40 protein-coding genes (1 of these 40 only partly in view) are annotated in these 57,671 nt (G+C 45.6%); 24 read left to right on the plus strand and 16 right to left on the minus strand.

What is annotated here, in order from left to right:
* The 13 genes from K6V21_RS08675 to K6V21_RS08735 form a co-directional block, all read left to right on the plus strand.
* Positions 1-998, plus strand: partial view of a urocanate hydratase gene (locus K6V21_RS08675; RefSeq protein ID WP_224321506.1) — the 3' portion only. The gene continues 979 nt to the left of window position 1, outside the view; the window shows 998 of its 1,977 coding nt (coding positions 980-1,977); its start codon lies beyond the left edge, outside the window; its stop codon occupies positions 996-998.
* Between the two features lie 107 nt (positions 999-1,105).
* Positions 1,106-2,005 (plus strand): glutamate formimidoyltransferase, encoded by a 900-nt coding sequence (gene ftcD / locus K6V21_RS08680; RefSeq protein WP_217713538.1) that lies wholly within the window; start codon positions 1,106-1,108, stop codon positions 2,003-2,005.
* A 54-nt stretch (positions 2,006-2,059) separates the two neighbouring features.
* The gene (gene hutI, locus K6V21_RS08685; RefSeq protein ID WP_224321507.1) at positions 2,060-3,313 is read left to right on the plus strand and encodes an imidazolonepropionase; all 1,254 of its coding nucleotides are present in this window, start codon (positions 2,060-2,062) and stop codon (positions 3,311-3,313) included.
* Positions 3,314-3,333: 20 nt separating this feature from the next.
* Complete coding sequence (locus K6V21_RS08690; protein WP_217713540.1) at positions 3,334-3,963, plus strand: cyclodeaminase/cyclohydrolase family protein; 630 nt, start codon at positions 3,334-3,336, stop codon at positions 3,961-3,963.
* Positions 3,960-5,456 carry a histidine ammonia-lyase gene (hutH, locus tag K6V21_RS08695; RefSeq protein WP_224321508.1) on the plus strand — a complete coding sequence of 499 codons (1,497 nt, stop codon included), beginning with the start codon at positions 3,960-3,962 and terminating at the stop codon, positions 5,454-5,456. Before K6V21_RS08690 ends, hutH begins: the two co-directional genes overlap by 4 nt.
* A gap of 166 nt (positions 5,457-5,622) precedes the next feature.
* Positions 5,623-6,282: a TetR/AcrR family transcriptional regulator gene (locus K6V21_RS08700; RefSeq protein WP_044272207.1), complete on the plus strand. Its 660-nt coding sequence runs from the start codon at positions 5,623-5,625 to the stop codon at positions 6,280-6,282.
* A 35-nt stretch (positions 6,283-6,317) separates the two neighbouring features.
* On the plus strand, positions 6,318-7,667 hold the full coding sequence (locus K6V21_RS08705; protein ID WP_217713542.1) for a TolC family protein: 1,350 nt from the start codon (positions 6,318-6,320) through the stop codon (positions 7,665-7,667).
* A 24-nt stretch (positions 7,668-7,691) separates the two neighbouring features.
* Positions 7,692-8,711, plus strand: a complete 1,020-nt coding sequence (locus K6V21_RS08710; protein WP_224321509.1) for an efflux RND transporter periplasmic adaptor subunit — start codon at positions 7,692-7,694, stop codon at positions 8,709-8,711.
* A gap of 111 nt (positions 8,712-8,822) precedes the next feature.
* The gene (locus K6V21_RS08715; protein ID WP_224321510.1) at positions 8,823-11,993 is read left to right on the plus strand and encodes an efflux RND transporter permease subunit; all 3,171 of its coding nucleotides are present in this window, start codon (positions 8,823-8,825) and stop codon (positions 11,991-11,993) included.
* 141 nt (positions 11,994-12,134) lie between these two features.
* The gene (locus K6V21_RS08720; RefSeq protein WP_118223669.1) at positions 12,135-12,428 is read left to right on the plus strand and encodes a PG0541 family transporter-associated protein; all 294 of its coding nucleotides are present in this window, start codon (positions 12,135-12,137) and stop codon (positions 12,426-12,428) included.
* A gap of 190 nt (positions 12,429-12,618) precedes the next feature.
* Positions 12,619-13,992 (plus strand): SGNH/GDSL hydrolase family protein, encoded by a 1,374-nt coding sequence (locus K6V21_RS08725; RefSeq protein ID WP_224321511.1) that lies wholly within the window; start codon positions 12,619-12,621, stop codon positions 13,990-13,992.
* Positions 13,946-14,992, plus strand: coding sequence for an SGNH/GDSL hydrolase family protein (locus K6V21_RS08730; RefSeq protein ID WP_408912717.1), 1,047 nt, complete (start codon positions 13,946-13,948; stop codon positions 14,990-14,992). Before K6V21_RS08725 ends, K6V21_RS08730 begins: the two co-directional genes overlap by 47 nt.
* Positions 14,973-16,460: an MBOAT family O-acyltransferase gene (locus K6V21_RS08735; RefSeq protein WP_224321512.1), complete on the plus strand. Its 1,488-nt coding sequence runs from the start codon at positions 14,973-14,975 to the stop codon at positions 16,458-16,460. Before K6V21_RS08730 ends, K6V21_RS08735 begins: the two co-directional genes overlap by 20 nt.
* Here the strand turns inward: K6V21_RS08735 and K6V21_RS08740 are convergent.
* The 14 genes from K6V21_RS08740 to K6V21_RS08805 all read right to left on the minus strand — a co-directional run bounded on the left by K6V21_RS08740 (position 16,441) and on the right by K6V21_RS08805 (position 34,768).
* On the minus strand, positions 16,441-17,046 hold the full coding sequence (locus tag K6V21_RS08740) for a hypothetical protein (RefSeq protein WP_224321513.1): 606 nt from the start codon (positions 17,044-17,046) through the stop codon (positions 16,441-16,443). The genes K6V21_RS08735 and K6V21_RS08740 overlap by 20 nt on opposite strands.
* A gap of 12 nt (positions 17,047-17,058) precedes the next feature.
* Positions 17,059-17,550 (minus strand): RNA polymerase sigma factor, encoded by a 492-nt coding sequence (locus K6V21_RS08745; protein WP_224321514.1) that lies wholly within the window; start codon positions 17,548-17,550, stop codon positions 17,059-17,061.
* Between the two features lie 173 nt (positions 17,551-17,723).
* Entirely contained in the window at positions 17,724-20,054 is a 2,331-nt protein-coding gene (locus K6V21_RS08750) for a glycoside hydrolase family 20 protein (RefSeq protein ID WP_224321515.1), read from the minus strand.
* Between the two features lie 101 nt (positions 20,055-20,155).
* The gene (locus tag K6V21_RS08755; protein ID WP_224321516.1) at positions 20,156-21,706 is read right to left on the minus strand and encodes a family 20 glycosylhydrolase; all 1,551 of its coding nucleotides are present in this window, start codon (positions 21,704-21,706) and stop codon (positions 20,156-20,158) included.
* Positions 21,707-21,718: 12 nt separating this feature from the next.
* Positions 21,719-22,486, minus strand: coding sequence for a glucosamine-6-phosphate deaminase (locus K6V21_RS08760; protein WP_224321517.1), 768 nt, complete (start codon positions 22,484-22,486; stop codon positions 21,719-21,721).
* Positions 22,483-23,679 (minus strand): N-acetylglucosamine-6-phosphate deacetylase, encoded by a 1,197-nt coding sequence (gene nagA, locus K6V21_RS08765; RefSeq protein WP_195538153.1) that lies wholly within the window; start codon positions 23,677-23,679, stop codon positions 22,483-22,485. Before nagA ends, K6V21_RS08760 begins: the two co-directional genes overlap by 4 nt.
* Positions 23,655-24,986, minus strand: a complete 1,332-nt coding sequence (locus K6V21_RS08770) for a sugar MFS transporter (protein WP_224321518.1) — start codon at positions 24,984-24,986, stop codon at positions 23,655-23,657. The genes nagA and K6V21_RS08770 overlap by 25 nt, the downstream gene beginning before the upstream one ends.
* Before the next feature lie 6 nt (positions 24,987-24,992).
* On the minus strand, positions 24,993-26,114 hold the full coding sequence (locus tag K6V21_RS08775) for an acyltransferase family protein (protein ID WP_195538155.1): 1,122 nt from the start codon (positions 26,112-26,114) through the stop codon (positions 24,993-24,995).
* A gap of 242 nt (positions 26,115-26,356) precedes the next feature.
* Positions 26,357-27,394, minus strand: coding sequence for a glycoside hydrolase family 18 protein (locus tag K6V21_RS08780; protein WP_224321519.1), 1,038 nt, complete (start codon positions 27,392-27,394; stop codon positions 26,357-26,359).
* Positions 27,395-27,410: 16 nt separating this feature from the next.
* Complete coding sequence (locus K6V21_RS08785) at positions 27,411-27,764, minus strand: PKD-like domain-containing protein (protein WP_007212120.1); 354 nt, start codon at positions 27,762-27,764, stop codon at positions 27,411-27,413.
* 30 nt (positions 27,765-27,794) lie between these two features.
* The gene (locus K6V21_RS08790; RefSeq protein ID WP_224321520.1) at positions 27,795-29,384 is read right to left on the minus strand and encodes a SusD/RagB family nutrient-binding outer membrane lipoprotein; all 1,590 of its coding nucleotides are present in this window, start codon (positions 29,382-29,384) and stop codon (positions 27,795-27,797) included.
* Positions 29,385-29,397: 13 nt separating this feature from the next.
* The gene (locus tag K6V21_RS08795; RefSeq protein ID WP_217713550.1) at positions 29,398-32,553 is read right to left on the minus strand and encodes a SusC/RagA family TonB-linked outer membrane protein; all 3,156 of its coding nucleotides are present in this window, start codon (positions 32,551-32,553) and stop codon (positions 29,398-29,400) included.
* A 54-nt stretch (positions 32,554-32,607) separates the two neighbouring features.
* The gene (locus K6V21_RS08800) at positions 32,608-33,804 is read right to left on the minus strand and encodes a DNA-binding transcriptional regulator (RefSeq protein WP_195538159.1); all 1,197 of its coding nucleotides are present in this window, start codon (positions 33,802-33,804) and stop codon (positions 32,608-32,610) included.
* A 127-nt stretch (positions 33,805-33,931) separates the two neighbouring features.
* On the minus strand, positions 33,932-34,768 hold the full coding sequence (locus tag K6V21_RS08805; protein ID WP_224321521.1) for a helix-turn-helix domain-containing protein: 837 nt from the start codon (positions 34,766-34,768) through the stop codon (positions 33,932-33,934).
* A gap of 172 nt (positions 34,769-34,940) precedes the next feature.
* Between K6V21_RS08805 and K6V21_RS08810 the strand changes: the two genes are divergently transcribed.
* Genes K6V21_RS08810 through K6V21_RS08820 form a run of 3 tightly spaced genes read left to right on the plus strand, consistent with a single transcriptional unit; the run spans position 34,941 to position 40,666 of the window.
* Positions 34,941-36,098, plus strand: a complete 1,158-nt coding sequence (locus tag K6V21_RS08810; protein ID WP_217713552.1) for an efflux RND transporter periplasmic adaptor subunit — start codon at positions 34,941-34,943, stop codon at positions 36,096-36,098.
* A 3-nt stretch (positions 36,099-36,101) separates the two neighbouring features.
* Entirely contained in the window at positions 36,102-39,305 is a 3,204-nt protein-coding gene (locus K6V21_RS08815) for an efflux RND transporter permease subunit (protein WP_217713553.1), read from the plus strand.
* A complete protein-coding gene (locus tag K6V21_RS08820; protein ID WP_195538163.1) occupies positions 39,302-40,666 on the plus strand; it encodes an efflux transporter outer membrane subunit in 1,365 nt (454 codons plus the stop codon). The genes K6V21_RS08815 and K6V21_RS08820 overlap by 4 nt, the downstream gene beginning before the upstream one ends.
* A 90-nt stretch (positions 40,667-40,756) precedes the next feature.
* Here the strand turns inward: K6V21_RS08820 and K6V21_RS08825 are convergent, their stop codons facing one another.
* Positions 40,757-41,686: a DUF5106 domain-containing protein gene (locus K6V21_RS08825; RefSeq protein ID WP_224321522.1), complete on the minus strand. Its 930-nt coding sequence runs from the start codon at positions 41,684-41,686 to the stop codon at positions 40,757-40,759.
* A 124-nt stretch (positions 41,687-41,810) separates the two neighbouring features.
* Here K6V21_RS08825 and K6V21_RS08830 point away from each other — a divergent pair, with 124 nt between their 5' ends.
* From K6V21_RS08830 to K6V21_RS08860, 7 genes are all read left to right on the plus strand, one after another.
* Positions 41,811-43,145, plus strand: coding sequence for an MATE family efflux transporter (locus K6V21_RS08830; protein WP_224321523.1), 1,335 nt, complete (start codon positions 41,811-41,813; stop codon positions 43,143-43,145).
* Positions 43,146-43,202: 57 nt separating this feature from the next.
* Positions 43,203-43,892: an SGNH/GDSL hydrolase family protein gene (locus K6V21_RS08835; protein ID WP_224321524.1), complete on the plus strand. Its 690-nt coding sequence runs from the start codon at positions 43,203-43,205 to the stop codon at positions 43,890-43,892.
* A gap of 54 nt (positions 43,893-43,946) precedes the next feature.
* The gene (locus tag K6V21_RS08840) at positions 43,947-46,739 is read left to right on the plus strand and encodes a two-component regulator propeller domain-containing protein (protein ID WP_224321525.1); all 2,793 of its coding nucleotides are present in this window, start codon (positions 43,947-43,949) and stop codon (positions 46,737-46,739) included.
* Positions 46,740-46,944: 205 nt separating this feature from the next.
* Positions 46,945-47,460, plus strand: a complete 516-nt coding sequence (locus K6V21_RS08845) for a sigma-70 family RNA polymerase sigma factor (RefSeq protein ID WP_224322019.1) — start codon at positions 46,945-46,947, stop codon at positions 47,458-47,460.
* Positions 47,461-47,500: 40 nt separating this feature from the next.
* On the plus strand, positions 47,501-50,857 hold the full coding sequence (locus tag K6V21_RS08850) for a SusC/RagA family TonB-linked outer membrane protein (RefSeq protein WP_224321526.1): 3,357 nt from the start codon (positions 47,501-47,503) through the stop codon (positions 50,855-50,857).
* A gap of 24 nt (positions 50,858-50,881) precedes the next feature.
* Positions 50,882-52,825: a RagB/SusD family nutrient uptake outer membrane protein gene (locus K6V21_RS08855; RefSeq protein ID WP_224321527.1), complete on the plus strand. Its 1,944-nt coding sequence runs from the start codon at positions 50,882-50,884 to the stop codon at positions 52,823-52,825.
* A gap of 146 nt (positions 52,826-52,971) precedes the next feature.
* Positions 52,972-55,197 (plus strand): alpha-galactosidase, encoded by a 2,226-nt coding sequence (locus K6V21_RS08860; RefSeq protein WP_224321528.1) that lies wholly within the window; start codon positions 52,972-52,974, stop codon positions 55,195-55,197.
* 102 nt (positions 55,198-55,299) lie between these two features.
* On the opposite strand, the gene K6V21_RS08865 is transcribed toward K6V21_RS08860, so the two are convergent.
* Entirely contained in the window at positions 55,300-55,947 is a 648-nt protein-coding gene (locus K6V21_RS08865; protein ID WP_044272238.1) for an HU family DNA-binding protein, read from the minus strand.
* Positions 55,948-56,279: 332 nt separating this feature from the next.
* Between K6V21_RS08865 and K6V21_RS08870 the strand changes: the two genes are divergently transcribed.
* Positions 56,280-57,602, plus strand: coding sequence for a VapE domain-containing protein (locus K6V21_RS08870; RefSeq protein WP_410490267.1), 1,323 nt, complete (start codon positions 56,280-56,282; stop codon positions 57,600-57,602).
* The last annotated feature ends 69 nt before the right edge of the window (positions 57,603-57,671 follow it).

The raw sequence follows: 57,671 nt of genomic DNA on the forward strand, positions 1-57,671 counted from the left end.
ATATAGACCTGCTTTCTGACCAGACTTCCTGCCATGCCGTTTACGAAGGCGGATACTGTCCGGTGGGAATTACTTTCGCCGAACGTACAAGTCTGTTGCACGAAGACCCGCAGAAATTCTGTGGACTGGTGAATGAATCGTTGGCACGCCATTTCCGGGCTATAAAAGCCCTTGTAGACCAGGGGACCTATTTCTTCGATTATGGAAACTCCTTTATGAAAGCTGTTTATGATACTGGAGTTCGTGAGATTGCCAAAGAAGAAGATGATAAGAATGGATTTATATTCCCCAGTTATGTAGAAGATATTATGGGGCCGGAACTTTTTGATTACGGTTACGGACCTTTCCGCTGGGTATGTCTCAGTGGTAAACATGAAGATTTGATAAAGACCGATCATGCGGCGATGGAATGTATTGATCCGAATCGTCGCGGTCAGGATCTGGATAACTACAATTGGATACGCGACGCGGAAAAGAATAATCTTGTGGTAGGTACACAGGCGCGTATTCTTTATCAGGATGCGGCAGGACGTATGAAGATAGCGTTGAAGTTCAACGAAATGGTACGCAATGGTGAAGTAGGGCCTATTATGTTGGGACGCGATCATCACGATGTGAGCGGTACGGACTCTCCTTTCCGCGAAACTTCTAATATAAAAGATGGAAGCAATGTCATGGCGGATATGGCCGTGCAATGCTTTGCCGGAAACTGTGCCCGGGGAATGAGCCTTGTAGCACTGCACAATGGTGGTGGCGTGGGTATTGGAAAAGCCATAAATGGCGGCTTCGGTATGGTATGCGATGGTAGCGAGCGGGTGGATGAAATACTTCGTTCAGCTATGTTGTGGGACGTGATGGGCGGTGTGGCCCGGCGTTCATGGGCACGCAATGAACATGCTATGGAGACGAGTGAAGAGTTTAACCGGACACATGCCGATGGTTATCATATCACGATGCCCTATGTGGCTGATGACGAATTAGTAAATAAATACATATAATAAATGAAGAATTATGAATTAAGAATGAAGAATTAAGCTGCACTATGCGAGTTGCACCGCAAGGTAATTCTTCATTCTTAATTCTTCATCCTTAATTAAAAAAGATCATGAATAAAATCATCGAATGTGTCCCCAACTTCAGCGAGGGACGTGACTTGCAGAAAATAGATCAAATCATATCCCCTTTCCGTGGTAAACAAGGTGTAAAACTCCTGGATTACAGTAACGACGAAGACCACAACCGTCTGGTAGTAACTGTGGTAGGAGAACCGGAACCCCTTCGTGATGCCGTTCTCGAAGCTATCGGTATTGCTGTAAAACTTATCGATCTTAACCACCATACCGGGCAACATCCCCGTATGGGTGCCGTAGATGTAGTTCCTTTCATCCCCATCAAAAATGTGACGATGGAAGAAGCTATCGCCCTTTCCAAAGAAATAGGTGCAGAGGTAGGCAAACGCTATAATCTTCCTGTCTTTCTCTATGAGAAATCCGCATCCGCTCCGCATCGCGAAAATCTTGCTGCCGTGCGTAAAGGTGAATTCGAAGGTATGGCAGAAAAGATAAAGTTACCCGAATGGCAGCCCGACTTTGGTCCTGCCGAACGCCATGCCACTGCCGGAACCGTTGCTATCGGTGCCCGTATGCCGTTGGTAGCCTACAATATCAACCTGAATACACCTAATCTAGATATCGCACATGATATTGCCAAGAAGATTCGTTTCATTGGCGGTGGCCTGCGTTATTGCAAAGCAATGGGAGTAGAGTTGAAAGACCGGGGCATTACTCAGGTTTCCATTAATATGACAGACTATACCCGTACCGCCCTTTACCGTGCTTTTGAACTGACTCGTGTAGAAGCACGTCGTTATGGAGTCAGCATCGTGGGGAGTGAGATTATCGGCCTTGTTCCGATGGAGGCGCTCATTGATACAGCTTCTTATTATCTTGGTTTAGAGAATTTCTCTATGCAACAAGTGCTTGAGGCGCGGATTATGGAAGAATAATAGAATGATAAAAGAACGCAAATTACGCAAATTACACAAATAAAGTTTTTAAATATGACCGAGAACCTGATAATTTTCAATGCCCGCGTTGTAACACCCATCGGCTTTTCCGCCCGTTGTGGCAAAGAGATGGGTGAACTATGCATCATTGATAATGCTACAATAGAAGTAACTGACGGTATCATTTCCTATGTCGGCCCTTCCCGGGGCGAGATGCGTGACGGATATTATCAACGCTACTGGCACTACAATGCCCGTGGCAAATGCCTGTTACCCGGCTTCGTCGATTCGCATACCCACTTTGTATTTGGTGGCGAACGTGCCGAAGAATTTTCCTGGAGGCTGAAAGGAGAAAGCTATATGTCTATCATGGAGCGTGGTGGTGGCATTGTAAGCACTGTGAAAGCCACCCGCGAATGTAGTTTCATTCAACTCCGCTCCAAAGCCGAAGGTTTTTTGAAGCAAATGAGTAATATGGGTGTTACTACCGTAGAAGGTAAGAGCGGCTACGGACTGGATAAGGAAACGGAGCTTCTGCAACTCAAAGTCATGCGTAGCCTGAATAATGACGAGCATAAGCGGGTAGATATTGTATCCACTTTTCTGGGTGCGCATGCCGTACCCGAGGAATATAAGGGACGTACGGACGAATACCTTGATTTCATTATCAGTGATGTCCTGCCTTGCGTTGCCAAGAACGAACTGGCTGAGTTTTGTGATGTATTCTGTGAACAAGGCGTTTTCTCCGTCGAGCAATCCCGCCGTTTGTTGCAAGCCGCCAAGGAATATGGTCTGGGCTTGAAACTCCATGCCGATGAAATCGTTCCGCTGGGTGGTGCCGAACTTGCTGCCGGGCTTTCGGCTGTTTCTGCAGATCATCTGTTGCATGCATCCGATACAGGTATCCGCGCTATGCGGGATGCCGGAACCGTTGCAACTTTACTCCCTCTTACAGCTTTTGCCCTGAAAGAACCTTATGCACGCGGTCGTGAAATGATTGATTCCGGTTGTGCCGTAGCCCTTGCCACAGATCTCAATCCGGGCAGTTGTTTCTCCGGTTCCATTCCGTTGACTTTTGCTCTGGCATGCATCTATATGCATCTTACTATTGAAGAGGCTATCACCGCCCTCACCTTGAACGGGGCTGCTGCCTTGAACCGGGCGGACAGTATCGGTAGCATCGAAGTAGGCAAGAAGGGAGATTTTGTAGTGCTGAATTCCGATAATTACCATTTCCTGCCTTATTATGTCGGTATGAATTGTGTAAATACTACCATCAAAGAAGGAGTGATTTATCCTGTATTGTAAAACCTTTAAAGAAAAATACCATGTTAGTTGATTTAACAGTAAAAGAATTTCTGAATAAAGTGGCGGGCAGTGATCCCGTCCCCGGTGGCGGAAGTATTGCTGCCCTGAACGGTGCCGTAGCTTCGGCACTTGCCGCTATGGTTGCTAACCTCACCATCGGCAAGAAGAATTACGAAGAACACGAGGAACTTATGAACCATATTGCTTCTCTCGCACTGAGAGAGAAAGACGTATTCATAGCTGATATAGATCGTGACTCGGAAGCCTATGATGCCGTATTTGCCTGCTTCAAAATGCCCAAGGCTACCGATGAAGAAAAAGCTGCCCGCAGCGCTGCCATTCAGGAAGCTACTAAGTATGCCGCTTTAGTCCCCATGCAAGTAGCTCGTAATGCCTACGAGATGATGTCGGTAATTGCCGACGTTGCCCGTTTGGGAAACCGTAATGCAGTGACTGATGCTTGTGTGGCCATGATGTCCGCCCGTACAGCTGTATTGGGTGCCTTGCTGAACGTTCGCATCAATCTGGGTTCCATCAAAGACAAAACCTTTGCAGATGAACTCCAAAGAGAAGCCGATGTGCTGGAACGCTTGGCTTGTGACCGTGAAAAAGAAGTATTGGATGTTGTTAACCAAGAATTACGAGTATGAAAAACGTCTATCATATAGGGTCCGGTGAACTCACATTCGACATCATCGAACGAATTATCAACGAGAATCTGAAACTGGAACTGGCTCCCGAAGCCAAAGAACGGATACAGAAATGCCGCGACTACCTCGATCATAAGATAGCCGAGTCCGAAGAACCTTTGTACGGTATCACCACAGGCTTCGGTTCCCTGTGTAGCAAAAATATATCCCCCGATGAACTGGGCACCTTGCAGGAAAACCTGATAAAGAGTCATGCTTGCAGCGTCGGTGAAGAAATACGTCCCGTCATCGTCAAACTAATGATGTTGCTGAAAGCACATGCCCTTTCTCTGGGACATAGCGGTGTGCAAGTCATTACCGTACAGCGTATCCTCGATTTCTTCAACAATGATGTGATGCCCATTGTCTACGACCGCGGTTCGCTCGGTGCATCCGGTGATCTGGCTCCTCTTGCCAATCTCTTCCTGCCGCTTATCGGTGTGGGCGATGTTTATTATAAAGGTAAGAAGCGCGAAGCTATTAATGTCCTCGATGAGTTCGGTTGGGAACCGGTGAAACTTATGAGTAAAGAAGGCCTTGCCCTGCTCAACGGTACGCAGTTTATGAGTGCCAATGGTGTGTTTGCCATTCTGAAAGCCTTCCGTCTCTCCAAGAAAGCCGACCTTATTGCCGCTCTTTCACTCGAAGCTTTTGATGGGCGTATCGATCCTTTTATGGATTGTATCCAGCAAATTCGTCCGCACCGGGGGCAAATTGAGACAGGCGATAATTTCCGTAAACTCCTGGAAGGCAGTGAAATCATAGCTCAATACAAAGCCCATGTACAAGATCCGTACTCTTTCCGTTGTATCCCTCAGGTGCATGGTGCAACGAAAGATGCTATTCGTTATGTTTCTTCTGTACTGCTGACTGAAATCAATTCCGTAACAGACAATCCAACCATCTTTCCCGATGAAGACCGCATCATCTCCGGTGGAAATTTCCATGGTCAGCCGCTTGCCATTTCTTATGACTTCCTGGGCATTGCCCTTGCCGAATTAGGTAACATTTCGGAGCGACGGGTGGCACAGCTCATTATGGGACTGCGCGGTTTGCCCGAATTTCTGGTGGCCAATCCCGGTCTGAACTCCGGCTTTATGATACCGCAATACGCTGCTGCCTCCATGGTCAGCCAGAATAAGATGTATTGTTATGCTGCCAGCAGTGATTCCATTGTTTCCTCCAACGGACAGGAAGACCATGTTAGTATGGGAGCTAATGCAGCTACCAAATTGTATCGCATCATGGACAATCTGGAACATATTCTCTCCATTGAATTGATGAATGCCGTACAGGGAATTGAATTCCGTCGCCCGTTAAAGACCTCTCCTGCTTTGGAACGCTTCCTGAACGAATATCGCAAAGAGGTCCCTTTTATTAAAGACGACATTGTCATGTATAAGGAAATTCATAAGACAGTGGCATTTCTGAACCGGACGAAGTTCGATTATTGACATTCTTCCCAATAAATCTGCCGGAAGCATAATAAACATTAATATAGTTAATCTTTCAAAGGAAACTCAATTGGCGAATTGAGTTTTCTTTCTATATTTGCCCAGTTTTATTCCGAAAGTGGACATTCTTCTACTTGAAATCTAAAAAATTAAAGAGAAAATTGAAATGAAAACGGGCGACAATATGAGAGAACACCCTCAAAGATTAGAATTGCGGGAGCGTATCATCGATACTGCTCTGAATTCTTTTGCTACTCACGGTATCAAGAGTATTACGATGGATGACATTGCTGCGGCACTGGGCATATCCAAACGTACTTTGTATGAAGTTTTTTCTGATAAAGAAACCTTACTGATGGAATGTCTCCTGAAAGCTCAGCGTGAGGGAGACGCTTACGTGAAAGATGTCTATGAAAAGGCTTCGAATGTATTGGAAGTTTTGTTAAAACTCTACCAGCGGAGTATTGAGAAGTTTCACAATACTAATAAAAAGTTTTTTGAAGACATCAAGAAATACCCCAAAGTCTATGCAGAATTGATGAAGCGTCGCAACCGCGATTCCGAGGAAACGATTGCCTTCTTTAAGCTGGGTATACAGCAGGGATATTTCCGCGATGACGTAAATTTTACGATTGTAAACCTGTTAGTACGCGAACAGCTCGACTTGCTGATGAATACGGATCTTTGCAAAGACCATTCTTTCCTGGAAGTATATGAATCTATCATGTTCACCTATCTTCGGGGAATATCAACAGAAAAAGGCGCTCGCAAACTGGAAGAATTTATCCGGGAATATCGTAAGGATCGACAGTCCAATACGGAATAAAAGAATAATCCTAATAAACATACAGATTGATTTTTATGGACAGACAACTATTTTTGGCAAGCAAGAAAATTATGTTGACTGTGTTCCTTTTATTGGCTATAGGCCATATACAGGCACAGGAGACGACAGAAACCCTAACCTTGACCCTCGACAAAGCACTGGAAATCGCACTTAGTGATAATCCTACGATAAAGGTTGCCGAAGAGGAAATAGCCCTGAAAAAAGTGGCTAACAAGGAGACCTGGCAGAGTTTGTTGCCGGAAGCCAGTATTGGTGGAACATGGAACCATACAATTACGGCGGCTCAAATGAATCTCGGCGGTCAGTCTTTCAAAATGGGTCAAGACGATTCGAATACAGTAAGCGGAACCTTGAATATCAGCTTACCGTTATTTGCCCCTTCAGTCTACAAAGCAATGTCTATGACGAAAACCGACATAGAATTGGCAGTAGAAAAATCACGTGCTTCTAAGCAGGATCTGGTGAATCAGGTTACGAAAGCGTATTACCAGTTGATGTTGGCACAAGACTCTTATGAAGTTTTGCAGAAGAGTTATAAATTGGCGGAAGACAATTATAACGTGGTCAATGCAAAATACCAGCAGGGAGCTGTCAGCGAATTCGATAAGATTAGCGCTGAAGTACAGATGCGTAGTGTGAAGCCGAATGTGATTTCAGCGGGAAATGCCGTTACTTTATCCAAACTTCAGCTGAAAGTGCTAATGGGGATAACGGAAGATTTTGATCTTAAGATTGCCGATAATCTGGCTAATTATGAGACTGATTTGTTTGCTAACCAGTTGAATGAACTGAATGAAGGTTTGGTGAACAATACCACAATGAAGCAATTCGACCTGAACATGAAGATGCTCAATCAGAGTCTGAAGTCCCTGAAGACAAACTTCATGCCGACACTGGGAATGAACTATTCTTATCAATACCAGTCATTGTATAATAATAACTGGAATGTATTCGACTATAATTGGGGCGGAAGTTCAGCTTTGGTGTTTACTCTGAATATTCCTCTTTATAAAGCCAGTAACTTTACGAAACTGAAGACCGCACGAATTCAGATTAATCAGTTAAAGGAAAACCGCACGGATACGGAGCGTAAACTGAACATGCAGATTACCAGCTACCAGAATAATATGGCAGCAAGTTCCGAGCAGGTGGTAAGTAATAAAGAGAACGTAATGCAGGCTCAGAAGGCTGTGGAAATAGCCGGTAAACGCTACGAAGTAGGTAAAGGTACAGTGTTGGAACTGAACAGTTCACAAGTATCATTAACCCAGGCTGAACTGACGTATAACCAATCTATTTACGACTATCTGGTATCTAAGGCTGACCTTGACCAGGTTTTGGGTCGCGACTATTCAATTAAATAAGTAAAAAAGAAAAATCACAACGATATGAAAAAAAGTGTTCAATTGATCGCCCTGGTGGCCGTTGCTCTGCTGAGCTCATGCGGCGGCGGAGAGAAAGACAAGGCTGCAACTGAAAAGGTAGATGAAAAACCGAGAGTAAAACTGGCTGCTGTAATGGCACGTCCTGTAGACCAGATCCAGGAATATACCGCTACTGTCCAGGCAGAAGTGAAAAATAATATCGCTCCTTCTTCCCCGGTGCGTATCGATCAGATATTTGTGGAAGTGGGTGACCGTGTATCTAAAGGTCAGAAATTGGTGCAGATGGATGCTGCCAACCTGAAACAAGCTAAGTTCCGTTTGGACAATCAGGAAATAGAGTTCAAGCGTACCGACGAATTATATAAGGTGGGCGGTACTTCCAAATCAGAATGGGATGCAGCCAAAATGGCATTGGACGTACAGAAGACAACGTATAAGAATCTGTTGGAAAATACTGCGTTGCTCAGCCCCATCAATGGTGTGGTGACGGCTCGTAATTACGATAACGGCGATATGTACAGTGGAGGTGATCCGGTGTTGGTAGTAGAGCAAATCACTCCGGTGAAACTGATGATCAACGTTTCCGAAGGCTACTTTGCGAAAGTAAAGAAGGGCTCTCCCGTAGCTGTTAAGGTAGACGTGTATGGTGATGAAGAGTTTGAAGGAACGATAAATCTGGTTTATCCGACCATTGATTCGAATACCCGTACTTTCCCTGTTGAAGTGCGTTTAACTAACCGTGACCAGAAAGTCCGTCCGGGTATGTTTGCACGTGTAACACTGAACTTCGGAACACAGGAGCACGTAGTTGTGCCCGATTTGGCTATTGTGAAACGTGCCGGTTCCGGCGACCGCTATGTATATGTATATAAGGACGGAAAAGTTTCTTATAACAAAGTTGAACTGGGACGTCGTATGGATACGGAATATGAGTTGATTTCCGGTGTGGATAACAATTCACAGGTGGTCGTTGCAGGACAGTCCAAGTTGGCTGATGGCGTAGAAGTAGAGGTAGAGAAATAATTATAAATGAAGAATTAAGAATTAAGAATGAAGAATCTGGTTGTGCAACGCAGTCTTGCCGCAGGGTAATTCTTCATTCTTCATTTTTCATTCTTAATTAAAAGAAATAACATGAGTTTATACGAAGGAGCGGTTAAAAAACCGATTATGACCTCGCTCTGCTTTTTGGCAGTAGCGATATTTGGTCTGTTCTCTTTGTCGAAATTACCGGTGGACCTTTACCCGGATATCGAGACCAACACCATTATGGTGATGACTTCCTATGCGGGAGCCAGTGCGTCGGATATTGAGAACAATGTGACCCGTCCGTTAGAAAATACGCTGAATTCTGTCAGCAACCTGAAACATATTACTTCCAGATCTTCAGAGAATATCTCTGTGATAACATTGGAGTTCGAATATGGATATGATATTGACGTGCTGACGAATGATGTGCGTGATAAACTGGATATGGTAAGCTCTCAGCTTCCCGATGAAGTGGAGACACCTATTATCTTTAAGTTCAGTACGGACATGATTCCTATCCTGCTGCTTTCTGTTCAGGCGGAAGAGAGTCAGCCGGCACTTTATAAAATATTGGACGACAACATCGTAAATCCGCTGGCTCGTGTGCCGGGTGTGGGTACGGTGTCTATCTCCGGTGCACCCAAACGTGAGGTGAATGTCTATTGTGATCCTAACAAACTGGATGCTTATAACCTTTCAGTGGAGACCATCAGTTCTATTATTAGTGCTGAAAACCGCAATACACCGGGTGGTACCTTCGATGTGGGAAACAATACCTATTCACTCCGTGTGGAGGGAGAGTTTAAGGACCCCAAGGAGATGGCGAACATTGTGGTGGGCACGCACAACGGAGCTTCCGTTTATCTGCGCGATGTGGCAACAGTGGTAGACTCTGTGGAAGAACGTGCGCAGAAGACGTATAGTAATGGTGTACAAGGTGCTATGATTGTGGTACAGAAGCAATCCGGTGCCAATTCTGTGGCTATTTCGCAAAAAGTAATTGATATGCTGCCACAGTTGCAGAAATCGTTACCGAGTGACGTGAAACTGGGCATCATTGTCAATACTTCCGATAACATTCTGAATACCATTGACAGTTTGGAAGAGACTATCATGTACGCTATGTTGTTCGTAATCCTGGTAGTGTTTGTATTCCTGGGACGTTGGCGTGCTACGGTTATTATCTGTATCACTATCCCGATGTCATTGGTAGCCTCATTTATCTATTTGGGTATTATAGACGGCGGTTCGCTGAATATTATTTCGCTCTCTTGTCTTTCCATTGCTATCGGTAATGTGGTGGACGATGCTATTGTAGTGCTTGAGAATGTGACGACCCATATTGAACGAGGGTCCGAGCCGAAGCAGGCAGCGGTTCATGCCACGAATGAGGTGGCCATCTCCGTTATTGCCTCTACGCTGACCATGATTGCGGTATTCTTCCCGCTGACTATGGTGAGCGGTATGTCCGGTGTATTGTTCCGCCAGTTGGGTTGGATGATGTGTGTGATCATGACTGTTTCTACTATTTCGGCTTTGTCATTTACACCGATGATGTGTGCGCAACTCCTGCGCTTGCAAAAGAAGCAGAGCAAGTGGTTCATCGCTTTCTATAAGCCGATTCAGCGTGCGCTCGATGCACTCGATGTGTGGTATCAGAACCGTCTGGATTGGGCTGTACGCCATCGTATAACTGTTATGATCGGTTGTGCTGCTTTCTTTGTGGCAAGTTTGTTCTGCGCCAAGTATATTGGTACGGAGTTTTTCCCGGCAGCTGATAATAGCCGTATTGGTGTGAACTTGCAACTTCCCATCGGTGCCCGTGTAGAGCGTGCACAAGCATTGGCTTCGGAACTGACGGAAAAGTGGATGAAGCGTTACGAAGGTGTGATGAAGGTTTGTAACTATACGGTGGGACAGGCCGATTCGGACAATACTTTCGCTTCTATGCAGGATAATGGTAGCCATATTATCAGCTTTAATATCAGTTTGGTGAGTCCGGGCGATCGTGATGTAAAGCTGGAGACGGTCTGCGACGAAATGCGTGAAGACCTGAAGGCTTATCCTGAATTGGATAAAGCGCAGGTAATCCTTGGTGGTAGTACCGGTGGTATGAGTGCCCAGGCCAGTGCCGACTTTGAGGTATATGGTTATGATTTTACCGCAACAGATAAAGTCTCGGCTGAACTGAAAGAGAAACTGCTGAATGTAAAAGGCGTGAGTGAGGTAAACATCAGCCGTCAGGATTACCAGCCTGAATATCAGGTAGACTTTGATCGTGAGAAATTAGCATTACATGGACTGAATCTGTCGACCGCTTCCGGTTATCTTCGTAACCGCGTGAACGGAGCCTTAGCTTCTTATTATCGTGAGGACGGTGATGAGTACGATATCCGTGTACGTTATGCTCCCGAGTTCCGTACAAAGATTGAAGATTTGGAGAACATTCTTATCTATACACCTTCCGGTGAAGGTATCCGCGTGAAGGACCTCGGTAAAGTAGTTGAGCGTTCTGCTCCTCCCACCATCGAGCGTAAGGACCGTGAACGTATTGTGACTGTATCCGCTGTTATTTCGGGAGTTCCATTAGGTGACGTAGTGGCCGATGGTAATGCCATTATCGATAAAATGGACTTGCCGAGTGGTATTTCTATCCAGATTTCAGGTTCGTACGAGGACCAGCAGGATTCATTCTCCGATTTGGGTACGCTGGCTGTACTGATCATCATTCTGGTATTTATTGTAATGGCCGCCCAGTTTGAGTCTTTGAGTTATCCGTTCATTATCATGTTCTCCATTCCGTTTGCATTCAGCGGTGTGTTGATGGCACTCTTCTTTACGGGCACAAACCTGAACGTAATGAGTTTGTTGGGTGGAATCATGTTGATTGGTATTGTGGTAAAGAATGGTATCGTGTTGATCGACTACATTACACTTTGCCGTGAGCGTGGCATGTCGGTGATTCACTCTGTGGTTACGGCAGGCCGTAGCCGTCTGCGTCCGGTATTGATGACCACACTGACTACTATCCTTGGTATGGTGCCGATGGCTGTAGGGCAGGGTGAAGGTGCCGAGATGTGGCGTCCGCTGGGTGTGGCTGTAATTGGTGGCTTGACGGTATCTACCATCTTGACGCTGATTCTGGTTCCCGTTCTCTACTGTTCGTTTGCCGGTATCGGTATCAGGCGCAAACGTGGCAAAATCAAGAAAGACCGTGAACTGAACGATTACTATCAGACTCATAAGGAGAAAATGACGAAACCCAGAAAACAGTGAGAATAATTACGAATTACGAATTACAAATTACGATGAACTGTATAATTCGTAATTCATAATTCGTAATTCATAATTCGTAATTCATATATTATATATCATAATTTGTAATTCATATATTATATATCATAATTCGTAATTAATATGAAGTCAGTATTTATAACATTCGACCAGGCATTCTTTGAGCGTATCATGGCGTTGCTCGACCGCCAGGGTTGCCGTGGATTCAGCTATTGGCAGCAAGTGCAGGGACGTGGCAGCAAGACGGGTGAGCCGCACTATGGCAGTCATGCATGGCCCAGCATGTGCTCTGCTATTATTACTATTGTAGACGAAGCTAAAGTAGATCCGTTGCTCGATGCACTCCATCAGATGGACGAGGAGACTCAGCAACTCGGTCTCCGGGCATTTGTCTGGAACATTGAGAAGACGATATAGTTGTGAGCGCATCGTTCTAGCAGGCTAGGACGGCGCGTCCCAGGGTGCGTGAGCGGTGTGTCCCAGCAGGCTAGGACGTACCGCTCACAAATGACGGGGAATGAGGAAGAAAGGGAAATCTTACAAAACGTGAAGATTTCCCTTTCTTTTTATGTCTTTTCTCTATCTTTGCAAATCCTTTATGGACAACATGGAAAAGAATTATCTGAAATATACTTGCATTTGGGCATTGATTATATTGGCGGGCTTGTTACTGATGTACTTCCTGCCCGGTTTTACGGTAGGTGAACATGTGATGAGGCGTGTCGACTTGCTGGGTGACGTGCGTACTCAGAAAGATATTGCGGAAGAACCGGATAGTTTGTTTCCGCCCCCGCCGAAGGTGAAACCTGCTTTTGTGGATACCTGCCGTGCGGGTATGACGTGCATTGAAGACTACAGCGACTCCACTCTGCGTGGCATGACACCTTTTTACCGGGCTTTGGATGAATTGGCGCAACGCCCCCGCCGGGTACGTATTGCCGTTTTCGGAGATTCCTTCATTGAAGCGGATATTCTTACTGCGGATTTGCGCAATATGTTGCAGGATAAATATGGTGGTTGTGGAGTAGGCTTTGTTACCATTACTTCTATGACCAGCGGATTCCGCCCTACCGTGCGCCACTCGTTTGGTGGTTGGCAAAGCCATTCTGTAATGGATTCTACTTTCTTTGATCGCAAAAAGCAAGGTATTTCCGGACATTACTTTGTTCCCCGTCCCGGTGCTTATGTGGAACTGAAGGGACAGAATAAATATGCTTCCCATCTGGATACCTGTGAACAGGCTTCTATCTTCTTTTATAGTAAAGGAGAAGTCACCCTTTCTGTGAATGTCAACCGGAACGAAAAGCAAACCCGTACTTTTCTGGCTACAGATGATTTGCAGGAAATGCAAGTGGATGGAAATATCGGTTCTGTCCGTTGGACGGTTGATGAGGCGGATTCTACCTTATTCTATGGTTTGGCTATGGATGGTAAAAAAGGAATTATCCTGGATAATTTCTCTTTGCGCGGCAGTTCGGGCTTATCCTTGCGTTCTATTCCTGTGTGGATGATGCATGAATTTAATGAGCAGCGTCCTTACGATCTGATTATCTTGCAATATGGATTGAACGTTGCTACTGAACGTGGGCGGAATTATGACAAATACATTGCAGGTATGCAGACTACTATTGATCATTTGAAGGATGCATTTCCACAAGCAGGTATCTTGATAGTCAGCGTAGGAGACCGGGATTATAAGACGGAAGATGGTACTCTACGCACAATGCCCGGCATTAAAAATCTGGTGCGTTACCAACAAAATCTGGCGGCAGATAACGACATTGCTTTCTGGAATATGTTCGAAGCAATGGGAGGAGAGGGAAGCATGGCGAATCTGGTACATGCCAAGCCTTCTTTGGCGAATTATGACTATACGCATATTAATTTCCGGGGAGGTAAGCACCTGGCAGGCCTACTTTATGAAGCGCTTGTGTATGGAAAGGAACAGTACGACAGGAGGAGGGCTTATGAAGCGGAATAATAGAATAAAAATCGTATTGGAGGTTTCAAAAGCATATTTTTCATCCGCAGATAACACGGAAAACGCAGATTTTAAATATAAGAATCCGTGTTATCCGTGTTATCTGCGGATGAAAAATCTCTTTATCACAACTTTGTTTCTTCTATACTTTTTCCCGCTTCATGCCCAGGACCCTATTCCATCCTGTCCTCTAATTAGCAAAGTCACAGCAAATTGTGACACACTTCGTTCCTATTCCCAGCGTACGGATACTGTTGCCGTTCCTCAAATAGCTTTTCCTTCCGGCTTTCAGCAACTTGGTGAAAATGAGTTGACGGATAGCCTTGGCATCCTCAATCCTTTTTGGGAAAAGTTACGTCTGTTACATGCCGGCTTTTCTACAGATACCATCCGTATCGTACATATCGGTGACAGCCATATCCGTGGACGTATCTTGCCCCGTACTACCGGAACGCTGCTGACAGAAACTTTTGGTGCTATCTCTTATATCGATATGGGTATCAATGGCGCTTTTTGTACCACCTTTACCCGTCCCGACCGTATTTCTGATATTGCCGCCCTGCATCCCGACCTGGTTATACTTTCTTTCGGAACGAACGAAAGCCATAACCGACGTTATAACACCCTGTTGCACTACCGACAAATGGATGAACTGGTGCGTATGCTTCGCGACAGTCTGCCCAATGTACCCTTACTGATGACAACTCCTCCCGGTTCCTACGACAGTTTCCGGAAAAGTCGCCGCCGCCGCACCTATTCCATTAATCCCCGTACTGCTATTGCCGTAGAAACCATGCGTCGCTTTGCTGATGACAACGGTCTTGCCGTGTGGGATATGTACGAAGCGGTGGGAGGGAGACAGCGTGCTTGTCTGAACTGGCAGGAAGCAAAATTGATGCGTCCGGACCATGTACATTATCTTCCCGAAGGATATGTACTGCAAGGTGAATTGTTTTATCAAGCTCTTTTAAAAGCCTATAATGATTATGTGGGATATTGACTTTAACCGTCTGCGAGACGTATTCGTTTATGACCCGCAAGCGCCGATGATATTCAGTAGCGGCATTTTCTTGTGGTTGTTTGCAGCATTTATACTGGTTTATCTGCTGTTGCAACGCCGTCTGACTGCACGCTTGTTGTTTGTTACCGCATTCTCCTATTATTTTTATTATAAAAGTAGCGGAACTTACTTTTTCCTGCTGGCACTTGTCACGGTAAGCGATTTCTTTATTGCTCGTTTTATGGCAGGTACTTCCGTAGGCTGGAAACGTAAGGCAAGTGTTGTGCTTAGCCTTGCTATTAATCTTGGTTTGCTTGCATACTTCAAATATACTAATTTTCTGGGAGATGTCTTTGCTTCGCTGGTAGGCGGTACGTTTCATCATTACGATATATTCCTTCCTGTGGGCATTTCTTTCTTTACTTTCCAGTCACTTAGCTATACCATTGATGTTTATCGCAAAGATATAACTCCTCTTACTAATTTGCTGGATTATGCTTTTTACGTATCCTTCTTCCCACAATTGGTGGCAGGCCCTATTGTACGTGCCCGTGACTTTATCCCACAGATACGCCGTCCTTTGTTCGTATCCCATGAGATGTTCGGAAGGGGGATATTCCTGATTGCAAGCGGTCTGTTCAAGAAAGCGATTATTTCGGATTATATCAGTGTGAACTTTGTAGAACGTATTTTTGATAATCCTACGCTCTATTCCGGAGTAGAGAATCTGATGGGTGTTTATGGATATGCCTTGCAAATCTATTGCGACTTTTCCGGATACAGTGATATGGCTATCGGAATAGCCTTGTTGTTAGGTTTTCATTTTAATAAGAACTTTGATTCTCCTTATAAGTCCGCTTCCATTACAGAGTTTTGGCGGCGATGGCACATTTCGCTTTCCAGTTGGCTGAAAGATTATCTCTATATATCTTTGGGTGGAAACCGGAAAGGAAAGATTCGCCAGTATGCCAATCTTGTCATTACCATGTTTTTGGGTGGTTTGTGGCATGGGGCTTCCTGGAACTTTGTCATTTGGGGATTGTTCCATGGTATTGCTTTGGCGGCACATAAATTCTGGATGACATTGACCGGAAGAAAGAAAGGAGAAGAAAGCCACGGCATCCGCCGTTTCTTCGGTATACTGATCACATTCCACTTTGTTTGTTTCTGCTGGATATTCTTCCGTAATGTGGACTTTTCCACTTCTTTGGATATGATCAAACAGATCTGTACCACTTTCCGTCCGCAACTTTTCCCGCAACTGATTGCAGGCTATTGGGAAGTGTTTGCACTGATGGCATTGGGTTTCTTTCTGCATTTCTGCCCTGATCGTTGGGAGAACGCTTGCTGTAAAACAGTAACCCGCCTTCCCCTTATGGGAAAGGCGGCTCTGATGCTTGCTTTAATTTACTTGGTAATCCAGATGAAGAGTACGGAGATTCAGCCTTTCATTTACTTCCAGTTCTGATAGTCTCACTCTCAAACTCTTTCAGTTCTGCCAGTCCTTGCTCTACTTCTTTGATTTTTTGTTCGTGCTGCTTCATTTTCGTATAACTGTAGATGCAGCCCACAATCATCACTGTCAATACGGGCACGAAAGCGTAGGGATTGGTAATTTTACTCTCTGAAATCATAAAGACTATTACGGAGCCAAGGCCGAGAATAGTACCGTACTTCTTGTTATAGCTATAAAATCTTCTGTATTTCAAGACGGTACGGGTCAACTCATTTACTTTCATGTAGTTCAGCTTAAACTTGGATAAGCTATAGAGGATTGCCAATTGAAACAGTAAGGCCAGAAACATCACAGTTTCCAGAAGTATGAAAGAACTCAGTTTCATATTGATTCCCAGGAACCTGTTTACGGGCAGTACAATCAGGCCGCAGAGCAGGATTATATAAAGTCCCCGTAATTCCTGGTTATAAATACTGTCATAAGCAGATTTTGTTTTACTTGCAACCATTTCTTCGATGATCCTCTTGTTTAATATCTCATTTTGTTCTAAACGCTCGTTCAGGACATTCCAACTATTTTTCATTTCATCTAAATTCATTATTCGTCAGTTTTAGGAGTTAGACATGTTTTTCAGATTCTCTTTGATGCGATAGAGTTTTACGGCCACATAATTCTTGGAGATACCCAATATATCGGCAATTTCCTGATGACTCCGTTCTTCAAGCCAAAGCAAAATCAGCGCGCGTTCCAATTTGCCCAGCATGTTTATCATACGATAAAGTTCACGGAGTTGGGATGTCTTTTCTTCTTCATCGGCAAAGGCAGATTCCAGGTCGATAGTGATGGGAATCACGACCGGTCTTGAATTGGATTTGCGGAAAAAGGAGATACAGGTATTCAACGCAATCCGATAAACCCAGGTAGATGCTTTGCACTCGCCCCGGAAGCGAGGAAAAGATTTCCATAGATTTATCACGGTCTCTTGATACAGATCATTGAGACTGTCGTTGTCTGTGGCATAGATATAGCAGATCTTGTAGATAATCTGTTTATACTCTGTCACGAAGTCGACGAATTGCTTTTCCAACTTTTTAGTGTCCATAATTTAACTCTTTACTTCATTAGTCGCATGGCAGAGCATTCGATTACAAGCTTTGAGAATAATTATTCAGATACGAATTGAGCGAATTATACGGATTTGCAATTAAAAGAATCCGTATAATTCGCTCAATCAGCGTTATGAGAAATGATACTGAGTGGTCTTCCTGTATTTTATCAGTTCACCTCTATTTCATCAATGAACATATAAGCTGCTTTTCCTTCGCCTGCATGTCCTTTCGGCAGGGCAGGGCTACGCTTGATAACAACTTTCACATACCGTGCTTTTACCGGATCAAAAGTTATCTCATAGTTTTCCACACCTTTCTTATCAATATTTGTTTCAGCAGGAATATCCTTAACGGCTACTTCGCGGAACTCTTTATTATCGTCAGATACAGAGACTACCAACCCTGTACTTCCCATAATCCAGGCACTCATATCGACAATGGCGTTCGTAGCTACCCGTTTGATTTCTGTTTCCTGTCCCAGGTCGATGATGGCTTCCACATCACCACCTACAAAACCTAACCAAGCTCCGGTGGCATAGCTATCGTTTCCCTTCATACCGTCTACCAAAGTGATAGCACCTCCGAATTTATACTTTTCCGAAGGCTGGAAGGTCAGTTCGATAGGGCAATATGTAGCCTTATTGAAAGAAATCTTCTTATTCACCACTTTGCTCTTTCCTTCCGGGCGGATAACCACTGCCTGGAAATCTGCTGTTTCAGTAATGGCAACAGGTTCTGTGTATTTCAATGAAGTTGTGGTCGGTTCGGTTCCATCTAATGTATAATAAATAGGAGCGTCATCAATAGTACTCAATGTAACGACTACCGCTTTCTTGGCAACATCCGGTGTGAAGTCGACCTTCAGATCGAATACATGCTTGGCATAGTTGAAACCATCTCTTTGATAGAACTTCATCAGGCGGGCCAGACGTTTAGTGAAATCTTTGAAATCCTTCTTTTCGGGCTGTGTCCATTGTACTTCGGCAAGGGCAGCCATACGAGGCAATACCATGTATTCCACGTGTTCTGTGGTAGTTATGTACTCTGTCCATAAGTTGGCTTGGGCACCAATGATATGTTTTTTCTGTTCTTCATTCAGATCGAAAGTAGGATCCAGACTGTATACCTTTTCTATGGGTACATATCCACCGATACCCAGCGGTTCATCCTTGGTGTCTGCCGTCTGATAATAATCGAAATAGCAATAGGTATTGGGTGTCATAATTACATCATGTCCCATTTGTGCGGCTTTTATACCTCCGGATGCTCCGCGCCATGACATTACTGTTGCATTGGGTGCTACATCTCCTTCCAGAATTTCGTCCCAGCCGATAATCCGGCGTCCCTTGCTGTTCAGGAACTTCTCGATACGTGTCATGCAATAACTTTGCAGGCGATCTTCTGCCGTATGGTTTTTATCCGCTTTCAGCCCTTCCGCTTTGATACGCGCCTGACATTTCGGACATTCTTTCCATCGGTCACGTGGAGCTTCATCGCCACCGATATGTACATACTCTGATGGGAATATTTCGATGATTTCACTCATTACATCTTCCAGGAATTGCATGGTTTTATCATTACCGATGCAGAGTACGTCTTCAAATACACCCCAACGCGGACACACTTCATATGGACCACCCGTACATCCCATTTCTGGATAAGCGGCCAGTGCAGCAAGCATGTGTCCCGGCAGGTCTACTTCCGGAATTACTGTGATGTAGCGTTCCTGTGCATATTTCACGATTTCTTTAGCCTCTTCCTGTGTATAGAAACCGCCATACGGCGTATTGTCATACTCTTGTGTGTTTTTTCCAATTACCGTGCGACTGCGTTGAGAACCTATTTCCGTAAGTTTCGGATATTTTTTAATCTCAATACGCCAGCCCTGGTCTTCCGTCAGGTGCCAGTGGAAAGTATTCATATTGTGCAGTGCCAGCAAGTCTATATATTTCTTTATAAACTCTTTTGGGAAGAAGTGACGCCCTACGTCGAGGTGCATACCGCGGTAACTGAAACGCGGTTCGTCCTTAATTTCACCTGCCGGTATCAGGATGGTTGCTCCTTTGGCTTCGGCGGGAATGGATTTGCGTAAAGTCTGGATGCCATAGAACACTCCGTTTTCGGTTTGTCCGTTGATGCTGATACCTTCGGGGGTGGTAGTCAGCACATATCCTTCCTTGTTTGCAATGCCCGGATCGAGTCCCAGTACAATTGCATTTTTCACTTGTTCTCCTGCTGCGATGGCCTTTGTTTTCGGTGCATAGTTTGTGGCTTGTTGGATGTACTCCGACAGGAACTCAGCATTGCGTTGCAATAAGGCATTGTTTTCCGGATAAGCGATGAGAACATTTTCGTTCAGTTTGAACGGATTTCCCTGGGTTAAACTTACCTCTTGGGGGAGAGGTATCACTTGGTAGTTAGCTTCTTTCTCCGCTGTACACGAAGCGCATGCCAAGGCGAGAGCACCTGCAAGAAGTGCGTGGTTAAGTTTTCTCATGGTGTTAGTATTTAATTGATTGTACAAATGCAAATGTACGTGATTATCTTCGAATTTTCACATAAACGGACGCAAAAGTATATTTCCGGTACTGAAGAAAACTACAAACCAGCCTGTCTGCTCAAAGTCCGGTTGAGTTCGTTCATCTTCTCATTTCTCAATGCGTTGATCTCTTCCGCTTGTCCGGGTTTCAGATAATCTTTGTTGAGTTTGATGAAACGTTTGTCCAGTTTCCCGGCTTCACCGATGATTTTTTTAAGTTGCGTGGCAAGTCCGGAAGCCTGTGATACATCATATCCCGAAGATTCGTAGGTGAACTCTACTTCTTTGTACTGAAGATAGTTGATGCGCAGGTCCAGCATCAGGCGATAATGTTCGAATTCACCGCCCTGTTTCCGGGGAATGATCTTGTTGAAGTGGCTTTTCAACTCTTCACATTCCTGTATCACCTGTTCTATCGGCTTTCCTTTAGCATCCTTTCCGTGACGGACTAACTCTTGGGGAAGCAGGAAATAGGTGAGAAAGATTTGCGCTTCGTCCTCCGACAACCCATAGCGTTGCTGTGCATACTCTTTTATGAAAGTTTCGGCATGAATCGCTTCTGATGAATTGACCGCCTTGCAATAAGCGTCTATCAGCAATTGGAATCCTGACATGGGATATACCTGTCGGATGGGTTGCGTACTGATTATTTCCCAACCGTTATCATAGTGGAAACCATAAGTTCCGCTGGTTGACCAGGAAGTTTCTATCATTCCCTCATATCCGTGGGCACGCGCAAAGGGCAGGAAAGTAACTAGGTTATTGAAATGTTTCATCCACTGGGTCAGATACGTATTGTCGGGTGCCGAACGTAGGGAGGCTGCTCCCCACATCTTTACACCGAGTTTCAGCAGATTATCCAGTTTACCGAAGCGGTCCGGTTCCCAACCGTAATTCCAGTCAACGTAGATGAGATCTTTGGGTAACTCCTGAACGGATTCGGGGTGCATCAGGATAATATCCGTCCAAATGATAGGTTTCTTTCCCATTTCCTTGACCACCTCGCACATGGCTTTTATGTAGTCAACAAAAAGGCGCGACTTATTTACTTTGGAACATTGTGCGCAACTTCCCAACAGATAAGTTTCGTCAGCTCCTATATGAAAATAAGGTGACGGATGCAATTCTGCCACTTCCCGGAAGATTTCCCGGAATACCTTTTTAGCTTCTTCTATCTTGAGGGGACATACTTGCGACACTTCCTTGCTGTCCTCACGCAAATGTGCGTATCGGTCGTGCCTTAATATGTATTCGCAATGTCCGAAACAGTTCTGTAACGGGATTACTTCAATACCGAGCGAAGTGCAATAGCTTACAATATCCTGCACTTCGCTGCGGCTGAATGCCAATTGATTACACAAAGTGGCATGCTTTTGGAAAGGGAATGTTGCCTCATACTCTATCAGCAGAGTATTTATCTCTTTCTTTGAAAGGTCGGACGCCAGTTCCTTGATTGCCGAAACCGTCATTACCTGCGTACGGCAATCAAGATAGAAAGCCCTGACTTTGAAGTCGGAAGGAGGGACTGCGCTACGTGCCGGAACACACAGGCACAGGAATATGCTTACTAAAAGTAAACTTTTGTATATGGAACGAAGGGTATGATTCATGGTCTTTATTTTTTAGATGGATAAAAGTGACGCACTGTCCCGGTCGCAATAAAGCGTCGCATGGGGATGAGTACGTAAAATAGAAGCCGGGCAAGTGGTGCTGACAGGACCGTATAATGTTTCTTTCACAGCATTTGCCTTCGGCTTTCCCGGTACTATGCAAAAGATACGGGTAGCTTTCATCATAACCGGTATCGTAATGGTGACTGCCTGTTGGGGTACTTTCTCCAGACTGGAGAAACAACCGTCGTGTACCTGTTGTGTGCGACATACCTCGTCCAGTAATACCACTTTTACCTGCTGGGGATCATCAAACAATGCCACATGCGGGTCATTAAAAGCGATGTGCCCGTTTTCACCGATTCCCATGAAAACAATGTCGATGGGATGCTTTTGCAGAACTTCTTCATAGTGGGTGCAGATGTTCTCGGGTGAGGCGCCTTCTATATATAGATAATGTATAGACTTGAAGGGAAGTGCGGCAAATATGTGTTCTTTGAGATAATTCCCGAAGCGTTGAGGCGCATCCGCTTGCAGACCGATGTACTCGTCCATGTGCAAGGCATGGATGCGGTTCCAGGGAAGAGCATACTTCTGCAAGGCGGCCAGAAACTCGTTTTGTGAGGGGGCCGCTGCAAACAGAATATTGATTTCCTCTTTTTCTTTTAATAATTGGTTGATACTTTCGGCTGCAGCTTGTGCGGCATCTTCGCCCATAATCTGGCGGGTAGCGCATACCCGTACCAGTAAAGCTTCTTTCTTAATTTCTTTTATGTTCATGGTTGTTCAAATAGTGTTTCTCCGTTAATGAATACCCGGTTGATGCGGATATCCGGGTCGAATATTACAATGTCGGCATCATATCCTTTGGCAATCTTTCCTTTCCTGTCCGCAATGCCCATTATTTCGGCGGGGGTGAGTGTCATCATGCGCACGGCTTCTTCCAGAGGGCGTTCTCCCATCCGGTACATATTCCGTACCAACCGGTCGGTCGTAGCTACGCTTCCCGCAAAGGACTGGCGGTCGGGCATCTTGGCTACTCCGTCCTCAATGAGCACTTCGCATCCTTTGGCACGACTGCCCAATATGCTTTTTCCTTCAGGCATACCTGCACCGCGCATGGAGTCGGTGACTAAGGCAATCTTCTCCGCACCCTTATTCTTTACTGCCAGTTTCATAAGCGGTGCCGGAACATGTACGCCGTCCGTTATCAGTTCAATGGTTATTTCGTCCAATAAATATCCCGCTTCTACACAACCTGCGTAGCGGAAGGCGTTCCGACGGGTTACTCCATTCATGCAGGAGTAGAAGTGGGTGATATGGGTAAAACCGTGTTTCACGGATTCCACCACATCTTCATAAATGGCATCTGTATGCGCTATGGAAGGCAATATGCCACGTCGGTGCAGTATATCACCAAACTCAAGTGCCCCCGGAAGTTCGGGAGCAATACTCCACCGGACGATATCCTGGCTCCTGTCCAATATCTCCATGTATTCTTCGGGGGAAGGGTTGCGCAGATAGCGCGGATCCTGTGCTCCCCTGAAGGCATAGGCAAAGTAAGGGCCTTCCAGGTGTAAACCTCCGAAAGCGGCACCCGAACGTTGATCTTTTACCCGGTCGTATATATCGAGAAAGCGAAACAGTTCCTGATTATCCGAAGCCAGTGTGGTAGGATAAAGTAAGGTAGTTCCGTGCCGCAGGTGTTCGCGGGCAATGGTGAGGCAGTCTTCTTCCGTACAATCCATGAAGTCGGAATCGCCTGCGCCGTGTGTGTGCAGGTCGATGAATCCCGGGGCGATGTAGCCGCCGTGTGCATCGTGACCTATGCTGCCGGGCACTTCATAGTTTCCCGGCTCTATGCCGATAATTTTTCCTTCGGCGATGAGTACGGTTCCCACTCCGAAATTACGTTCCGGAGTGATGATTTCACCGTTATAAATTCTGGTTATTTGTCCTTTTTCAGTTTCCATAATTCAGACCAATGATTGATTTTATATCCGTAGAATGCGTAAAATATCAAATAAAGGAAGCAGGGAATCAGCACGATATATCCGATCCGCAATCCGTAATGATCGGCTATCAGTCCATAGATGACCGGCATGAAAGCGTTGCCGCAGAGTGCCATCACCATGAACGAGGACCCCAGGTTCGTCCAGCGTCCCAGGTCATGTATGGCAAGCGGCCATATCCCGGCATAGATCAGTGCGTTGCATACTCCCATCAGGCTTAGGCACCAGATGGAAAGGGAAGTGGCATGTCCGTATATCTGTACTTCTCCGGGAATCACCAGTACACAGACCGATAATATCAGTCCGCCTACGGTGCAGATACGAAACATGCGTTGCTGGCTGGCAAACCGGGGAATCAGCAGGATGCCGATGAAATATCCCACAAGAGCACAGGACAAAGTGATGCTGGGGAATATCTTGGCTTCGTGCAGATTGAATCCCATACTTTCGGCATAGCTGATAATCGTATCGATGGAAATCACCTGGGCCGCCACATGAAAGAAGATGGCGAATACTCCTAATATAAGGTATGGATACGAGCCGATAGACTTGTGGTCACTGGAAGAGTGGGTACTCTTTTCCTGTTCATTACTCAGATCGGGCAGCCGGATGAAATGTATCGCGCAGCCAAACAGGAACAAGAACAGGGAAAGTATCGAGTAGGGGACAATAACCCTCCGTATCAGTTCGTCCAGCAAGAGGTCTTTCTCTACACCTGCCACATTGTTATTCTTCAGCACTTCGAACAATTCGGTATCCGTTGATTTCAGGATGACGGCGGCAAACAGCAGGGGGGCGATGATTCCGGCTATCTTGTTGCATAGCCCCATGATACTGATACGCCGGGCTGCCGACTCTATTGGTCCCAGTATGGTGACATAAGGATTTGCTACGGTTTGCAGGATGGACAGACCGGTACCTATGGTGAATAGTCCGGTCAGGAAGACGGGATAGGCCCGGGTGCAGGCTGCCGGAACGAATAGGACGGTCCCGGCTGCCATAAGCCACAATCCTGCGATAATACCCCGTTTGGGGCCGATCCGACCGATCAGTTTGGCAGCGGGAATAGACATCACAAGGTAAGCGATGTAGAATGCCAAGGTTACCAGATAAGACTGGGTGTGGGTTAACTCGCAAGCCACTTTGAAGTAGGGAATCAAGATGGAGTTTACCCAGGATACCAGTCCGAAGATGAAAAACAGCGTTCCCAGCATCAGCATAGGCAGCAGATTGGAGGAAGGCTTTTGTTGAACGTTACCTTTAAACATACCTTTTTACAGTTTTATATAAATACGTTTGCGATAGAGAATGTATCCCAATGCCCATATCACCCCGATGAAGAACAGGGCGTACACCAGAGAACCTGCATAATCTCCCAGCAAGGGTTGCAGCGTCCGGTTGTAGATAATTCCCCGGACACTGATGGTTGCTTCGCCCCACGGGATGAATGACAATCCGAACAGTACGCTGATGATCCACGCAACTACATACATGAAAAGCGGATTCACTCCGAAGGCTTCGAAGAAGCGGCACCAGCGCTTTTTCTGCCTGACGTCAATGATATCTATCAGTAAAGCAAGAAGCAGGGAAGCTGTTCCGGAAGTGATTAAAGTGTAAGAAGCAGTCCACAGTTTCTTGTTTATCGGATCGAGATATTGTAACAGGAAACCGGCGAACAACAGAACCGTACCGAACAGGGCGACCTGACGGATACGTTCCTTATTTTCCGCTATCCCCGTAATCAGGCTTCCAACGAACGTGCCGAACAGTACATGCGCCCAACAAGGAATCGTACTCAGCAGCCCTTCGGGTTCGAAAGCAAAGCTACCGCCCTCAGCGGCCTCTTTGATTAAATGTCCCGCTCCCAGCAGTTTGACGTCAATCACCGCAATCAGGTTGTCTGCCGAATGTACATATCCGTTGAAACATTGCAGCAACACAAGATATAGCAGCAGAATTCCTCCTGCCGTGGCAAGATAATACTTCTTTGGAATAAGAATTGCCAGGAATGCTCCGCCTGCATAAGCCAATGCCAACCGTTGCATGACACCGAGAATACGCAGATGTTCCCAGGAGAAAGTGCCGTAACAAAGTTTGGAGAAACAATCCAATGCTATTCCTACGGCAAAGAGAGCTACGGTCCGGCGGATGATTTTCAGGCTGACGGTGGTATTGAGTTTATCGAACTTGCGCAATGAAAAGTGGATGGCTACGCCCATGATAAACATAAAAAAGGGATAAACCAAGTCTGTGGGGGTTAATCCATGCCATCGTGCGTGTTGCAACGGGGCATAGACAGACTGCCAGGAACCGGGGTTGTTCACCAGTATCATTCCGGCTATGGTAATCCCTCTTATTACATCGAGTGCAAGTAATCTATTGTTTGGGGCCGACATAAGTGCTGAATGTTTTGATTATTAATAGTTTGGGTGCTCTTCATTAAATGAAAACACCCGGATGCTTTATTCTACTCTTGCAAAAGGTGGCATCTTTTGTAGCAAAAGATGCCATCTTTAACATCATAAGATGCCACCTTTCGTTGCAAAAGATACCATCTTTTGCATGTGATGTTTTATTGCTTCATATCCTTTCCTTTAATGAAACAGGTCTCCGGAATATGGCTTCTGCAAGAGGATGCTTAATGTTCGGTGAAAGCGTCATAGAGCACCTGAAGCAGACTCTCTTCTTTGTTGGGAGAATCGTGCGAGATAGCCCATATCATGATACCTCCGTAACCGTTGTCATTTACATACCCGGCTTTGGCACGCATGGTTGGTTTGCCGTTGTAGAAGAGTAGTCCGATTTCGTCCTTCTCCGTGGCCTGTTCGTTGGGATAATTCTTTAGAATCTCCTTGTACGGCATGTGTGTAGCCCCTACCGGGGTTTCATCGGATACGAAGTGTACACCGTAGAAAGGCACTCCGAGGATAATCTTCTCTTTGGGTACTCCGCGGATTTCACTCCAACGTTTGGCTGCCATGCGGAAGTGTTCCATGCTGGCGTGCTGAGCCACTTTCGATGATTTCCAACCACCGGTGAAGTCGTACACCATGATATTGACCAGGTCCAGATATTCAAACATTGAGTTGGTATATACGTTATAGTTTCCCCAGCCTCCGTTCCATTCCGGATAGTCGGCACTCACGGCGGCAGTCAGCAGTTTGCCTTTGGGAAGTTCCGCCCTCAGTTCTTTGTAGAAGTTTTCAAGGAGAGCTACTTTTTCCTTGTCGCCTTCTCCGTAGCCTTCCGGACCGCCTGCCCAGTGTTCGTAGTCGATGTCAAGACCGTCGAATTCCCAGTCTTCCACAGCTTTCAACAGTTCCTTTTTGAAGCGGTTGCGGTAAGTATCATTAAGCAGTACACCCGCCATAATGGCTTTGTTGCCGCCTCCACCTGCGGATAACAGAACTTTCACCCCTTTCTTTTGCCCTTCGCGGAAGATGGGCAAAAGCTTTTCGATGTTGGCGGCATCAGCCAGGCCACCTTCTTCTGTGGCGCGTCCGAAGGCGATGCTCAGGTGAGTCAATTGATCCCAGGGAATCTGGTATTCGGGAAGTTGTTCATATTGCAGGTATCCGAAGATAACCTTGGATGGTTTCTTGGGTGGTTCTTCCTGGAAGGTTCCTCCGCATCCGAAGAGGATGCAGAGAAGTGCCCATAGAGTCAGATATTTCATAGGTATCCGTATGTTTTTAAGGTGCTGTTACTACTAAAGTGAATTCTCTGAAATTAGTGGTTCCGTTTCGTACCGCTTCAAAGCGCAGCTTGAAACTTCCGGTCTGGGTGAATGTGTAGCTCAGTGTAGGGGCGGTTCCGATCACTTCACCGTCCAGCAACCACTTGACGGACACGCTGCCGTCTGCCGGAGAAACCAGGATAGGGAATTCCGTGAGGGTGCCTGCTATGGCTGATACACTTTCCAACATGTCGGTATAGATATAGAGTTCATCATCGGCAAAGGTCGGGTTGCTTGCCGAGTCGTCTTTACAACTTCCCATGGCGATGCCCAGGAAGCACAATATTAGAAAAATATACTTGGTTTTCATAATTTATCCGTTCTTTTTAATTGTGTAAACTTATTCTTTATCCCACCATACACGACTGGTCCAGCTGTCTGTTCCTCCCATGCGGCTGAGTGCTTCTTCCAGATTTTCCTTGTTCTTAATCTGTTCTTCCAGCGGATACATCATGCGGTTGGGGCGTTTGCCGTCCGATTCGTTTTCTGTGGGAGCCAGGTTGTAGAACTTAGTGTACTTGCTCGGCATACCGCTGCGCCGGATGTTAGACCAGGCTTCAATCGGGTCGAGGATATAGAGCAGCCACAGTTGTTTGTTGATCTCTTCCAGCGCCTCGGTGTCGCCTGCATCCAGCAGTGAAGACTGTTCTTCGGAGAGGGCTTCCAGTGTGGCGTCGTCGGGTACATTGGCGCCAAACAGGCTCCATTGCTTGATGGCGGCTACCAGACCTTTCTTATAGTGTTCCTTGGCACTTTCGGAAGATACATTCCAATGGCGGGCAGCGGCTTCGGCCAGGTAGAATTCTGTTTCGGCATAAGTCAGGTGCATATAAGGAGATGCCGGATCAGTCAGCAGTTTAGAGGGTTGCATCTTCTGGTAGTGGTGTGCTACACTTACATCTTTTCCATCGATATTGATGGTAAGAGCCGGTGCCCAGGCATTGTAGATGAAATCTTGTGCCGGCACTCCTTGGTACGAACCGGTCTTTTCGTAAACAATGGACGTGATATCCGTGCGTTTGCTGTCGGTATAGTAGGCGCCTCCGATGTAGAGAGTGCGCGGGTCGTTGGTGGAAGTCAGCGCTTCCAGCAATTCGTTGGTCATGCGGTAGTTGCTGTAAGTAGGATCTTCCAGCATCTGGTTGGCAAATCCGTTGCCCGGACCTTCGTCCAGCCTGCTCGATTCGTGAGCCACATAACAGATATCGCTGTTAGAAGTCATTACTCCTGCCTCATAAGCTGCTTTGGCTTCTTGCTGGGCAAGTGTGGGGTTGACTTTCAGCAGGCGCATGGAGATGCGCAGCCATAAGGAATTGGCAAACCGTCTCCATTTCTCGATGTCGCCATTGAAGTAAAGGTCGTTCTGCGGAGCCATAGCCGATGCGTCCAGTTGGGCGGAAGCGGCGCGGAGTTCGCTCAGGAAATCCATGTAGATATCTTCTTGCTTGTCGTATCGGGGTTTCACGATGTTTTCATTGTATATCTTTCCGGCTTCAAAGTACGGAATATCACCGTAATAATCCGTCAGTTTAAGGAAAGCCTCTACTTTCAGGATGCGTCCGATGGCATTCAGATTGATTTCTTCCGGATTGTCGGCGGTCTGGCTGACCAGTGCGACTGCATTCTTAATGATATCGGGATAATAGGCTACCCAGAGGCGTTCCATGTAGGCAATGTTCTTTTTGGCTTTTCCGCCGTACTCCTGCATACTCCAGCCACCAATCCAGTGGTTGACGAATGCCCCCGGATAGATAAAGTAGCGGATGGTGTTCTGCATGTATTGCGAATGAGTCAATTGTATGGTCGGAATCAGCAGATGCGGGGATATGCTGGTTGCCTTGGTCGGATTCTCGTTCAGTTCAGTCAGGTCTACACAGCTGCACAGGCAGATGAGGCCGATAAATAAGGAACTCCATTTTATATTTTTCATGTTGGTATGCATTTTAGAATTTGACATTGATGCCGAAGCCGAAGGTGCGGCGTGAAGGTAATGAGCCATACTCGAAGCCCTGTCCGTTACCGTTGTTGTAAGAAGATTCAGGGTCGATGTTGTCTACTTTTGAATAGATCAGCAGCAGGTTGCGACCGTAAGCCGAGAGGGTGACGGACTCAATAGGAGTATGTACGAACCACTTCTTGGGGCATGAGTAAGAGAGTGATACTTCACGCAGTTTCACGAAAGAGTTGTCGCAGATGAACGGTTCGGGGGAAGAGTTCTGCAAGGCCTGCCAGTATTTGGCGGGATCTACGTACACATCGTTGGGCACATAGCTTACGTTACCGTCGGCATCGGTTACGGCTTTTACTCCCTTACCTACATAACCTCCGGTCGGTGTCCAGTCTTTGGCATCCACGTTGGCCGACAGGCGGGCTTGTTCGGAGGCGTACCAGCCTTCGCGTCCTTCCAGGGTTTCTTTGGAAGTACCGTTTACGTGCGACTGCATCTTACTCATGGAATAAACGTCCGCACCGAATTTCATATCTACCAGTACACTCATAGATAAGTTCTTGTAAGAGAAAGCATTGCGGAAACCTAAAGTGAAGTCGTAGTTGCCGTTCCCTAACACGGATACTTTATCGTCGAAAGTAGGCAGACCGTTTTCATAAATCACTTCGCCGGCTTCTGTACGGTTCAGTTTCTTACCTACGATGACACCGTAAGGTTGTCCTTCGCTTGCGTAGATGAAGGCGTTGGCCCAGCGGGCGGCTGCCAGTTCAAAGTCTTTCACGTCTTCGTGCAGTTTCACTACTTCATTATAGTTCTTGGCGAAGTTGATATTGGCATCCCAGGTGAAATTTTTGGTTTTCACCGGTACGAGTGACAGGGAAGCTTCGATACCTTTGTTGGAAATTTCACCGGCATTGATCATGGCACGGCTGTATCCGGTAGATTGTGAAACCGGCAATGACAGGATCTGGTCTTTGGTTATCTGCTGGTAATAAGTAAAGTCCAGTCCCAGGCGGTTATCCAGGAAACGCACATCCATACCTAATTCGAAAGAGTAAGTCGAGGTCGGTTTCAGGTTGGCATTAGGCACGGAACCGGAAGTGATGTAGCCCAAGGAAGTTCCTTTATTGGTATAAGGTTTCAGGCCGTATTCCAATTGAAGCTGATAGGGGCTTGTGTCACCACCTACTTTAGCCCATGAAGCACGCAACTTACCGAAGGTGAACCATTCTTTGTGCTCAAAGAGGTTGGAGAATATCAAGCTTCCCGAAACCGAAGGATAGAAATAAGAACGGTTCTTGGGACTTAGAGTGGACGACACGTCATTACGGAACGTTGCATCGAGGTATGCAAACTCTTTGTAACCCAGGCTGACCTGTCCGAACAGGGAGCGCACGGCTTTACGCACCAGGGCATGTTCGGTTTCTATGCTGGAATAGTTGGTGATGTCCTGTAAATCGGGGATTACCTGCGTTTGTCCGGTCTGGATCATGGATTCGTACTCATAGCGCATCACATTGCCGCCGACGAAAGCCGATACATCGAAATCACCGAAACGCTTTTGGAAACGAAGCATCATCTCGAAGTTGTACTGCATCACGTTGTTGGTCATTTCCTTCATCATTCCATCGGTAAATCCGGGGGTATACATCGGAGTGAAATCGGTGAAGCGGAAGGTGTAGGAGTCCAGACCGGCTTTGAAGCTGGCTTTCAGATAATCGGTGAATGCATAGTAGAGGCGTCCCTGTCCGATGAGGCGGTCGCGCTTGGACTTATTGCTCATTTCATTGATTACCCAGTAGGGGTTGATGCGGTATTTGTCACCGTTCCAGTCATTGTAACGTCCGGTTTCGTCCTTGTAGTTACTGGATAACCATTTCTGGTCAAAACTCGGTGCGATACCTATCAGGGCATTACCAAGATTACTCGGACTGTCGGACAAGGCGGGACGGTTCTGCACGGATTCGTAACTGTAAGTGGCCTGTGCTTCTACGGTCAGGCGTTTGGAAAGCTGGGTGTTTCCTTTAAAGGAGACACTGGTACGGCTCAGTTCCGATTCGGGCACGATATCCCAGTTGCGCATATCAGATACGGATACACGGAAAGCCGACAAGTCATTGGTCTTGCTGAAGGCAACGGCATTGGTGGTAGTGATACCGGTATCGAAGAAACTCAGGATGTTGTTGTTCACATTACTATACTTCCGTATCTCATCATTATAGATATGTACATCCATGTTGGGATCTAACTTTCCACCCCAAGCCACTTGTGAAGTGGTCGATGCCGACTGACCGGACATAGAGGGACGTCCGTCGCGGCCCTGACCGTAGACGCGCTGGTAATCGTCGAAGCCGGTCAGCAATTTAACAATGCTCAGGTTGGATGAGAACTCCACACCTATACCCTTTTTCTTCTGGGCGGACTTAGTGGTGATGAGGACAACACCGTTGGAAGCTCTGGAGCCATAAAGTGCGGAAGCGGACGGGCCTTTCAGGATAGAAATGTTTTCAATATCATCCGGGTTGAGGGAGGACAATACGTCACCATAATCGTAACCACCCCATTTGCCTGCACCTTCCAGTTCCGTATTGTCCACCGGCATACCGTCGATGACATATAGGGGCTGGTTGGAACCTGTCAGCTGGGAATTACCGCGGATAATGACGCGTGTGGAACCGGAAGGGCCTGCTGTTGTGGAAGAGATATCCACACCGGCTACTTTACCCGAGATGGCAGACATTACATTCTGCTCGTTACCGGCTGTCAGTGCGTCATTGTTTACGGAAGATACGGCGTAACCTAAAGCTTTGGCTTCACGCTTGATGCCGAGGGCGGTCACTACCACTTCGTCTATCTTCACGGCTTCTTCCTGAAGGATGATGGTGATTTGGGAACGTCCTTCTACTTTGATTTCTTCTGATTTCATTCCGATATAGCCGACGCGTAACACGGCGTTGCGCGAAGAAGCATTGATGGTAAAGCGTCCTTCTACATCGGTAATGACACCTGTCTGGTTGCTTTTGTCTTGAATAGTAGCCCCGATAATGGGTTCTTTGTCTACTCCGATAACGATACCGGATACCTTGAAATTGCTTTGAGCCAGAGTAATCAAGCTACAGCACATACATACAATGAGGAAGATACTTCGCATTGAAGTGTTCTTTCCTGACGAGTTAGGTAAAAGAATAAAATTTCTCACTGTTTCTCATTGGTTATTAGGGTTAATAATAGTGGTTGTTTTCCCGTACTTATAGTAATTCCTATATTGGGTTGGAGTCATCTGATAGATTCGTTTAAAGGATTTGGTAAGATTGATGTAATCTTCATAACCCAGTTCAAAGGCTATATCCATGATGGGCAGGTCTGAGGTTAACAGTTTCTCGGCGAAACAGGAAGTGCGGTAATCCAGTATATATTGGTAAATGGAAATGCCGACTTCCTTACGGAAATGTTTTTCCAGTACACGGCGTGAAACACAAAGGCGGTTCAGTATTTCTGTGATGCTGATAAGTCCGTTGTTCTCCGCCTCAATAAGTTTCAGGGCATCAAGGATCAGTTTGTCGCTTACCGAGTATCCTTCTGTTGACTTTCTGCGTTCAATACGGATGGGATTGATAACGATATTGAATTGCGGCAGTTGTCTATCTTTCACAATGCTGTGCAGCAGTTTGGCTGCCTGATATCCGCCATTCTTTACATCCAGCATGATGGAAGAAAGGGGAGGGTCGGACATATTGCAGAGTATTTCGTCATTATCCACTCCCAAAACAGCCAGATTCTGGGGGACTTGAATGTTGCTGATACCGCAGACTTCGGTTATGCGTAAGGCGAATACGTCGTCGCAGGCAAACAAGGCTGTGGGATGGGGGAGTTGCTGCAACCAGGCTTGGAGGGTCTGCTGGTCGGAAGTAGAGCCATACCGGATATTGCTCTCTTCATTATAGATATAGGCATGCTGCCCTACTTCGGCAAGGCGGGTACAGAAACCCTCTTCACGTTCGCGTGACCAGATTGTATCACTGGTGCCGTAGAAAGCAAAATTAGTGTAACCTTTCCGCAAGAAGTAGTTGGCGGCCATTTCACCGGTGCCGTAGTAATCACCGGTAATATTGGATATGCCGTCCACACGGTTGGTGTAGTTTTGCAGGATGACAGGGATGCCTATGGAGCGCAGCCGTTCGGTATTTACTTCGGACAGCTGTCCCATGATGGCATCCGCTCCCCAACGCTGAGCAATATCAATGACTGTTTCGATTGCTTTTTCGTCATTGAAGTCTTCACGGCTCAATGGAATTCGATAAAAGCGCCAGTTGCCCACTTCCATGGAATATCGCAGGAAACCTTTTAATAAAAGGCGGCTGTACGCGCTGGTAAAATCGGATAATAGCAGTACTTTCAGCATACGGTATTAAATTTGCGGTTCGCTTTTTAATTGTTCGCTGCAAATTTAAGCCGTTTGCGTTTGTTGATATGCGTCAGTATGCGTTTATTTGTTGTTGATTTGCGTCAATACAATTGTCTCCTATCTATCATATTCTTTTAGCTCTGTATTCTTTCGGTGACATCCCCGTATGCTTCTTGAAGTACCGTCCGAAGAACGACTGGTCGGGAAAATTATACCGGTCGGCTATCTCTTTCAGTGAGAGGTTGGTGGATTGTAGGGCGACTTTGATTTCCAATGTGAGGAACTCATCAATGATTTCTTTAGCGGAAATCTGACCTACCTCTTTAGTAATAGCGGAAAGGTAACGTGTAGAAATACAAAGTTGCTCGGCATAAAAGGCTACATCCCGTTGTGCGGTACAATTGGTGTGTACCAGGTGAATGAACTTTTTGAACAGTTGTCCTTTCCGGTTCCCTCCTTCCAATTGCTCTTTGGTGAAGTATCGCTGCACCTTATCATAAGTATCCAGAAAGAATATCTGAAGCAGGTTCTGGGCAATACTTTCGCGGAACTGGTTTTCCTTGTCGGCATAGATGGCGGCGCTTGCCTCTATCATTCTCAGGATGGGGCGTATTGTTTCGAGTCTGGTATGTGTATAACAGGAGTTTTCTTTCATGAAATGGATGAATGCCGGGTCCAGTCGGAAACAGGCGACCTTCATCATCTCGCCCGAATAAGCGAAATAGTGTATTTGGAAGTCCGGGCTGGCCGATCTGAGCGAAAGAATAGAGCCGGGCAATAACATAATGTTCGTATTCGGTATAATGTGATGCTTCTCCAGATCTATGGTGATTTCCGCTTCTCCGCCGGAACAGAATAAAAGGACTCCATTCGTTAATTTGACGAGTCGGTTGTGGTAAAACTCCAGGTTATCGCTCCCGGATCTGAAGGTTTCTGCTTTCGTAGTTAATAATGGATTCATACTTTATCTTTTTAAAGTTTTGTTGGAACAAAGGTAGAAGTTCTTTTTGGAATGTTAAGCAAACCGTTCCGAAAATGAACAAAGGAGTGCGACAAATGAAACAAGTTGTTGTTCAAAAACGGCATACCTTTGCCGCCGACATAACAAAAGATGTTTTTAAAAAGATTGTAGTATGACAACAAAGAAGAGATTGATTAGACAAATGATGACATTCATTTGTGGAGTAACATTGGTAGCATGCGGACAGGCTCCTACCGTGCAGACCAGTTCTGAGTATGAGGTGATGAGAATCACGACATCCGACAAGGAATTGCAAACGACCTATTCAGCGAGTATCCGGGGAAGACAAGACATTGACATTTACCCGCAGGTATCAGGTTTCCTGACTAAACTCTGTGTGGAAGAAGGTCAGGCAGTCCGCAAAGGACAAGTCTTGTTTATTATTGACCAAGTGCCTTACCGTGCGGCTTTGCAGACTGCGGAAGCCAATGTGGAAGCGGCGCGTGCAAGTGTAGCTACGGCTCAACTGACGTATGACAGTAAAAAAGAATTGTTTGCCCAGAACGTGATTTCCGAGTTCGATTTGCAGACATCTTATAATAACCTGCTGACGGCGAAAGCGCAATTGGCGCAGACGGAAGCGCAACGTGTAAGTGCCGCCAATAACCTTTCTTATACGGAAGTGAAAAGTCCTGCCGACGGTGTTGTAGGCACTCTACCCTATCGTGTGGGCGCTTTGGTTAGTGCCAGCCTGCCTAAACCGTTGACTACGGTTTCTGATAATTCCGATATGTACGTTTACTTCTCGATGACAGAAAACCAGTTGCTGGATATGACGCGCCGCTACGGTTCCAGGAGTAAAGCATTGGAGGAAATGCCTGCTATTGGACTGATTTTGAATGATAAATCCACCTATCCTTCGCAAGGTAAGATTGAAACAATCAGTGGGGTTATCGATACTTCTACCGGAACTGTCAGTCTGCGTGCCGTATTCCCGAATAAAGAAGGATTGTTACAGAGTGGGGGAGCCGGCAATGTAGTGGTTCCTGTTCAAAAACGGAACTGTATCGTTGTTCCGCAAGCGGCTACTTATGAAGTGCAGGATAAAGTGTTCGTATTTAAAGTAGTAGATGGTAAAGCGCAGTCTGCCCCGGTGGAGGTGACCCGTGTAAATGGTGGAAAAGAGTATATCGTAGACAAGGGCTTGAATGTGGGTGATGTAATTGTGGCTGAAGGCGTAGGATTATTGCGCGAAGGTACACCTATTCAAGCTAAGGCAGCATCCTCTGCAACACAAGAAACCGCTAATCAACAAACAAAGGAGGATTAATCCATGAATCTGAGAACATTTATTGAACGCCCGGTATTTTCGGCGGTCATTTCTATAACGATTGTCATTCTGGGTATCATCGGGTTGTTTACCCTGCCCGTCGAACAATATCCCGATATTGCTCCGCCTACCGTTATGGTAAGCACCACGTACTACGGTGCCAGCGCGGAAACTTTGCAGAAGAGTGTTATCGCTCCGTTGGAAGAAGCTATCAACGGTGTGGAAGACATGACCTATATGACGTCTACCGCTACCAATGCCGGTTCGGTATCCATTACCGTCTATTTCAAACAGGGAACCGACCCGGATATGGCTGCCGTTAATGTGCAGAACCGCGTATCCAGAGCTACCGGACAGCTTCCGGGAGAAGTAACTCAGGTAGGTGTGACTACTATGAAACGCCAGACCAGTATCTTACAGATGTTTTCATTGCATAGTCCCGATAATTCGTATGATGAAAACTTCCTTGCTAACTATATGAGTATCAACCTGAAGCCGCAGTTGCTGCGTATTGCAGGTGTGGGCGATATGATGATTATGGGTGGTGACTACAGTATGCGTGTCTGGATGAAGCCTGATGTGATGGCACAGTACAAACTGATTCCGTCTGACGTGACGGCAGCACTTGCCGAGCAGAATATAGAATCGGCTACCGGTTCGTTCGGTGAAAATTCGGACGAAACCTATCAATATACCATGAAGTATAAAGGCCGTCTGATTACACCGGAGGAATTTGGTGAAATCGTAATCCGTTCTACGGAAGACGGTGAAGTGCTGAAGTTGAAAGACATTGCAGATGTGGAACTGGGTAAGGACAGCTACGCCTACAAAGGCGGTATGGACGGTCACAATGGTGTTTCCTGTATGGTATTCCAGACAGCCGGCTCCAATGCAACGGAAGTAAACCAGAACATTGACAATCTGCTGGACGAAGTACGTAAAGACCTGCCGAAAGGTGTGGAACTGACACAGATGATGAGTTCCAATGACTTCCTGTTCGCTTCTATCCATGAAGTAGTAAAGACTTTGATTGAGGCTATCATTCTCGTTATCTTGGTGGTATATGTATTCTTGCAGGACATCCGTTCCACATTGATTCCGTTGGTGGGCATCATCGTGTCACTGGTAGGTACCTTCGCTTTTATGTCCGTTGCCGGATTCAGTATCAACCTGATTACACTGTTTGCATTGGTGCTTGTGATCGGTACGGTGGTGGACGACGCCATAGTCGTCGTCGAGGCGGTACAGTCGAGGTTCGATGTCGGGTATAAGTCTTCTTATATGGCAAGTATCGACGCTATGAAAGGTATCAGTAATGCGGTTATCACCTCTTCACTGGTATTTATGGCGGTGTTCATTCCTGTATCGTTTATGAGTGGTACGTCCGGTACGTTCTATACGCAGTTCGGTCTGACGATGGCGGTTGCGGTAGGTATTTCAGCCGTTAACGCTTTGACGCTGAGCCCGGCTCTTTGCGCTCTGCTGCTGAGACCTTATATTAATGAAGATGGCACGCAGAAGAATAATTTTGCCGCCCGTTTCCGTAATTCGTTCAATGCGGCTTTCGATGTGGTGGTGAATAAGTATAAGAATGCGGTATTATTCTTTATCAAGCGTCGCTGGTTGTCATGGTCATTGTTGGTTTGCTCAGTGGTAGTGTTGGTACTCCTGATGAACTCTACGAAGACCAGTTTGGTGCCTGATGAAGATCAGGGTGTATTGTTCGTCAATGTAAGCACGGCTCCGGGTAGTTCACTGAAGACTACGGATGATGTTATGCTTCGTGTGGAAGAACGCTTGGAGGCTATTCCGCAGAAACTTCATATTCAGAAAGTAACCGGCTACGGTTTGCTTTCCGGACAGGGAAATACCTTCGGTATGATTGTAGTGAAGCTGAAACCTTGGGATGAACGTACAAAGAAAGAAGATCAGGTGCAGGCTGTCATCGGACAGATTTATGCCCGCACGGCAGATATCAAGGATGCCACGATCTTTGCAATTGCTCCGGGTATGATTCCGGGTTATGGTATGGGTAATGCACTCGACCTGAATGTACAGGATAAGTTGGGCACGGATGTGAATACCTTCTTCCAGACTACCCAGCAATACCTGGGTGCTTTGAACCAGCGTCCCGAAATCTCCATGGCCTATTCTACTTTCGATGTGCGCTATCCGCAGTGGACTGTAGAAGTCGATGCTGCCAAATGTAAGCGTGCCGGCATTACTCCGGATGCAGTGCTCTCTACACTTTCGGGCTACTATGGCGGACAGTATGTATCCAACTTCAACCGTTTCTCAAAGGTATATAGGGTTATGATACAGTCCGGTCCGGAATACCGCATGGATGAGACTTCACTGCACAATACCTTTGTTCGGATGGCAAACGGTGAGATGGCTCCGCTGAGCCAGTTCGTTACGCTGACCCGCAGTTATGGTGCCGAGACATTGAGTCGCTTCAATATGTATAACTCCATAGCTGTGAATGCCATGCCTGCCGAGGGATATAGTACGGGTGATGCCATCCGTGCCGTGAAAGAGACAGCGGAAATCAGCCTGCCGAAAGGTTACGGTTATGACTTCGGTGGTATCACACGTGAAGAGAACCAGCAGAGTGGTACGACGGTAATTATCTTCGGCATCTGTATTCTGATGATCTATCTTATTCTGAGTGCGCTTTATGAAAGCTTCATCGTTCCGTTTGCAGTTATTCTTGCGGTTCCGGTAGGCTTGATGGGTACGTTCTTGTTTGCCAAGATAGCAGGATTGGAGAATAACATTTATCTGCAAACAGGTTTGATTATGTTGATCGGTTTGCTTGCCAAGACAGCCATTCTGTTGACGGAATATGCTGCCGAGCGCCGAAAAGCAGGCATGGGATTGATTGCTTCCGCAGTCAGCGCAGCCAAAGCCCGTCTTCGTCCTATCCTGATGACGGCACTTACCATGATCTTCGGTCTGTTCCCGCTGGTAGTAGCTACCGGAGTAGGTGCTAACGGTAACCGTTCGTTGGGTACAGGTGTAGTAGGTGGTATGACCATCGGTACACTGGCATTGCTTTTCATCGTTCCGGCTTTGTTTGTCACCTTCCAGTGGTTGCAGGAACGTCTGCGTCCGGCTCAGTCCATGCCTACCAAAGACTGGCAGATTGAGGAGGATATGGAAGTGAGTAAGAAAGAAATAGAAGAACATCAATCAAAAGAAAAATGAAGAAACAAATCATCACTTTAGCTGTCGCAGCCTTGCTGTTGAGTAGTTGCGGCATCTATACTAAATATGAACGTCCCGAAGTCAAGACCGACGGACTTTACGGGCAGGATGTAGAGGTGGAAGACACCACCTCTATTGCCTCTCTCTCCTGGCGCGAGTTGTTTACCGACCCGCAACTACAATCTCTCATTGAGCATGCACTGCAAGGAAATACCGACTTGCAGTCCGCTCAGTGGCGTATCAAAGAAGCGGAAGCCACTCTGTCATCCGCCCGCCTGGCCTATCTGCCTTCTTTTATGTTGACTCCGCAGGGAGGTGTCAGTAGCTTTGATAAATCAAAAGGTTCCTGGACGTATAGCGGCATAGCATCCGCCAGTTGGGAAATTGATATTTTCGGTAAACTGACCAATGCGAAACGCCGTGCGAAAGCTTTGTACCTTCAGAGTCTGGAGTACGAACAAGCTGTCACTACTTCGTTGATAGCCAATGTGGCAAATATGTATTATACCTTATTAATGCTCGATGCACAATACAACGTCTCTGCCGAAACTGCCGCCAAGTGGCGTGAGAGCGTGAAGACAATGCGTGCCATGAAAGCAGCAGGTATGACAGATGAGGCCGGAGTAGCCCAGACCGAAGCAAACTGTTATATGGTAGAAGCCTCTTTGCTCGACCTTAAACAGCAAATCCGTGAAGTAGAGAATTCACTTTCTATTTTACTGGGTGATGTGCCCGACGCCATCGAACGTGGAAAGCTACAGGGACAAAGTTTCCCGGAAGAACTTACTGTTGGCGTACCTTTGCAGTTACTCTCCCGTCGTCCCGACGTGAAGAGTGCGGAACTCTCGCTGGCACAGGCCTTTTATAGTACCAATGCGGCACGTTCAGCCTTTTATCCTTCCATTACTTTGGGAGGTACGGCAGGTTGGACAAATTCTGCCGGAAGCATGATTATCAACCCGGGTAAGCTGTTACTCTCCGCAGTTGGTTCACTGACACAACCTTTATTTAATAAAGGATTGAACATGGCACAGTTGAAAATAGCCAAAGCCCAACAGGAAGAAGCTAAACTTTCTTTCCAGCAGGCTCTGCTGAATGCTGGGAGTGAAGTGAATAATGCCCTTACCCAAGTGCAGGTGGCCCGTGGTAAAACAGAGTTGCGCGACGGACAAATCACTTCATTGGAAACCGCAGTCCGAAGCACGCAATTGTTGATGAAACATGGCAACTCCACTTATCTGGAAGTACTTACCGCCCAGCAATCGTTGCTCTCTGCCCAACTGACGCAGATAGCCGACCGCTTCGATGAGATACAGGGAATTATCAATCTCTACCAAGCCTTAGGTGGTGGCAGGGAATAAAGAATAAATCATATACTCTCTCTTCTCTCGTTTCTTCATCCCCTTTTATCCTTCACGAAGTGGAGTGGTGAGAGGGGATATTTTTAGTGATCACTTATTCAGGTACTGGTCAATCTGTGCCACCGTTGCATCTTTCAGCAGTACTTTCTTGTCTTTATCCAATAGATACAGGGTAGGTATCGCTTTCAGGTCATACAGATTTTTTTCCTTTATAATGAGTTTTTTATCATACCCGTTTATCCATTCTTTGGGGAAATCCGGTAGGTGTCTTTCCCATTCTTCCTTATCTTCATCCGGATAAATAGCCAGTATCTTTAGACTTCCTGCTGCAAACTCCTTGTTGATGGCAGGCGCCTGTTTCAGTGCTTCTATGCCTTCTTCACAAGCATGACATCCCGGATTGTTGATAAACAGCAGCGTATATTTTGCTTTCACTCCGTAGAGCGTACCGCTTTTTCCGGACAGCAGTGTATAGGTGAAATCTTCTGCCGGCCTTCCGATACGATTCTGTTCAGCCAGTTCCCGGCGTCCTTGCGGAAGTATTTTCTCCGTATCATTCAATACTTTACTTTCCAGCATGGCGTCCAGTACCGGAATGTAAAATTCTTCATTCCGCATCGGAGAATTCGGATCATACAGATATTTTTCTGCTAAGTCCGTATAATAGAAGAATACGACTTTCTTCTGATCTGCCATCTTATACATTTGCTTTATGGCAGCTATCGCAGTAGTGTCCGGCACTATCTTCAGGATATCTATAAAGTCCACCCATGCTTGTTCCGTAACATCCGGAAGGTTGATATAAGTGGTATCGGTAAAATCCATATTGTCCCAATAGTGCCGTACCAGATAGTCCGCACGCAATTCGGGAGTGTTCAGCATGGCTGGTATAAGGGGGAGCGTGAATTTTTTTACGGTGTCTGCCTGGACTGCCGTTTCCTTGTTGTCGTTCGCTTTCCGGCTGCCGCATGAGGCACACAGGATCAGGAATAGGAGGAAAATGTTGAGAGAAGTTTTCATAATTCAACTACTTATATAATGTATTGAGAGACAAAGATAATGCAAATGTTTTAATTACCATTTGTTAAGTATCAGCAAATTTATGAAGCCTACCTTTGCCCCGCTTTTTTAAAAACAATGAGATATGCAAAGGGATAATTTGGACTTCAAAAACATGAGTGTGAGTAAGTTGTTTACAAAACAACTCTTTCCCACGTTGCTGGGTATGGTGTCATCCGCATTGTTCACTGTTGTCGACGGGATATTTGTAGGACGCGGAATAGGTAGTGATGCCATTGCCGCGGTGAATATTGCGGCGCCTATTTTTATGATAGCGGCCGGGTTGGGACTGATGTTCGGTATGGGTGGAGGAATTCTTGCTTCCATTAATCTGTCTCGTGGCAAATTGGTGGTCGCTAATATCAATGTCACGCAGTCAATCGTCATGCTGACGATTGTCAGTATCATTATGGGAATACTATTGACAGTGTTCCCCGAAACTGTAGTAACCTTATTAGGAGCCGAAGGGCATCTGACGGAATTGTCAGCGGAATATCTGTTTTGGTTCTCCATATCCATTCCGTCCACGGTCTTACTGGTGGCATTGCCGTTCTTTGTACGCCTGACGAATCCTAACTTTGCCATGTGGGCTATGCTGGCGGCTACTGTTGTCAATATCTTGCTCGATTATATCTTTATCTTTATTTTTGAGTGGGGATTGTTCGGTGCTGCTATCGCCACTGATTTGGGAGAATTGGTGGGGACACTTTTACTCTTGGGTTATCTGCTTCGTCCCTCCGTATCGGTTCGGTTTGCCAGGTTGAAGATGAGTATCAAGAGCATCCGCCTGACACTGAGGAATACATGGTATATGCTGAAACTGGGTGTTTCATCCTGTTTGAGTGAAATAACGATTGCTGTCATGGCTATTGCAGGCAATTATGTGTTTATGAGCCATCTCGGAACGGATGGGGTAGCGGCTTATAGCATTGTCTGCTATCTGTTCCCTATTATTTTCATGGTGTTTAACGCTATGGTTCAGTCGGCACAACCCATTGTCAGTTACAATTATGGTTGCGGACAGTTATTGCGCTCCAATAAAGCGTTGCGTTTATGCATTATTTCCGCCGTTGTGTTTGCTTTGGTGATTAGTGGAGTGTTTGTCTGTTTCTCCGGTGATATCGTTTCTCTGTTCTTGCCGGACCGGACAAGTCATGCCTGGCAGTATGCGGTTGCCGGTCTGCCCCTGTTTGCTATCGATTACATTTTTTTCGGGATAAATGTAATCACAATAGGGTATTATACCAGTATTGAACGTATTAACTTGGCAATGAGGCTTACGTTGCTGCGTGGCATATTGCCGGTCTTGTTCTTCTTCGTACTTCCTGCATGGTTGGGAGTGACGGGCATCTGGCTTGCTGTGGCGGCAGGAGATATTACTACAACAATCCTTATTGTGTTGTGCAGAAAGAAAGTTTAGTATGGCTGTACCTATGAATTATTTTCAATACATTTGCATACAAAAAATACATTTATCATGAAACGCAACTCTTTCTTATTATTTGTAGCGATTCTCTTCACTTCGGTTTCAGTTTCTTTTGCCCAAAAGAAACTCTCCATCCTTGGAGACTCTTATTCTACATATTACGGTTATGTCACTCCCGACACCAACCTCTGTTGGTATGGCGTACCGGAAGAAAAGAGAGAGAATGATGTGAAGCGGGTGGAGGATACCTGGTGGTATCTTCTTATCAATGAGCACGGTTATCAGATGGAGCGTAATAATTCCTATTCCGGTTCAACCGTTTGCCACACCGGTTATGAGAAAGCGGATTACTCGGATCGTTCCTTCGTAACGCGTATGGACAACCTGGGTAATCCTGATGTTCTCCTGGTCTTTGGCGGTACGAACGACAGTTGGGCGAAAGCCCCTGTCGGCAGCTACCAGTATGCAGATTGGACTAAAGCCGATCTTTACAGCTTCCGTCCTGCCTTCTGCCGACTGATGGACTATCTGACTAAGCGCTATCCGGATACCCGAATCTATAATATCACGAACACCGAACTGTCGGAAGATGTAACCACTTCTATGGATGAAATCTGCCGCCATTACGGAGTAACCAATATCCGCCTGCGTGATATTGACAAACAGTGGGGGCATCCCTCCATAAAAGGAATGAAGAGCATTTGCGAACAGGTTTGGGATAAAATCGGAAAGCAAGATTAGGGTATGAGATGAGAATTATCCGGTGCCAAAATCAGTAACCATAAGTTAGTAACCATGAGAGATAGAATAATAAACTACATTCTACTGTTGATGTTTTGTATTCCTGTTTACTCTCAATCTTATATATTCCGCGGAGTGTCCGGTACAGAAGGACTTTCAGATTTGGTAATCAGTACCCTTTACAAAGACTCCTGTGGATATGTCTGGATGGGAACGGCTACTTCGGTAGAACGTTTTGATGGGGTACATTTGAAACATTATCCGATATATGCATCCAGTGAAAGATGGAAGTGGGTAAATGCCATTATTGAAACATCAGGAAATCAGTTATGGGTAGGAACTGATGGAGGATTTTGGCAGATAGGTCAGGATAGAGTGGATCGCGTTGCTCCTGATGTGATAAGAAACGGAGTTCGCTCCATTGTGAAGGATGATAAAGACACCTTATATATTGGTAGCGAAACTGGGTTGCATATATATAAGGATGGAAAAATAGAAACAGTATTGCTGGAAAACAATTCCTTCTCTTCCGCCAATTTCATTGTCGGACTGCACCTGGAAGGCGAACGGTTGTGGCTCATAACCAGAAATGGGCTGTATTCAATGAATCTGAAAGATAGGAAACCGGTTCATTATGCAAATAACCTGACAGAGAAAGAAGCATTGTTTTCTTATCGGAATATAACCCGTATAGACTCCACACTCTATTTGGGAACTATGGAACATGGTATTCTGAGTTTTGATATCCGTACACACGAATTCCAGCATTATGTAGATGTGGGGTGCAATATTATCAGGTCTTTGTCTTGTGACGGGAAAGGTGTATTATATGTAGGTACTGATGGAAATGGTGTGCATTTCATTTCTACAAAGCAGAATAAGATCATCCGTTCGTTTGGTTACAATCCTGAAAATGGAAAAGGACTGCGTTCTAATTCCGTATATTCGCTTCTTGTTGATCGTGATGGATTGATATGGGTAGGGTTATGCCAGTTGGGATTGGACTATACAGTCTATCAGAGCGGACTCTTTTCTATTTATAGTACTCCTTATTTTACTTCGAAAGACATTCCGGTTCGCACCATATTCATCGGTAAAGAAGAGAAACTGATTGGTTCCCGCAATGGATTATTCTACATTGACGAACGCAACGGTCACGCTATCAAGTATTCTTCCCCGCAATTACGTTCCAGTATTATATCCTGTAGTTACGCTTTGCAAGGTAAGGTCTACATCGGTACATACGGTGGTGGAATGTATGTGTTTGATAGGGAAACAAAGAAAATAGACGATTTTGAGCCGGGAAGACCAATGCCTTTTGTGAACGGTCATATATTTTGTATTACTGCCGACAAGGATAATAATTTATGGATAGGGACATCCAATGGGGTTTACCGTTATAAGGACGGGAAGTTATCGAAACATTTTTCCAGTGATAATTCGCATTTGCCGGAAGGGAATATCTATGTGATCTACTTTGATTCCACCCTTAAAGGATGGATATGTACAGAAAATGGCATCTGTATATGGGACCCTCTTTCCGACTCTATGAAGACAGGTGTCTTCCCTGAGGGATTTGTGGATAAAGAGAAAATATGTGGGATGTATGAAGATTCGGACCATCAACTTTATTTTTTGCCGTACAAGGGAGATGTCTTTATTTCAGATGTATCCATGAGCCGTTTCCGGAAGATGCAGGCTAATACCCCTTTGGAAGGGAAAGATGCAATGTTCATGATAGAAGATAAGGAAGGGTGGCTATGGATAGCAACGAATAACGGATTGTACCGGTATGATAAGAAAGATACTTTTATTCCTTATAGTTTTGCGGATGGAATACCGGGACCGGTATTTCTGGCCTGTAATCCGGTGATAGATGAGAGTGGGGTGATATGGTTTGGGAATGCCAGAGGACTGATTGGCTTATCGGTTGATTGGAAAAATGAAGAGAACAAGTTGGATTATAAAACAGTCATCTCTGCTGTTCATGTGAATGGGCAGGAAGTGTCCGGGGCAGGTCTGACCTTTAAAGATGGGGTAAGAGAGTTGTCATTGGATGCTTCGCAGAATAATGTAACTATTTACTTTTCCGGATTTACCTTTACCGATCCTGCTTATATGGCTTATGAATATCAGATGGAAGGAGTGGATAAAGATTGGCGGGTTCTGACAGGAAAATCTGAAGTCACTTATTATGATTTGTCTTCGGGTAATTACCTTTTTAAGGTTCGGCGTATGGGGAATCCTAAGTCCGAAACATGCCTGCGTATTCATATGCAGATATCCGTAAACTGGTATGGCTATGGAATTACTTTGGCGGTAATCATACTGGCGGCTTTAGCAGCTTATTATTTGTGGAAAAGGAAGTTACAGAATAAGGAAACTGCCCGTTTTTTGCGTGTACCTGAAGAACTCCGGATATCCGGTAAGGGGATGGAGGACGCTGATTTATCAATGGAGGAAAAATACAAAACCAGTAATTTCTCCGAAGAAGAATGTAAGCGTCTGACGGAAAAACTGAAGAAAGTAATGCGGGAAGAGAAGCCGTATACTAATCCTGAACTAAAGATTGCGGATTTGGCTTCGATCATTGGAGTTCCTTCTTATACTTTGTCTTATTTGTTTAATCAATACCTGAAGCGAAATTATTATGACTATATCAATGATTACCGTATTGCCGAGTTTAAATCTCTGGTGAGTAAGGGTGAACACACAAGATACACATTGAATGCTTTGATGGAGTTGTGCGGGTTTAGCTCGCGAACTTCTTTCTTCCGTTATTTTAAGAAAGTAAATGGCATTACTCCGAGTGAATATATCAAGAGCCTGGAGGATACTCAAAAGTAAAATAAAATAGTTTTTCTCTCTTCCTGCGTCTCATATAATAAATTGAGACGCTTCTTCTTCTATTGCTAATTTATTGTTTGATAGTCTGTTATCTGTATACTTTGTCCGCCTCTATAGAGTGGAATATATAGGAGGTGAAGATGAGGCTTTTTTTGATTTTCGCGCTCTATATTTGCAGCATAAAGTTAATCAAAAATATATGGAAATGAGAAATACAGTGATAACTTCCGACCGATTGATAGCCGATTCCTACATAGCCTATCACCACTTGGTATATCTTTATATATATCGTAAAGTGAATAATAAAGCAGAAGCGGAAGACTTGTCACAAGATGTATTCCTTCGTTTGATGGATTATAATCAGATGCTTTGCAAAGAAACAATCAGGTCCTTTATTTTTATCATTGCCAGTAATCTGGTGAATGATTTCTTTCGCCGTTTTTATAGAATTCAGGCTCTTACACCTTATATATATGAATATACGATGGCACGTACTGATGATGTGGAAAGCCGTGTGATTGCTAATGACTTATTGTCTCGCGAGAAGTATAAGTTGAGTTTGCTTCCGCCACAGCGTAAAACGGTTTATGCGATGAACCGCTTTGAGGGTAAGACGGTCCGGGAAATTTCACAAAAGCTCAATCTTTCGCAGCGTACGGTTGAAAATCATTTGTTCATCAGCCGTAAGGAAGTGCGCGAGTACATAAAACAATGCATCTAATTAGATAATATCAATAGTGTTAATTTTAAATTTATAAATTATGAAGAGTGAATTTTTGAAATTCTCGTCGAAAAGAATCTTGTTCTCTACGGTGGTGACTTCTGTCCTCATGGCGGGTAGTCCTCTGGAGGTATTTGCGGCGGATGCCACTGAAGTGCAGGCTGTGATGCAAACCGGTACTGTTACCGGTCGGGTGGTGGATGCCAATGGCGAGCCTGTAATCGGTGCCAGCATCTTGGTAAAAGGAACGGGAACCGGTATAATTACGGATATAAATGGTGATTTTACAGTGAGTGCATCGCCTAATGCCACTTTGGTAGTATCTTTTGTGGGATATAAAACGCAAGAAATATCCCTTAGCGGTAAAAAGAATATTAAAATCATTCTGCAAGAGGATTCTGAACTGTTGGACGAAGTGGTGGTCGTGGGGTATGGTACTCAGAAGAAAGCTACATTGACCGGTGCGGTTGCATCGGTAAGTGGGGATGTGTTGGAGAGCCGTCCGGTATCAAATACTGCTATTGGGTTACAGGGACAGATTCCGGGCTTGACCATTACGCGTACTTCGGCCCGCCCGGGTGATGAAGATATGACTATTCAGTTGCGTGGTGCTTCTTCTACCAATAAGGTAGAGCCACTGGTAATTATTGATGGAGTTCCTGCTATCAGCAATACGGAATTCAGCTCGTTGAATCCCAATGACATTGAGAATGTATCGGTACTGAAAGATGCATCGGCAGCCATCTATGGAGCACGTGCGGCAGGTGGTGTTATTTTGGTGACGACGAAAAAAGGAAAGAAGGGTGACAAACTGAGAATTTCGTATAATGGGATGGTTACAGCCAATACTCCCGCCAATATGATACCGCTGGCAGGCATGAGAGATTTTGCTTCGACCATGGCAGAGGCTTCTTACCAGGACTTTGTAGAATCAGATGGGAATGGCGGGGAAGTCATTACACAACGTTACGTCAACGGACAAACCTGGAATAATGTATTGGCAGTAGGTGGCAAGACACCCCATGCAGGTGTCAGTTTTGATGATACCAATCTGCTGGTAATTGATAAAATGGCACTTGGAGATCCATTTACTTATGTGGATACTAATAATCTGATACATTATTATGAGTCAAATAACTGGTTGGATTTACTTTATGGTACCACCTGGAGCACTCAGCACAATATCGGTATTCAGGGTTCCAGCGAACGTGCACGCTGGTCGGCATCTTTGGGATATGCTGATGACCGTTCTGTTATTATAGCTACAGACGACGGTATCAAAAAATACAATGCACGTATGAATGCGGACTATGATATTACTAAGTGGCTGGTATTCAATATGAATATTTCTTATAGCAATCGTTATAAAGACAGCCCGCTCGATGGGCTTGATGGTAACAACTCTGGTATGTATGATGCGCCTGCGGCACCGGCCTATACTCCTTCCGGAAATTATTATGATTTCTATGTTTGCGGGCGTTCTCCCTTATCGGCTATGCAGGCCGGTGGACGGGCAAAACAAGAATTTGAGACATTCCGTTATTCCAATACGTTGACAGCTCAGCTGACCAAGGACCTGAAAGCAACCGGTTCTATGTCGTTCATTAAGAATAATAATGTGCAAACTGAGTATAAGACAACATATTATGTAGGAGCACCTTATGCCGTAAATATAGAAAAGAACGGAAATGGAGAGGTGATAGGATATGACGTGAATGAGCAGTTGAATGTAGTCAATGCAGGGACAAAGAGCTATGCGCAGGAACGTAGCCAGCGCACTTTCTATGAAAATTACTCCTTGCAACTGGATTACAATCATACATTCGGCAATGTGCATAATGTAGCTGCCATGGTTGGTGCCAATGCTGAGAAGAGAACCTACAAGAACGTGACGGCCAAGCGTACGGATTTGCTATACGACGGTTTGTTTGACCTGAATACCGGATCGGCAGGATCAACGAACCAGACAGTAACCGGCGGCTCTAATGCGCAAGGATATATATCCTATCTGACCCGTTTGAATTACAATTATGCAGGGAAATATATGATTGAGGCTTTGGGACGTCGCGACGGTACTTCTAAATTTCATGTAGACTACCGTTGGTGTAACTTTGGTGCCGCCAGTGTAGGATGGAGAATCTCTGAAGAGAATTTTGTGAAGAAGAATGTAAAATGGCTGGATAATCTGAAATTGCGTGCTTCTTATGGTGTCACAGGTGGTGCGGTGAGCGAATTGGGCAACTATGACTATCTGTCTGCCATCACGCTGAGTACTTACTACTTCAACGGTGGTCAGGAACAAATTGCTTATCTTTCTAAAATGACCGACTACTCACGTACCTGGGAGAAATTGCAAAATCTGAATATCGGTGTTGACTTTGCCCTGTTTGGTAACCGCCTGACCGGTAGCTTCGATTGGTATCAGAAGAAGAACAATAATATGCTGGTTTCCCTTACCTATCCGGATGTATTGGGAACAAATCCGGCAGCCACTAACGATGCAAAACTCCGTGTGAAAGGTTGGGAAGCCGTAATTGGTTGGAACGACCGTGTAGGAAAAGTGGATTATTGGGTAAATGCTTCTTTGAGTGACGCCCGTTCCATGGTGGTGGATTATGCAGGAACAGATACCTGGACAGCGGGGCTGGTGAAAGTACGCGAAGGTTATCCGTTGAATTCATTGTTCGTTTACAAGACTGACGGTTATTTTACCTCGTATGATGAGATTGCTGATTACTACAGGCAATATGCCGGAAACAGTGCCTTGGCGAAAGTAGCGCAAAGCAGTGCAAACACTCATCTGCGTCCGGGCGACCGTAAGAAGGTATTGATTCTTGATCCTGACAATGACACGACAAATGGAAAAGGGAATACCGGAGCCGGAGACGTTTATCACTATGGCGATTCGGACCCTCACTTCAACTTCGGTCTCAATGCGGGAGCCAGATGGAATAACTTCGATTTTTCTTTATTTGTGCAAGGAGTGGGAAAACGTAACATTCTGCGTGATACTGGTATGAACACATGTGCTTTCTATGTTAACTATACCAATATCCTGACCACTCACCTTGATACATGGACTTGGGACAATCAGAATGCTGAGTATGCCCGTCTTTCTTTGCAGCAGGATAAGAATAAATGGAATGTAGACAACAATGATACTGCCATTCAGAACGCATGGTATGCCCGTCTTAAAAACATTACTGTCGGTTACACCATTCCTTCTTCCATCACAAGTAAATGGAAGATAGAGAAACTGAGATTTTATTTCTCGGGCGATAACGTAGCGGAAATCACAGGTCTGTCGGACGGATATGATCCGGAAAAGGGAACCAGTGCAAGAACCACCCTTCCTTTCAGCCGTAGTTGGACGCTCGGTGTTGATTTGACTTTCTAATTATTAACTGAAAAATTAAAGAACATGAAAAAGATATTATTTGCGATGACTGCAACCGCCATAGTGTTGTGCGCGACTTCTTGCTCGGATTATTTTCTGGATCTGACTCCTACCGACCAGCAAACTGAAGCCAACTACTACAAAAGTGCGAAGGAATTTGAAGTGGCAGCCAAAAGTACTTACAGCTTTTACGGATTCAAAGATATGTCGGAGACGGTCAACGGGACTAAATATACCAGAACCTTCTATGACATCATGGATAATAACTCCGACATCATCAGCGGGGTACATTCCATAGCGGCCGGCACGCAGGCTGCATCTACAAACGATACTTACTGGTCATTGTGCTATGCTAAAATCCGTAAGTGTAACGTTGTTATCGAAAAGGGTGATGAATATAGCGGTACGGATGATATCAGTGCCTCACTTGCCATAGCCCGCTTCTTTCGTGCCTACCAGTATTTCTATTTACTTCAGCGATTTGGCGGTGTCCCCATCATTACAGAGTCTCTTTCATCCACTTCCAGTGAACTGTATGCCCCTCGCAACTCGCGTTATGAGGTTGTGAAGTTGATATTGGACGATCTGAATTATGCGATTCTGCACCTTTCGGATGAGGCTGATTATGACGGCAAAGTGAGCCGGCAAGGTGCACAGGCCTTTAAGGCACGGGTGCTGCTGTTCGAAGGTACATGGGAGAAATATGTAGGTGCCACCACTGATGGGAATGGAACTTCGGAGGGAGCCGGAAGCAGCAAACCTTCCGATTATCCAAGTGTGGAAAGCATGCTGACCGAAGCGGCTTCACTGGCCAATGAAATCATTGTATCCGGAAAGTATGAATTGTGGAATGCCAAAGGTACGGTGTATGAAAGCATTGCCTATAACTACCTTTTCAATTTGGAGGATGAGGATACGAATCCGATGGGTTTCAAGAAAGATAAGAACCATGAGTTTATTCTCCAGATTGCTTATAACCATGATAATAACCGCATTGCCAAAAATGTCACCAAGTCTTTTGGAGGTGATAATAATCAGGCCAGTGCCATCACCATCAAGATGATGAATATGTTCCCTTGCACCACGGATGGTTTGCCCTATCTGTATTCAAAGGACTACAACGGGTACGATAAACTGACGGATATTTTCGATAACCGCGACTCGCGCCTGACCTCATGCGTCAAAAGGCCGGGAGATACCTATTATTTCATGGGATCGAACGGTGCGGATCGAACTACTTATGCCAAAGCCGATTATGTGACGGTCTTTGATTTCCCTTCGGCATGTACTCCTTATTATCCCATCGTTCTTAATGCCGGGTATACGGGCTTTCAGAATCGCAAGATGTGCTCGGAACGTAAGGATTATAGAGATGAGGATGAAGGCTATAACTATCCTGTACTTCGTTTGGCAGAAGTTTATCTGATATATGCGGAAGCCAAATGTGAACTGGGGAATGGTGCCATCTCTGATGAAGATCTGGATAAATCTATCAATCTGCTGCATGATCGTGCCGGATCTGCCCGCATCAGTAATGCATCCGTGGCACAAGCCAATGCCAACTATCTGGCCAATACCGGTAAAGCCGGAAATATGACGGTGCTGGAACTTATTCGTAATGAGCGGGCTGTAGAATTACGCAATGAAAATTTGCGCCCTTATGATTTGCTGCGTTGGGGAATTGCCGAAGAAGCATTGAACACTAACCGTTCGGGCATTGTAGTGAAGAATCCTGACGGAACAGATACGGAGTTGGTAACATTCAGCTATGAAGGAGGTGGAAATACTCAGGCCTTATACTCTTCGGCTGCCGCCGTATATGGTTTTGAAACATTGGAAGATGGCTCAAAGGCACTGATTATCAACGATAAGTCTCAGTTCAATATGCAACGTAAAAATTATCTGTATCCGATTCCTTTGTCACAGATTCAGCTGAACCCGGCTTTGTTGCAGAATCCTGGATATTGATAGAAGAGTAGTTTACCGCTAAAGAAAATATACATGGTAAATGCTTGACCGATAAAACAGAAATACTCAAAAAGTAACGTCTCCTGAGTACTTTTGAGTATTTCTGTTCATGTAATTGTAATTAGTGCAAATAGAACATATATAGTATGAACGTTATTAGAAAAATCATTTTCCTGACTGCGCTGTGTAGTGTGGTAAGTGGTCTGTGTGCCCAGAATATATCAATTTCTACCATTAAAACCTCCTTGGTACTTTCGGCTCCGGTCGGGGAGGAATTGAAATATATATATTATGGCAGTAAACTGTCGGAGGCGGATTTCCGGGCAATCAACAGTGCTGAGAAAGGTAATTTATCCGTTTATCCGGTCTATGGCTTGAATTGTCCGTCTGAAACTGCTCTGGCCGTACAGCACAGCGATGGCAGTATGGCGCTTCGCCTGGAAGTGGTGAACGTAGAAACCAGTCGGCAGAAAGATGCTGACCTGACAATCATATCCTTGAAAGACAAAGTATACCCCTTTTATGTAAAGGTCTGCTATAAAGCCTATCAGGATGTGGATATCATAGAAACATGGATCGAACTCAGCCATCAGGAAAAAAAGAACGTGACACTCAATCAGTTTGCTTCCGCTTATCTGCCCATCCGGCGGGGAAATGTATGGTTGTCTCATCTTTACGGAGCCTGGGCCAATGAAGGGCGCTTGTTGCAAGAGCCTTTGGAGCCGGGGATGAAAGTCATAAAGAACAGAGATGGAGTACGCAATTCACATACGGCACATGCTGAGATCATGTTTTCGCTTGATGGGCAACCTGTTGAGAATAGCGGGCGTGTCATTGGTGCGGCATTGTGTTATAGTGGGAACTACAAATTGCGCATCGACACGGACGACAGCGAATACCATCATTTTTATGCCGGTATCAATGAAGACAATTCGACATACCACCTGAAGCCGGGTGAAGTGTTCAGGACTCCTGAACTGGCTTTGACTTATAGTGATGAAGGACTGAGCGGAAGCAGCCGTAATTTCCACCGCTGGGCCAGGCTGCATAAACTGGCCAACGGGACAAAGCTCCGCAAGATACTCCTGAACAGTTGGGAAGGAGTTTATTTCAAGATCAATGAGACTGGAATGAGTCAGATGATGTCGGATATCGCCTCTTTGGGCGGTGAATTGTTTGTGATGGACGATGGATGGTTCGGTGACAAGTATCCACGCAGAACAGACCGGTCTTCTTTGGGAGATTGGGTCGTTGATAAGGAAAAACTGCCTTCGGGTATCGGGGGATTGATTGATGAGGCTAAGAAACAGGGCATTAAGTTCGGCATCTGGATTGAACCGGAAATGGTGAATACCACCAGTGAACTGTATGAAAAACATCCGGACTGGGTGATCCGGGCTCCCGGGCATGAATTGGTTACAGGCAGAGGCGGAACGCAGGTGGTGCTCGACTTGTCCAATCCTAAGGTGCAGGATTTTATTTTTGGTATAGTGGATAATCTGATGACAAAACATCCGGAAATAGATTACATCAAATGGGATGCGAATATGCCTATCATGAATCATGGCTCCGGTTATCTGGATAAGGGAGAGCAGAGCCATCTGTATATAGCCTACCATCGGGGTTTCGAGTCAATTTGTAAGCGTATACGCAGCAAATATCCCGACCTGACCATCCAGGCCTGCGCTCAGGGCGGTGGCAGGGCGAACTATGGAGTACTACCCTATTTTGACGAGTTTTGGGTGAGCGATAATACCGATGCTTTGCAACGTGTGTATATGCAGTGGGGAACTTCTTATTTCTTTCCGGCCATAGCAATGGCTTCGCATATCAGCGCTACCCCTAATCATCAGACTTTCCGTACTATTCCACTGAAATTCCGTATTGATGTGGCTATGAGCGGACGTTTGGGAATGGAAATACAGCCCAAGGACATGACCGGTGAAGAAAAGGAACTTTGCAGGAAAGCCATAGCCGAGTATAAGGAAATACGTCCGGTAGTTCAATTGGGAGATATTTATAGGCTGGTATCACCTTATGATAAGTTGGGCGTAGCCTCGTTGATGTACACATCTCCGGAAAAAGATAAGGCTGTTTTTTATTGGTGGAAGACTGAACATTTCCGCAACCAACATTTACCGCGTGTGAAGATGGCGGGGTTGAATCCGCAAGGTAAATATCGTATCCGTGAACTGAACCGCATTGACAATCAGCCATTAAGTTTTGAAGGACAGATATTCAGTGGAGCATATTTAATGGCAAACGGTCTGGAAATTCCTTACGATCATTTGGTGGATAGAAACAAGAAAAGTGATTATTCCAGCAGAATACTTTATCTGGTAGAAGTGAACGTTTCAGATGTGAACAAATAACGTAAGTTCAGTACACGTCACTTTTTTTGAAGCACCCTTCCACACCGCTGCGTCCCTTTATTCATCGGGCATAGCGTGTGGAAGGGTGTTCTTTTTGCTGACTTATCTCGTTACGAGCCGCTCCCGGCTGACTCCATAATATCCTGCCGCCGGCACATATATCGGTTGCGTCTTCCTTCCTATATTTTCTATCTTTCCTTCCGCATTCAGCCGTTTCAGGTGCTCCGCAGCTTTCGACCGCATAAAGCCGCATATACGCTGGAAATCGGCACGTGTCATCAGTTGGTGTTCTGCAAAATACGCTTTCAGCCGCATATCTATCTCTACATCGGACAGTTTACCGGAGTGCCCGCTGTGCCTGAAGTTTTTCAGTTTCACGTTGCCCACCTCGTCCTTCAGCGCACGGTCGGCACGGAACTTGATACCTTTCAATCTCACCTTTTCATTTTTCCGGTCCGTCTCCCTCGTGATTCCTTTTTCACTTTTCAGTGTGGGGTAGAAATAGCCGATACCATCCAGATGTACTTGCCGCCCTTCCGATAATTCCTCGCCCATCACATGAGAAAGCGCGTCGAGCACCGCCGACACATCAGTTTCAGTCAGCGAGCTGCGTTTCTGTATTTTTCGGCGGATTTCGTCGGTTCCTACTTTTCCATTGAGGGTGATGCGTGCATGGATTGTTGTTTTCTCAGTTTCGTCCGTTTCATTGTTCGGTACCGGAGTCTCATACCATTCAAAAAGTATTGCCATTGCTTGTCGTTTTACAATTGATGATGCAAATGTACCATATATATAAGGGAAGAGCAAATTTTGAACGGACCATTCATATCGTTTGATTATAGTCGGCAGGTTTGCTGATTGCAATCAACAAGCTTGCTGACAGTAATCAGTAAGCCTGCTGACTATAATCAAACGCTGCGGATGCCTTATGCAAAAGACGATGATCTCATATGTGAAATCACAACAATATATACCTGCTTTACTAGCGCTGATTAGTTGAACGGATTTCTCTGAAACGTTTGCAAACAGGCCTTTTATGATGCTAACTTCGTAGCATTAATCACTAAAATAGTAACAGAATTATGAAGACAAAATTAATGCGATTCATTACCTCTTTTTTGGAGAGTTGGAGAGACGAAAAAAAAGTGCTGGCAAATCAGCCGGAATCTATTGTGGAGCACACGGATATTACCGTTGCACGTTCCACAAACCATCCTGTTGCGGAACGTGTAAAGACCGTGCCGGTTAGTCTGACGGATCAGGTAAACCGCTTCCTGCAATCTACCTACGATTTTCGTTATAATTTGCTGACGGAAGAAACCGAATACCGTCCGGCAGATGGGAGAGGAGAACCTTTTGCACCTGTGGGCAGGCGGGAACTGAATTCTTTCTGCCTCGAAGCGCATGCACGGGGCATTGCCTGTTGGGATAAAGACATCAGTCGTTATCTCTATTCTACCAGTGTACCCGGTTATCATCCTTTCCTTCTGTATCTGGACGAACTTCCGGCCTGGGATGGTATTGACCGTCTCGAAGCATTGGCGCACCGTGTTTCTTCTGATCCATTGTGGATAAAACACTTCCATATATGGCTGCTTGCCCTTACTGCGCAATGGCTGGGCATAACGGGAAAGCATGCTAACAGTGTGGCTCCTATCCTTATCAGTACGGAACAAGGCTGTTTGAAATCTACCTTTTGCAAGAGTTTAATGCCTGAAACCCTGTCACGTTACTATTCGGATGAAGTGGAGTTGACTTCAAAAGGAAACGTTACCCGCAAAATGTCGGAAATGGGTCTGCTGAATCTCGACGAGTTCGATAAATATCCCGCTTCTAAAATGCCTTTGCTGAAGAATCTGATGCAGATGGCGGAGCTGAACCTTTGTAAAGCCTATCAGAGAAACTATCGCAACCTGCCGCGTATCGCCTCTTTCATAGGCACAAGCAACCGTTTCGATTTATTATCCGATCCTACGGGAAGCCGGCGTTTTCTTTGTGTGGAAGTGAAGGGGAAGATAGATTGTTCCCGCATTGTGCACAAACAAATCTATGCCCAGTTGAAGCAGGAGCTTCTGAAGGGTGCCCGATATTGGTTTACGGCAGAAGAAGAACATGAATTGAAGGAGCATAATAAGATGTTTCAGCGTCGCAGCATAATGGAAGAAGTGCTTTATGCCTGTTTCCGTCCTGCCACAGCCGAAGATCGGGATGAAATGGTGCAACGCCTTTCCGCGGCAGACATTTTCAAGGTTTTGAAGAGACAGAATCCGGCCGCCATGCGGGGAGTTAATTCGAATGCGTTTGCCCAATTGTTGGCGCCATTGGGATTTTCCCGCTCACGTAGCCGTTATGGGAATTATTATGCGGTCATTTCTTTGTCCGAAAATATCCCTTCCACCCGCTAACCCCGATGAATCGGGCGTTTCGGTAGTGTGGAAGGGTAGGGATACTCGCTATGAATATGGCAAAAGCTG

Origin of the sequence: Bacteroides cellulosilyticus (assembly GCF_020091405.1) — a bacterium.
Classification (GTDB): Bacteria; Bacteroidota; Bacteroidia; order Bacteroidales; family Bacteroidaceae; genus Bacteroides.

Bases quoted from the DNA above. Each gene is read 5' to 3' on its own strand.
- ftcD (WP_217713538.1), top strand. From the start codon at position 1,106: ATGAATAAAATCATCGAATGTGTCCCCAACTTCAGCGAGGGACGTGAC.
- hutI (WP_224321507.1), top strand. From the start codon at position 2,060: ATGACCGAGAACCTGATAATTTTCAATGCCCGCGTTGTAACACCCATC.
- K6V21_RS08690 (WP_217713540.1), top strand. From the start codon at position 3,334: ATGTTAGTTGATTTAACAGTAAAAGAATTTCTGAATAAAGTGGCGGGC.
- hutH (WP_224321508.1), top strand. From the start codon at position 3,960: ATGAAAAACGTCTATCATATAGGGTCCGGTGAACTCACATTCGACATC.
- K6V21_RS08700 (WP_044272207.1), top strand. From the start codon at position 5,623: ATGAAAACGGGCGACAATATGAGAGAACACCCTCAAAGATTAGAATTG.
- K6V21_RS08705 (WP_217713542.1), top strand. From the start codon at position 6,318: ATGGACAGACAACTATTTTTGGCAAGCAAGAAAATTATGTTGACTGTG.
- K6V21_RS08710 (WP_224321509.1), top strand. From the start codon at position 7,692: ATGAAAAAAAGTGTTCAATTGATCGCCCTGGTGGCCGTTGCTCTGCTG.
- K6V21_RS08715 (WP_224321510.1), top strand. From the start codon at position 8,823: ATGAGTTTATACGAAGGAGCGGTTAAAAAACCGATTATGACCTCGCTC.
- K6V21_RS08720 (WP_118223669.1), top strand. From the start codon at position 12,135: ATGAAGTCAGTATTTATAACATTCGACCAGGCATTCTTTGAGCGTATC.
- K6V21_RS08725 (WP_224321511.1), top strand. From the start codon at position 12,619: ATGGAAAAGAATTATCTGAAATATACTTGCATTTGGGCATTGATTATA.
- K6V21_RS08730 (WP_408912717.1), top strand. From the start codon at position 13,946: ATGGAAAGGAACAGTACGACAGGAGGAGGGCTTATGAAGCGGAATAAT.
- K6V21_RS08735 (WP_224321512.1), top strand. From the start codon at position 14,973: ATGATTATGTGGGATATTGACTTTAACCGTCTGCGAGACGTATTCGTT.
- K6V21_RS08740 (WP_224321513.1), bottom strand. From the start codon at position 17,046: ATGAATTTAGATGAAATGAAAAATAGTTGGAATGTCCTGAACGAGCGT.
- K6V21_RS08745 (WP_224321514.1), bottom strand. From the start codon at position 17,550: ATGGACACTAAAAAGTTGGAAAAGCAATTCGTCGACTTCGTGACAGAG.
- K6V21_RS08750 (WP_224321515.1), bottom strand. From the start codon at position 20,054: ATGAGAAAACTTAACCACGCACTTCTTGCAGGTGCTCTCGCCTTGGCA.
- K6V21_RS08755 (WP_224321516.1), bottom strand. From the start codon at position 21,706: ATGAATCATACCCTTCGTTCCATATACAAAAGTTTACTTTTAGTAAGC.
- K6V21_RS08760 (WP_224321517.1), bottom strand. From the start codon at position 22,486: ATGAACATAAAAGAAATTAAGAAAGAAGCTTTACTGGTACGGGTATGC.
- nagA (WP_195538153.1), bottom strand. From the start codon at position 23,679: ATGGAAACTGAAAAAGGACAAATAACCAGAATTTATAACGGTGAAATC.
- K6V21_RS08770 (WP_224321518.1), bottom strand. From the start codon at position 24,986: ATGTTTAAAGGTAACGTTCAACAAAAGCCTTCCTCCAATCTGCTGCCT.
- K6V21_RS08775 (WP_195538155.1), bottom strand. From the start codon at position 26,114: ATGTCGGCCCCAAACAATAGATTACTTGCACTCGATGTAATAAGAGGG.
- K6V21_RS08780 (WP_224321519.1), bottom strand. From the start codon at position 27,394: ATGAAATATCTGACTCTATGGGCACTTCTCTGCATCCTCTTCGGATGC.
- K6V21_RS08785 (WP_007212120.1), bottom strand. From the start codon at position 27,764: ATGAAAACCAAGTATATTTTTCTAATATTGTGCTTCCTGGGCATCGCC.
- K6V21_RS08790 (WP_224321520.1), bottom strand. From the start codon at position 29,384: ATGAAAAATATAAAATGGAGTTCCTTATTTATCGGCCTCATCTGCCTG.
- K6V21_RS08795 (WP_217713550.1), bottom strand. From the start codon at position 32,553: ATGCGAAGTATCTTCCTCATTGTATGTATGTGCTGTAGCTTGATTACT.
- K6V21_RS08800 (WP_195538159.1), bottom strand. From the start codon at position 33,804: ATGCTGAAAGTACTGCTATTATCCGATTTTACCAGCGCGTACAGCCGC.
- K6V21_RS08805 (WP_224321521.1), bottom strand. From the start codon at position 34,768: ATGAATCCATTATTAACTACGAAAGCAGAAACCTTCAGATCCGGGAGC.
- K6V21_RS08810 (WP_217713552.1), top strand. From the start codon at position 34,941: ATGACAACAAAGAAGAGATTGATTAGACAAATGATGACATTCATTTGT.
- K6V21_RS08815 (WP_217713553.1), top strand. From the start codon at position 36,102: ATGAATCTGAGAACATTTATTGAACGCCCGGTATTTTCGGCGGTCATT.
- K6V21_RS08820 (WP_195538163.1), top strand. From the start codon at position 39,302: ATGAAGAAACAAATCATCACTTTAGCTGTCGCAGCCTTGCTGTTGAGT.
- K6V21_RS08825 (WP_224321522.1), bottom strand. From the start codon at position 41,686: ATGAAAACTTCTCTCAACATTTTCCTCCTATTCCTGATCCTGTGTGCC.
- K6V21_RS08830 (WP_224321523.1), top strand. From the start codon at position 41,811: ATGCAAAGGGATAATTTGGACTTCAAAAACATGAGTGTGAGTAAGTTG.
- K6V21_RS08835 (WP_224321524.1), top strand. From the start codon at position 43,203: ATGAAACGCAACTCTTTCTTATTATTTGTAGCGATTCTCTTCACTTCG.
- K6V21_RS08840 (WP_224321525.1), top strand. From the start codon at position 43,947: ATGAGAGATAGAATAATAAACTACATTCTACTGTTGATGTTTTGTATT.
- K6V21_RS08845 (WP_224322019.1), top strand. From the start codon at position 46,945: ATGAGAAATACAGTGATAACTTCCGACCGATTGATAGCCGATTCCTAC.
- K6V21_RS08850 (WP_224321526.1), top strand. From the start codon at position 47,501: ATGAAGAGTGAATTTTTGAAATTCTCGTCGAAAAGAATCTTGTTCTCT.
- K6V21_RS08855 (WP_224321527.1), top strand. From the start codon at position 50,882: ATGAAAAAGATATTATTTGCGATGACTGCAACCGCCATAGTGTTGTGC.
- K6V21_RS08860 (WP_224321528.1), top strand. From the start codon at position 52,972: ATGAACGTTATTAGAAAAATCATTTTCCTGACTGCGCTGTGTAGTGTG.
- K6V21_RS08865 (WP_044272238.1), bottom strand. From the start codon at position 55,947: ATGGCAATACTTTTTGAATGGTATGAGACTCCGGTACCGAACAATGAA.
- K6V21_RS08870 (WP_410490267.1), top strand. From the start codon at position 56,280: ATGAAGACAAAATTAATGCGATTCATTACCTCTTTTTTGGAGAGTTGG.